This is a genomic window from Longimicrobium sp., from assembly GCF_036399255.1.
Lineage (GTDB): Bacteria > Gemmatimonadota > Gemmatimonadetes > Longimicrobiales > Longimicrobiaceae > Longimicrobium.
On the sequence record NZ_DASWNM010000023.1, the window covers coordinates 1 to 57,671 of the forward strand.

A 57,671-nucleotide genomic window follows, 5' to 3' on the forward strand; every position below is an offset into this window, starting at 1 on the left:
GCGGAGATGTGCGGCGCCGCAGCGTCAAGCTGGGGGTAGGGGGCCCTTGCGATAAATCATCCGGGAAGCCAGCACAATCCTTTGCGCCGTCTTGAGATCCCGCTGAAAGAGCAATGCTTCCGCCGTGGTGAATAAGCGAGGATGACACAGCTGGGTGGGTAGGTAGATGAAGAAACACGGAGGCGCGGAGAGAAGTCGTTCTCTCTGCGCCTCCGCGTCTCTGTGTGAGTTCCCCACCTGCTGCGCAGACCCTTGTTCCCGGAACCTGGGCCTGCAGTTGCGGCACGAGCCGCCGTTGCTGGCTATTCCCTATTACCTATTACCTATTCCCTGTCAGGCCTTATTCTTTTGCCGTACGCGAATCAGGCCGGCTTCAGCATCCCCGTCTGCAGGGCCAGGTGCACCAGCTCGGCGCGGTGGGTAAGGCCAAGCTTCTGCATCATCCGCGCGCGGTAGGTGTCCACCGTCTTGGGCGAAAGGAACAGCTTCTTGCCGATCTCCGCCGAGCTGTAGCCCTCGGCCGTCAGCGCCAGCACCTCGCGCTCGCGCTCGCTCAGCTTTTCAAGCGGCCCCTCGGCCTGCGGCTCGCGCGACTGCTTGTACTGCTTCAGCAGCACCCGCGTGGCGCTGGGATACAGGAACACCTCGCCGCCGGCCACCGTGCGGATGGCGGTGATCAGGTCCACGTCCGCGCTGGTCTTGCGCACGAACCCGCTGGCGCCCGCCTCCAGCACCGGCAGCAGGAACTCCTCCTCCGTCTGCGAGGTCAGCACCAGCACCCGCGCGCCCAGGTCCAGCGCCATGATGCGGCGCGTGGCCTCGAGCCCGTCCATCACCGGCATGGCCAGGTCCATCACCACCACGTCCGGGCGCAGCAGGCTGCTCTTCTCCACCGCCTCTTCGCCCGTGGAGGCGTGCCCCACCACCAGCACGTCGTCTTCCAGCGACAGCAGCGCTTCCAGGCCGCTGCGCAGCACGGGGTGGTCATCGGCCAGCAGAATGCGGATCTTGGCGGACATGAGCGTCGTCTCCGGTGTGCATGATGTTCGTACGCATCATGATAACACCGCGTGGGGACCGGTGCGTCGGGAGATCGAGATCACTCCTGACGGGAATTTCCCCACACGCGCGCCCCGGCGCCGGGTCCGCGTGTCCCCATCCCCCGCAATCCGCCAGTGCGACGCTCCCGGTACGATGTGTGCTCCCTCCCCCGCCCGGTTTTTCATCCTCACGCGGGCGCCCGGAACCGCCGGCTTGCCCGCGAACGTCAGCGTCCGGAGCGGAGAGCATGAGCAACGTCAGGCTGGCCATCATCTACTACAGCACCTACGGAACCAACCACGCGATGGCCGAGACGGCCGCCGAGGCCGCGCGCGAGGCCGGCGCCGAGGTGCGGTTGCTGAAGGTGCCCGAGACCGCGCCCGAGGGCGTAGTGAACGGGCAGGACGCGTGGCGCGCCCAGGCCGAGCGCACCGCCAGCGTTCCCGAGGTCACGCACGCCGACATGGAGTGGGCCAACGCGTACCTGTTCAGCGCGCCCACCCGCTACGGCGTCTCGGCCAGCCAGCTGCGCGCCTTCATCGACACGCTGGGGCCGCTGTGGGCGCAGGGCAAGCTGGCCAACAAGGCGGCGAGCGCCATGACCAGCGCGCAGAACCCGCACGGCGGCCAGGAGACCACGCTCATCGGCCTGTACACCACCATGATGCACTGGGGCGCCATCATCGTGGCGCCGGGCTACACCGACCCGGTGATCTACGCATCCGGCGGCAACCCGTACGGCACCACCGTCAGCGCCGCCGGAGCGCCCCTCAGCGAAGAATCCAAGGCCTCCATCCGCCACCAGGCCCGCCGCCTGGTCGAGTTCGCCGGCAAGATCGCGGGCTGAGGCGCATTCTCCACCTGCTCGTACACAACGACGGAGGGACACGCCGGCTACCGGCGTGTCCCTCAATTCTCTACTGGGGTTTCCACTCCCAGCGTCAGTCCGTTCCCGGAGCGCCGGTCACCAGCGGAACCGCTTCATCGAGCAGCCCCTGCCGCTGCGGCGTGAGCCCCGGTCGCAGTTGCTGGAGCCGGCTGACGATCGCGCTGATCCGGATGCCGTGGCCCACGGTGTCCTGTACCGTGACCCCATCTCCCAGATGTAGGGGCGGCAGGGTCCCTCCCCAGAAATGAAGTGCCACTACGTTCCATACGTCATTGAACACCGGGGCGCCGGACGAACCCGGGTCTGTCTGCCCCCGGTACGCCAGCAGTTCAGGACGGTCTACCCCACCGGCACCGTTGGGCGCCGGTTCGTCGGGGCGGTCGATGAGCCGATTCTCACGCAGCACGAACTGCTTGGCCTTGGCTCCCGGGTGGTGGATAAGGTTGCCGAAAAAACCCAACGCGTGCTTGTCGTCCCGGGCGCTGAGCGGGCAGTATCTGGGTGTAAAAGTCGCGGCATCGATCTTCTCCCCGAGGGCGATGATCGTGCAGTCCAATCCCATCTCGTCCTTGGAGAGGAAGAAGGTATCGGGATTGAGCGTAAAGCGGGCCCGTGTATTCGGCGAAGAACTCTTCTGCTCGAAATTGAACTCGACTTTGCGGAGGGCTACGGTTTCACGATTGGGCAATGCGTGACCGGCCGTCGCGAGCAGGCGGGGGGAGATCATGAAACACGATCCCATTGCGCGGCCATTGCGCGTCGTCAAACGTCCCACCGCCCTCGATATTTCCCGCGCCTTATCGGCAAAGGTCATTGGAACTGAGTGATCCACTTCTATAATGCTTCGCACGGCCTCCTCTTTCGTCGGTGTAAGGCGGAGCGTCTTCAGGGGCGCGCCCTCCGCAATAGCGGCGGCAACGTCAGGGGCGACGTTCACCCGGTCCGCAATGACACGTGCGAGGCGGGCGCGATCCCGCTCCACTTTCAGCACCTCCCCTTTCAGGATCAGCCGAATGGCGTCTCGGCGCTGCTCCTGGCGCGACTCAGCCATTCTCCGCTGCTCCTTGTCAAGCTGCTGGGGATACTTCATGGTGCGCTCCGCTGGTGAAATGTGTCCGGTCTGCGGGGGGCGCGTTCCTGCCCCGGTATGAACCCCTGGCTATTGTCCGCGAAGCTCGCTATCCCAAGGTGCCGCGCGTTTGCCCGCAGACTGAGCCTGGGGCCTCTATGCCCCCTTTCTCCACCCGATCGCGAACCGTTACGGACCAGCCTGTACTGGCCTTTGGTAGCCGGGGATTGTTGCCGCGCGCCGGGCTCAGAGCGTAATAGGCAATAAAGTGGCTGTCGGTCGCGCCCTCGTCATCCTCCGGGTTGAAGCGCTCGTCGTCGTGTGGCGGAAGGAACGCGGCCACGGCGTGGAACACTTCGAGGTGGATGGTCTGCCCGATCGGGTGCAGTTCGGGGAGGGGATTTTCCCCGTTAGGCCCGCTCACCACCAAGCGCGGAAGAGATCCCGCGGGTTCCCCGCTGTCCCGGCTCGCGACGCGACGGATCGTCCACTCCGTTGCCGGCGTAATCCGCTGCGGTCTGTCGCTGCTCTCGAAGTTGTACGGTGCGCCGAGCCTGTAGTCTGTCAGCACGCCGCAGTGCAGGGTCACTCGCGCGCTCAGACGCTCGTCAGGCATCGCCCGCACCAACGCGGGATCCACCGGGTCTGCCACCACTGACATGTCGGCCAGTTCGCTCGTCAGGCTCGGATCGAATCCTTCCAACGATGTGATCTGGTCGAGATCGAACACGGAGCCGGTCAGGTCCACCATCTGGTACTCCCGGGAGAGCTGCGTCGCCCCCGGTTGCTCATACGCGACGTCGTAGACCAGACGCGCGAAGTGCTCTGGCATCTCCCCGTGCCCCTCGTGTCCGTGGCCGGTCATTTTCGGCATCAGCACGTGCATGGCTGTCTGGTCCTCAGGGACCCACATCATGAGCCCGGTAAAACGGATTCTCAGATCGAATGACATTTGACCCCCCTTCGTTTTTTGGCACAATGTGCCCGTTTGGCTGATCTGGTCTATACCGGGAGATCCGGCAGACCCATGAAATCAGCGCAGTGCGCGAGCGGTAAGATTCTCTCGAGTTCGATCCCTCAGCCGCCTGCGTACCGAAACCCAGCCCAAGCCGCCGGTGAGCGGAATGTGGGGTCATCGGAGCGCAGCATATGCAACTGGGCTTGTCGCAACGCCCCCGCAGCGTCGGCGGATGTAAGGTAGGCGGCGTAGAAGTTCTCCATCAGTTCGCGTGTGAAGCCGTCGTCTACGCGCCAAAGGCTTCCGACCACGCCCCCCGCGCCCGCCGCCAAGAAAGCTCCCGCCAGCCCCGCAAACCCGCCGGAACGGCCGGCCTGCGCGCGGGACGTCTGGCACGCCGAAAGCACCACGAGCCGCAGGCCGTGCAATTCCATTCCCTCGATCTCCGCCGCCGTCAGTCGGGCGGATGCGCCTGGGGCACTGCCGGGTGCTGCGACGAGGAAGGAGCGCTCCGGTCGTGCGTCGTCGAACACGGCGTGTCCCGCGAAGTGCGCGATGCCTCCCCGCCGAAAGGCTGCACGAATTGTCGCCGCGTCCGCGGTTGCCCCGTCCAGCACCCGCGCGCCCAAGTGCTGCCGCGCAATTGACTGGACCTCCGCAGAGGCACCCGGCAGCGGCTGCAGTTCCGGAAATATCCGACGGTCGAACGTGGGGGCCGCCATCAAAGTCAACGGGATCTTGGCAAGAACCGCTGGCAGCCCTGCGGGATCGCGCAGGCTGCTAGCGAAGCGCAGTGGGTGATCCTCCACCAGATACCGCCCCCGCTCCCGGTCGTGAAGGGCGGCTATGGGCAGTCCCGCCAACTCGCCGTCCGCCACGATAGTCAGGGGGGTTCCCGCGGCGCCCAAACGGGGACGCAGCGGCCGGATCAACTCGTCAAACAGTGACTGGAGCGCGGGAAGCGCGACCTCCACCGGGGCACGCAGTTCCAAGGCGGAGCGCACCCGTTCCGCCGTGCGGACCAATTCTACGCGGCGCACCGTGCGACGGGTGAGCTGCAACCCCCCGTCCCACAGCGTCCAGGCCAGCAGCGTGTCGCCCACGAGCGCGAACTCCACCGCCACCTGACCCCGAGGGGCGCGGAGCGGCCGGGAGGACCAATCGGCCGCACGCCCCACGGCAGAGAAAGAAGACCGGCTGCGCTCCACATAGTCGAGCGCCTCTTCGGGCCGGCCCGCGCGCAGGCTAAGCATCACCGCTTGGTCAAAAACACCTCGCGATTGCTCCAGCAGCGACGCACGCAACTGGGCGCTGCTCACGTGCGCCCGTTGGCCGTCCAGAACGGTAGCCGCCCGGCGCAGGTCTGCCCCTGCCGAGTCTTGCAGCCCCAGCGCGAGCCGCGCCTGCGCACGAGAGAAGAGCGCGGGCAGCTGCCGTGGCGCATTGCCTTCGAAGTACTCCACCACCGAATCCAACTTTTCTGTAGCAAGCGCCGGACGGGTGGATAGCCAAGCTTCGGCCTGGGTAAGCTGCAGATCGGCGCGCAGCCATCCTTCCATGTACTGCTTGTCCACCCCGCTCATGATGGCCACCGCCCTTCCAAGGTCCGCATCGATGCCGCGCCGGCCCGCCGACAGGTGCAGCCGCGCCCGCGCCAAGCGGGTTTCTGCCTCCAGCGAAGGCGGGATTCGGCTGCTCATGGCAACCGCCTCGTCCTGCACGTGCATGGCGGCGCGTGGAAGGCCGTCGGCAAGCAGCATGTTCCTCAGGGCGTACAGCCCGTTCCACAACCCCAGAAGGCCAGGATACTCACGCAGCACGCCCAGCGCCTCATGGAGGTGCGCGTAGCCCGCGTCGGCTTGGCCGAGTAGGGATTGGGTATAGCCCATGTTCATCCGGGCGGTGGCGGCGTTTTCGCGTTCGCCTGCGCGCTGGAACAGGCGGTTGGCCCGGCCGTACGCGGCCAGTGCCTCTTCGTACCGGCCGCCTCGGTAACGGGCGCTAGCGAGTGCCATCCACTTGCGCCCCGCTGCAGCCGGATACCGTAGGCTGTCGGACTCCGCCGCCACCCGGACAAGATCCATCGTGGTGGTATTCGGCGAGAACATCGAGCAGAAGCCGAGGAACGCCTGTGCCCACTCGCGCAGCGATGCAGGGGCGTCGTCTCGAAACGCCCGGTGAAGGAGTGGGCAAGCAACTCTGTAGTTGGTTGCAACCATTGCCCTGCGGCCCTCAGCGAGATCCACATGAGCTTGCGCCCGCCCCCGTAGCCCGGCGCGACCGCCGGCGTACACGCGAATGGAGGCCACCGCGTCCGCCAGAGTCGCATCCCCACGGCGACGCACCAAGGCTGCGCCCAGCACCTCCGCCTGCTCCAGCCGCTTGCGAGCCGTGGCCGAGTCCCCGGTAATAACCGCGGCGCCCCACTCGCGCAGCAGGTCGTCCCATCCGAACTCCCGCGCGCCGGATGGTGCCGCCGCGGCGTACGCCTCCAGTTCCGCGCGATCGGCCGTGCGGGCGGGCACGGGGCGCGGCCGGGGGATCGTGGTCCGTGCCCGACGCCGCCGGGCCTCGTTGGCCCAGCCGGAGGTGGAATCCACCGCCAGGTATCGCGACCACGCTTCCCTGGCCTGCTCCGCGGCTCCCATTCTGTCCAGCGCCGCCGCCGCGTTGAACCGGGCGGGCGCGAGGGTAGGCTCCAGTTCCAGCGCCCGGTCCGCGGCCTCGAGCGCTTCGTACAGACTCCGCGGGGAGCCGGTCGCCCGGGCGCGCATCAGGTGCGCGGCGGCAAGGTCCGCAAGGATCTGGGCAGGGCGTTCCGACAGCCGCGACGCGGACTGCAGGTATGAGATGGACTGGTCCAGGTGATTTCCCCCGGACGTGGGATAAAGCATCATCGCCAGTGCGGCGACGTGCAGCGCTTCGGGGTCGACGCCGGACCGGGCGGCTTCGGTGACGCGGCGGATGAGCGCCAACTCACGACGTGAGGGCATGCGCGTTCCCACCCCGCACGTTGCATCGCCCGGCTCGTCGCCACACGCACGAAATTTGGAGACGATACTCAGACGCATTCCCGAGACACCCTGGTTTCGGGTTTCGCGGGTAAGCTCTGCAAGCAGCCCAGGAGGGCCGCCGCGCACAGCGAAGGCTATGCCCGACAGAACGCCAAAGACCACGAGGGCCACGGCCACACGCGCGGCGCGGGGATTAGGAAGGGACATGGGGCGGTGGGAGGTGCCGGCGGGGAGCAGCGAAACAGGAGATGATCTGCTCCCGCAAGCTGCAGCGGTGGTGAAGCGAAAACAAGCAATCCGTGTCATGTAGAGCCCAACGAGCCAATCTTGGAGAGCCGGACAGGGGGCATGGCGGCTGGATCCAGAGAGCGTCACCGAGATCCATGCCTCGATTTGACAGCCTTTCTATGGCGGGCGATTATCTGGACAGCGTACACACCTACATCCGCGACACCTATCCACTCGTCCTTTGCGGCACCGCAATCGTCCAGAGCGTCCATCGGTCGATTGGCGTCATCCCCGAACGACCATGTGCGTCCACGGCAGTCGATCACCCGATTCAAGGGAGAACACCATGAAGTACCTGTGCCTGATCTACGACGCCGAGAACGTGATGAACGCCATGCCGCAGGCCGAGCAGGACGCGTTCATGGGCGAGTACTACGCCTTCACCGACGGCATCCGCGCGAGCGGCCAGTACATCGCGGGCGAGGCGCTGCAACCCGTGGCGACGGCGACCACGGTGCGCATCCGCAACGGGCGCATGTCCACCACCGACGGGCCCTTCGCGGAAACCAAGGAGCAGCTGGGCGGCTTCTACCTTATCGAGGCGCGGGACCTGAACGAGGCCATCTAGGTGGCCGCGAAGATCCCGTCCGCCCACACCGGCAGCATCGAGGTGCGGCCGGTGGTCGACTTCGGCGAGATGCCGGAGTAGGGCGGCTGGGATGAAATACCTCTGCCTGATCTACGACCAGGAGCGGGACTGGGACGCCATGCCCGCGGACGAGGCCGACGCCTGGATGGCCGAGTGCATGGCGGCCGGCCAGGAGATCGAGGCCGGCGGCCACCTGGTCGCGAGCGAGGCGCTGCACCCGGTGGCGGCGGCGACCACGGTTCGCATCCGCAACGGAACGCTGTCGGTGACGGACGGGCCGTTCGCGGAAACCAAGGAACACCTGGGCGGCTTTTACGTGGTCGAGGCGCGTGACCTGGACGAAGCCGTCCGGCTGGCCGCGAAGATCCCGTCGGCCCGCACCGGAAGCATCGAGGTGCGGCCGGTGGTGGACTTCGCGGAGCAGCCGGCTTGATGGGCGGCGGGGATGCGGCCGGCGCGGCGCGGAAGGCGGTGGAGGCCGTCTACCGCGCCGAGTCGCGCCGCGTTCTCGCCACCCTCATCCGACTGCTGGGCGACTTCGACGCGGCGGAGGAGGCGCTGCACGACGCGTTCGCCGCGGCCGTGGAGCGCTGGCCGCGCGACGGCGTTCCCGCCAATCCCCGCGCCTGGCTGGTTTCCACCGGGCGCTTCAAGGCGATCGACACCCTGCGCCGCCGCGCCCGCTTCGACGCGCGGCTGGCGCAGCTCGCTCATCATCTCGATCACACAGATCCTGGCGCCACGGAGCAGGACGACGAGGGCGTGGAAGACGACCGGCTGCGGCTGGTCTTTACCTGCTGCCACCCCGCCCTCTCCGCGGACGCCCGGATCGCGCTTACGCTGCGCGAGGTCTGCGGGCTGACGACGGAGGAGATCGCGCGTGCCTTTCTGACGGCGCCGTCCACCGTGGCGCAGCGGATCGTGCGCGCGAAGAGCAAGATCCGCGACGCGCGCATTCCGTACGAGGTGCCGTCGCGCGGGGACCTGCCAGAGCGGCTGGATGCCGTGCTGCACGTGGTCTACCTGGTGTTCAACGAGGGATACTCCGCGTCCGCCGGGCCGTCGCTCACCCGCGCCGACCTCTCGGCCGAGGCGATCCGCCTCGCTCGGCTGATCGCGGAGCTGCTGCCGGAGCCCGAGGCGGAGGGGCTGCTTGCTCTGATGCTGCTGCACGACGCCCGGCGCGGCGCGCGCACATCCGCGGACGGTGAGCTGGTGCTGCTGGCGGACCAGGACCGCGCGCTGTGGAACCGCGAGCAGATCGCGGAGGGATGCGCGTTGGTGGAGCGGGCGCTGCGGTCGCGCCGCTTTGGCCCGTACGCGCTGCAGGCGGCCATCGCCGCGGTGCACGCCGAGGCGCCCACCGCCGCGGCGACAGACTGGGCGCAGATCGTGGGGCTGTACGACGTGCTCCTGCGCGCCGAGCCCTCACCCGTGGTGGAGCTGAACCGCGCCGCCGCGGTCGCCATGCGCGATGGTCCCGCCGCCGGGCTGGACCTGATCGACCACCTGTTCGCGCGCGGCGAGCTGGAAGACTACCACCTGGCGCACTCCGCCCGCGCCGACCTCTGCCGCCGGCTGGGGATGATTTCGGATGCCCGTGCCAGTTACGCGCGCGCCCTCGCCCTTGCGCGACAGGAATCCGAGCGCCGCTTCCTGCAGCGCCGGATCGAAGAGTTGGGGGATTGATTTTGTACGAAATCCGGGGGATACACCGGTCATTCTGAGGAAGCGCCCGCTCCGGACGTCCGGGAAAACCGCGAGGCCCGCTGGCGCGACCGAAGAATCTCCTTCCCCTCGCGCGGAGCCTCTTCCCGGGCATCGCCCAGGATAGTTTCGCCGAATCCGGTACCATCCCCCATCCCATATCCGCGGAAACACCTGTCATTCTGAGTCTGAGGGAGCGCCCATCCCAGGCTTTCGGGAGAACCGCGGAGCCGTTTGGCGCGACCGAAGAATCTCCCTCCCCTCGCGCGGAACCCCCTCCCGGGCATCGCCCGGGAACCCCGGCGTGGCGGAAGGATCCTGCCGCCCAGATAAAGATTCTTCGGTCGGCGCCACGCTCTCGAGCGAAAGGAGAGGCCTGTGTGGCGCCTCCCTCAGAATGACAGGTTTTGTCCGGATTCGGCAAAAGATTGGTTCCACGCAGAAGCTCGAATCCATCCAACGAAAAATCCCCGGGCCGCCGCTTTCGCGACGGCCCGGGGATCTGCGATGGGCCGGGTGGGACTCGAACCCACGACCATTCGGTTAAAAGCCGAGTGCTCTACCAGCTGAGCTACCAGCCCGCACGACGCCGCCAATATAGCGGCGCGCGGGCCGCCGCTCAACCGTGCGGCGCAATCGGCGTTCGGCGCATCGAATCGGCGGCCGGCTACCAGTCGGTGAACAGGAACCGGTTGGGGGTGCCGTAGTAGATGCTGCGGCGGTGCAGGGTGATGGTGCCGGTAACGGCGTTCACGAAGATGGCTTTCCACACCGCCCCGGGCGACGCGGCGGTATGGGTCTGCAGGTACTGCGCGGCCACGCCCGCCACGTGCGGCGTGGCCATCGACGTTCCCGACTTGCTCGTCAGCCCGTTGGTGATCGCGTAGTCGGACGAGGTGATGCTGGACCCCGGCGCCAGGATGTCGACGCACGAGCCGTAGTTGGAGAACGACGACTCGGTGTCGGTGTTCGTGGTGCTTCCCACCGTGATGACGTTGGGCGCGCCGGCGGGCGACTCGGTGCAGGCGTCGATGGGGGTGCCGGCGTAGTCGCCGTTGCCCGCGGCGGCCACCACGGTAAAGCCCGCCGCCACCAGGCTGGTCGCGGCCGTACGCACCGAGGCCAGGTTGCCGTAGCCCAGGCTCATGTTCACCACCGCCGGCTTCAGGCCGTTGTTGCGAATCCAGTCCATCCCCGCGATGGCCATGGACGCGGTGCCGCCGCCGACGCAGTTGGCCACGCGGCCGGCCAGGAGGGTCACGCCCTTGGCCACGCCCGAGTACGTGCCGCCCAGGGTGCCCGCCACGTGGCTGCCGTGGCCGTGGCAGTCGGCCGCGCTGCCGTGCGAATCACCCACGAAGTCGCCGTTGCCGCCGTTGGGGATGTATCCGGCGCGGCCCACCACGTCCAGGTGGTTCAGGTTGATGCCGGTGTCCAGCACGTACGCCGTGACGCCCGCACCAGTGTTCGTGTAGGTAAAGGTGCCGTCCAGGGGCAGGTTGGCGTCGTCGACGCGGTCCAGCCCCCACGAGTACACCAGGGTCTGCGTGGTGAACAGGCGCACCGGCGCGTCGGGCTCCACGTACGCCACGTCGGGCCGGTTGCGCAGCATCGCCAGCTGGGCGGGGGTCAGCTGGGCCGCAAAGCCCTGCAGCACGCTTCCAAAGACGCGCGACGCCCGCGCCCCCACGGCCGCCGCGGCCCGCTCCGCGCGTCCGCGGGCCACCGCGGGCGAGGCGCCGGCGTCTTCCTTCATCACCACGATGTAGCCGGCGGCACCGGCGGCGCCGATGGACGCGCGGGCGGAACCGTCGGGAGCGGTCGTCTGCACCACGTCGCCGCATGCGGCCAGCGCGAGCAGGGGAACCAGCAGAAGCAGGCGTGCCATGGGGTGGGGCCTCCTGTGAGGGTGGAGGTTTTCGCCAGGCCCGGAAGGATGGCCCGAGATCCCGGCCGGACGGCCAGGAGCGCAAGGATAATGGCCCCGCCGTTGCCGAACAAGAGTTGCGTGTGTCACCTTCACCGGCGGACCGAAATTCTGCTACGGGATGGATCTTGGGGAGCGCATCATCCCCCGGAAAAAGATCATTGGCACGCAGTGGAAGCAGGGGAGGCGGAGTGGTTTCGCCCTTCCCTGCTTCCGCTGCGTGCCAGATGTCTTTACGCCTGCGTCAAAGCCACCGCCGATGGTCGATTCAGCGCGAGGACTGCACGAGAAGCCTGTACGCGCCCGTCTGGCCCGGGATGGCCGCGGCGATGCGGATCACGTACTCGCCGCTCTCGGGCACGGTGAAGTTGAGCTCGGAGTCGGTGCCGGGGCCGCTGTCGTCGTCCTCTCCCAGCGCCTCCATCTCCGCGTCGGGCCCCCTGCCGATGAAGACGTACGTGTCGATCTCTTCGGACGAGGCAAGGATGGTCAGCCGCTCCCCTTCGCGCGCTTCGTAGACGAAATCCTCGTAGCGGTCGCCCTCGCCGGTACGCCGGTCTTCGATGTCCAGCATCCCCTCCACCGTCTGGCCTTCCTCGATCCGCAGAATGGTCCAGCCCATCCCGCTGAAATCTTCCGGCGTACCCATCATCGTATCCGCCATCATCACGTCGCCCTCGTAATCGTCGGCATGCACGCTCACATCGACATCTACGTCCACGTCGATGTCTTCGTCGATGTCTTCGTCGTGATCGTGATCCTCCTCATCGTAGTCCTCGTCGTCGCCGTCATCCCCATCGTCGTCCCACTCGTCCGAGACGGCGCCTTCCACCACGCGCAGGGTGTAGGCGCCGGCTTCGTCGCCGGAAAACGAGCGGACCACCACGTGGTGCACGCCGTCGTCGCCGAACTCGGCCACCATCTCGGAGTTGGTGCCCTGTCCCCCGTCGTCGTCGTCGGACGTCATGTCCAGCTCGCCACCGCCCCACGTGCCGAACTCCAGGTACGTGTCGAAGTCGTCGGACTCGGCGTAGACGGTGATCTGGGACCCGGGCGCGCCTTCGATCCGGTAGTGGTCTTCCAGCCCGGCCTCACCCTCATAGTCACCGTCGCCGAGCTCGCCCCGCACCGACTGGCCCATGCGCAGGCGCGACGCCTGGACCTCGCCGGCGATCGACGTCACCTGCAGCTCGTACTCCCCTTCTTCGTCCTCCTCGAACGCGGCGGCGCGCAGTTCGTACTCGCCGTCCCCGCCCAGCCGCAGCACGAGCCGCGAGTCGGTGCCCTCGCCCGCGTCGTCGTTCTCCTCCTCGTCCATCCACCCGCCGCCGCGCTCCCGGCCCCAGTGCAGGTAGGTGTCGAAGTCCGCGGAGCGCATGCGCACCACCACCCGGTCCCCGGGCCGGCCGCGGATGACGTACGCGTCGTACAGCGCGCCGTCCTCCGTCTGCGCGTCGCCCTCCTCCAGCGTTCCGGTGACGGTCTGGCCGGGGGCGATGGGCGTCTGTGCGGCGAGCGGCGCGGCGGCCAGCAGGGCGGCCAGCGCGGCGAGCGTCTTGATCGGCATGGGATGAAAAAGATCGAAAGGATGGATCGGGAAGGATCGGAACGGCGTCCCGGCACAATCTACCGCCTGACGTTTCTTGCGGAAGGCTCTTGTTCGATTCCTCCGCGAGCCCCTCGCACGGAGCCACCGGAGCCAGCACGAGAAAACTCCGCTGACTCCGTTGACTCCGTGTGAGTTCCCCCCCCTGCCGCGCAGACCCTTGCTCACGGAACTTGGCCAGTAGCGGCCTCCGGCCGCCGTTGCCCGCTATTCCCTATTCCCTGTTCCCTATTCCCTGTCACGAGGCCGGCAGCACGCGAAAGATGACGTGCGACGGCATCCGCGCCGAACGGTAGACCCGCTGCGTCGCCTTTACGAAGTCTGCCTCCGTGGCGCGAAAGATGTCGACGAACGTCTGCGGATTGCGGTCCACCAGCGGGAACCACGAGCTCTGCACCTGGATCATGACGCGGTGCCCGCGGCGAAAGGTGTGGTGCACGTCCGGCATCGAAAACTCCACGCGCGCCGGCTGATCGGGCACGAACGGCTCCGGGTGCTCGCGGCTGTTGCGGTAGCGCCCGCGGAACGGCTCGCCGCGGATGAGCTGCTGGTATCCGCCCATCCGCACGTTGGCGGGATTGGGATCGGGATCCGACGCGCTGTCGGGATGCACGTCGATCACCTTGACGATCCAGTCGCTGTCCGTCCCCGACGTCGACACGTGCAGCGCCACGTCGATCGGCCCCGCGAGGGTAAGATCCTCCGAGAGCGGCGGCGTCTGGTAGACCAGCACGTCCGGGCGCGTGGCGGCAAAGCGCTGGTCGGCGGTCATGTACTCGTACGTCATCCCCGGCGCAATCCAGCCGATGTGCGGCACCGGGCGCGCGGGGTCGCTCACGTACTCGTCGCGCGCGTCCGCACCCGCGGCGGCCGGCGCGTCCCACGCCAGCGTGCCCCCCTCGCGCAGGTACAGCGCGCGCGGCTGCACCCCGCGCGGCGGCCAGGCGTCGTACCGGCGCCAGGCGTTGGTCCCCGTCTCGTACGCGAACGCCTCCGGCAGCCGCGGATCCGCCGTGCCCTCCAGGTGGTGGCGAAAGAAGGGAAGAAAGACGCTGTCGCGAAAGAACGGCCCGCTTTCGCCGAAGCGGATGTCGCCCAGCACGTCGCCCGGCCCCGATCCCCACTGCCCGTGCGACCACGGCCCGACCACCAGGTGGTTGGCGATGCCGGGGTTCTGCCGCTCCGTGGCGTGGTAGACGGCGAAGGGCCCGTACACGTCCTCCGCGTCGAACCATCCGCCCACCGTCAGCACCGCGGGCGGCATGCGGCGCAGGTGCGGCGCCACCTCGCGGCGCTTCCAGTAGCCGTCGTAGTCCGGGTGCGCGGCCAGCGAGTCCCAGAATGCCACGCTGTCGCCAAAGAAGCGCGCCTTGACGTTGCGCAGCGGCCCCAGTTCCAGGAAGAAGCGGTACCCGTCCGGCGTGCCGATGTCGAATCCCCCCCGCCCCACCGCGGTGGGCGCGGGCCGCGGGAACCCGAACCCGTTGTGGAAGTGAAAGGTGTGCGCCAGGAACAGCGCCCCGTTGTGCCGCCAGTCGTCCCCCATCCACCAGTCCCCCACCGGCGCCTGCGGCGAGGTCACCCTGAGCGCCGGGTGCGCGTTGATGGCGCCGACGGCGCTGTAGAAGCCGGGATACGACACGCCGTACATCCCCACCCTGCCGTTGTTGCCGGGCAGGTTGCGCGTCAGCCACTCGATGGTGTCCCAGGTGTCGGTGCTCTCGTCGGTGTCGCGCGGGCCGGCGTACGCGGTGCGCTGCGGGCGCGCGTCGTCGAAGGTGCCTTCCGACATGTACCGGCCGCGCACGTCCTGCATGACCATGATGTAGCCCAGCCGCTGGAACTGCGCCCAGGTGCCGCCCGCCTCGTTGAAGCGCGTGCTGCCGTAGCGCCCCACGCTGTACGGCGTGCGCCGCAGGATGATGGGGCGCGGGGTGGAGCGGTCTTTGGGAAGGTAGATGGCCGTGTACAGCCGCACCCCGTCGCGCATGGGGATCAGCGTGTCGATCTTCGTGTAGCGCTCCGCCACCCACAGCGAGTCCACGTCCTGCGCCGCCGCCGGGCCCACGCCGGCGAGGATCGGGAGGATGAGGAGGGCCAGCAAGGCGATCAGGCGTCGCATCGGAAACGCTCCCGGGGAGGAGGATGGGCGGGATTGAATGCTGAAATTTCAGCACACGGTGCAACATCGTTCGTGCGCTGAGAGCTGTCAAGCATCCCGTTGGTTGCGTATCGCCCGCGGGTGTCGATGGGCGATGGGCCGTGGCGGGTGTCGTCGGCCCCGCCGGCCGAAGGATGTGCAATGCGGAATAGGGCGGAGACGTGCCGTCCGCCCGCGGGAGCGAATGAATTCGCCGCGGGAAAATCGCAAAGTCCGCCTGCGCGGACTCGGCGCCCCGGCCATGTGCGGCATCCCCCACACCCGTGCGTCCGCAGCGAGGCCGTCAGTGCGGCTGGTTGCGCGCAAGGCGGTTCACGCGGTCGTAGGAGGCCGCGTAGTGCGCCGCCGTCACCACCGCGAAAACGACCGCGAGCGTGCGGCGCCCCTCGCCCGCCAGCGCCGCGACCGCGGCGGCGAACAGCACCGTCTCGATCAGCAGCCGCACCCGTCCGGTAACCTCCACCTTTGGCTCGCCACCGTCGTTCGGAACGCGGAACACGCCCCAGAGCAGCATCGCCGCGAGAGCAAGGGCAAGCGCGAACAGCCACCGCGCCACGCCCCTACCCTGCATCCACCCCCACCACCCCAGCGCGTACCACATGCACAGCTCCAGCACGAACCGGAGGGCCAGGTTCAACGGATTCCGTGACATGATACCAGATTCTCAGCCCGATTGTGCATTCCCCACAGGCCGCCCACAGGCCGTCTCATCCTCAGACCAGATCCTGAAAAAGAATAATCGTACAGAGGAACAGAGTCAGACAGAGGAACCAAGCCGATAACTCAGCTCGCGCTTCCTCTGTCTGACTCTGTTCCTCTGTACGCATAAAGGTGTTGTTTTCCCGGATTCGGCGTCACATCGAGGACACGGAGAAGACAAGAGGACAGGTTTCTCCTCCGTGCTCTCCGTGCCTTCCATGAGACGGCAGGAGAAGTTTGGGTGCACAATGAACTGCGGGATTCGGTATGAGCGGATGGTACGGGTGGACGCGCATTCCCGGAACGCGGAGGACGCGGAGCCGAACCGCTCCGCGTCCTCCCCTTCCCCGCCGGGCGAAGCCCGTCAGGGGACGATGTGGTACTCCAGCAGCGCCGTGGCCCAGGGAAGCGCGCGGCCGGTGGCCGGGTCGGTGGTGGCTTCGCGCAGGGCACGCAGGACCGACTCGGCGGGAATGCCGCCGCCGCCGGCGGGGCTGATCACCAGCGGGCGCGGGGTGACGAAGGCGCGCACCGCCCCGCGGCCGAACGGCTCGGCCGCCTGCAGCGGCTCGCGGATCTCCGGGTCGGGGATGGTGGCCGGGCGGTCCGGCGCCAGCTGCGGAGACTCGCCGTCCAGCGGGTACAGCACGCTGATCGTGCCGTCCGTTCCCAGGTCCACCAGCGTAAAGTACCCCTGCCGGGCCACGCGAGCCTGGAACTGGATCCATTCCCCCACGCGGAACCGCGCCTCCCCGCCCGGCACGGAAAGCTCCACGCCGAACGTCTCGCGCGGCGGGGCGAGCGCCTCCAGCTGCAGGGCGCCGCGCTCCTGCTCCAGCACGTAGCGCAGGGCCGCCGCGCCCTCCGCCGGCGAGGGGGCCTCCACGCGGTGGCGCACCGAGCCGTCGCGCCCCAGCACCACCCACTGCGCCCCGCTCCCCGCCACCGCCAGGTGCGCCTGCGTTCCCGGCGCCGCCTCCCGCACCCCCGGCACGCCGCCGAACGACGCGGCCACGGCCCGGCGCGCGTCCGGGGGCAGCGCCTGCAGCGACACCTGCAGCGCGGACGAGACCTCCGCCCCCGCCAGCGGGGCCACGGCCGGCTTCACCTGTGAGAGCGCGCCGTAGCGCACGCTGCCGTCCGGACCGTGGATGCGGGCGATGGGCTCGCCCTCCCGCGGGTACGCCACGATCTCCACGTCCCGCTCCAGTTCGGCCGCGCTGAGCCGTCCGTAGAAGCGGGTGGCGCCGGTGGAGTCGCGCCGCACCGTGACCGGCGATCCGTTGATGGACACCTGCCGGATCCCGGAAGCGTGGTACGCCCGCCCCTCCACCCGCACCGCGCGGCCCCGGACGATCCCGCGGGTCCCCTCGCCCATCCAGGCGCGCGGCTCCGTCACCATCACGTACCCCTCGGAGGCGTCGGGAATGTCCTGCGCCGCCGCCGGCCCCGCCAGCGCCGCGGCCAGCAGCAGCGCCCCCCGCATCGTCCTGGTCATGTTCGCTCCCATGCGTCAGCGGGGGGCGCGCCGGCGCGCGTCGCGCAGCGCCACGGCGTACTCGCGGTTGTCGGGCGCCAGCCGCGCCGCCTGCTCCAGCGCCGCCAGCGCGTCGCCGTGCTGGCCGGCCTCGGTGTAGAACAGGGCCAGGTCGTACTGGAACTGCGCGTTCTCGGGCTCCAGGCGCGTGGCCTGGATCAGCTCGGCCACCGCGTCGGCCGGGCGCCCGGACGCGCGCAGCGCCTGTCCCAGGCCGTTGCGGTACGACGCCTCCTCGGGCGCCAGCCGCACCGCCGCCCGCAGTTCGGCCAGCGCGTTGTCGGCCTGGTTGGAGCGGGTGAGCAGCATGCCGTGCTGGTAGCGGTACCGGGCGTTGGCCGAGTCCAGCCGCACCGCCGTGCGCAGCTCCAGGATGGCCTCGTACTGCATCCCCGTGGCCTCCAGCAGCGCGGCCAGCTCGCTGCGGTACGCCGCGTTGGCCGAGTCCAGCCGCACGGCCCGCCCCATGGCTGCGCGCGCGGCGGCCCCGTCCCCCATTCCGTTCAGCAGGCCGGCCAGGTCCATGTGGTACGCGGCGTTCAGCGAGTCGGCGCGGATGGCGCCCTGCATTTCCTGGATCGCCTCGGCGGCCTGCCCGTCGCCCGCCAGCGCGACCGCCAGCTCGCGGTGGTACACCGGCGTCTCGCCGTCCAGCTGCACCGCCGTACGCAGCGAGGCCACCGCGTCGCGCGTGCGCCCCGACAGGCGCAGGGCCTCGCCCAGCGAGGCGTGGTACGCGGGGTTGCCCGCGTCCAGGCGCACGGCGCGGCGGTACGCGCCCAGCGCCTCGTCCATCCGGTTCAGCATCAGCAGCGCGGCCCCGTACTCGTGCTGGTACCGCCCGTTCTGCGCGTCCAGCCGCAGCGCGTCGGCAAAGTGCGGGAGCGCGGCCTCGGCTTCGCCGCCGTCGCGCAGCGCCATGGCCAGGTCGGCGTGGAACTCGGCGCTCTCGCCGTCCAGCCGCACCGCCTCGCGAAACGTCTGCAGCGCCTCGTCGCGCATCTCGGCGCGCAGCAGCACGCGCGCCAGGCGGCTGCGGTACTGGGCGCTGGACGGGAACAGCGTCACCGCCTCGCGGGCCCGGGCCAGCGAGTCGGCCAGCGCGGGCGAGAGCTTCGGCGCGCCGGGAGCCGCCGCGGCGGCTCCCGGCGCCGCGGCGCCGGGAGCCTGCGCCACGGCCTGGTGGGCGGCGATCTCGCGCGGGTCCAGCACGATGCTCATGGGCAGGTACTGGTCGTACGTGCGGTCGCCGATGGAGGGGATCTGCGAGTTCTGCGTCTCGCGCCGCACCCGCTCGACCGTGTAGTGCATCATCTCGCTCAGGGTGACGATCTGGTCGCCGTCGTCGTCCGCCGCGCCCCGCAGCGCCTCGAGCAGGTAGTGCGTGAAGACGCCGTGGCCGCCGCCCCACCGGGCGTCTTCGAGCGACAGCTGCGCCGCGCCGCTGGCGGTGAAGACGGCCAGGCCTCCGGTGGTGGAGCTGAGCTGCTGCAGGAAGATGTCGTTGATGGTGTTGTCCCCGCCGCGCGAGGCGAACTGCGTGGTGATGCCGCCGCTGTGGCAGGCGTCGGTGATCAGCACCACGTGCCTGGCGTACAGCTCGCCCACGGCGCGGTCCAGGTCGCGCATGGGAAAGCCGGTCGCCGGCACCTGGTCGGCGCGGGTGTCGTAGGTGAGCAGGTACAGGTCGCTGAGCCGCGCCGGGTCCGGCGCGCCGTGCCCGGCGAAGTAGATGAAGACCTGGTCCTCGTCCGTGGCCTGGCGCAGGTAGGAGTACAGCGCGGCGCGGACCTCGGCGTACGTGGCCTGCTCGTTCAGCAGCAGCTTTACGTTCTCCTGGGCAAAGCCGCCGCCGCCGGCCGCGGGCGAGCGCAGGAAGTCGTAGATGGCGCGGGCGTCGTCGTCGGCGTACTGCAGCGCCTTGATGGCGGTGTCCTGGTACGCGCTGATCCCCACCACCACCGCCCACCGCCGGCCCCGGAACCCCGCCTGGGCGCTCCACGGCTCGTCCCGGCTGGCAAAGCTCTGCGCGGCCGGGGTCGCGTTCAGCTGGTACCGGCCGATGACGGGGTTTCCCGTGCGGCCGCGCACCATCACCACCACCTCGCGGCTCACCGAGTCGGCGGGGACGTATCCCACGAAGCGGTACGACCCGCCGTTCTCCTGGCGGATGGCGGCGCTGCGCCCGTCCACCAGCACCGATTCCACCCCCTCCGGGTGCGAGGCGTACCCGGTCACCCGCACCGAGCGGCGCCCGGGGACGGTGATCCCCCGCGTCCCCACCCCCGACCACTCGCGCGGCTCGGAGATCTGGATGTACCGGCTGGCCGGGTCCTCGATGAACGCGGGGGCGGCGGCCACGGCCCCCACCACGCCGGTGGAGTCCGTCCGCGCCGTCCCGGTCGTCGCCGTCCCCGTCCCGGTCGTCCCGGTCCCCGCACCCCCCGTCCCCGCGGCCGGCGCCGGCGCGGCGGAGGCCAGGGGCCCGGCGGCCTGCGCGGCGGCGGCCTGCGCGGCGGTGGGCGGGGCGCTTACCGCCACGCCCGAGGGCGGCGGGGGCACGTACCGGTCGTCGCCGGCGCCCAGCAGGCGGGGGCGCAGGTTGGTGAGCGAGAACTGCCGCAGGTCGGGGTACGCGGGGTTGGGCGCGGCGGGCGTAAGCCGGTACGCGCCCTCGGAGGTTTCGCCGTTGGAGGCGCGCACCACCACCGCGATGTCGCCGCCCTCGTCCTTCATCTCGGGAAGCGCGGTGAACACCGTGGCGCCGGTCTCGTCGGTGCGGAGCGCCGCGGGCTCGCCCTGCACCAGCACCTCGGCCACCCCGGCGGGGTGGCGCACCACCCCGCGGAAGCAGTACCACCCCCGGCTGGCGCGGCCGGTGCGGGCCGCGGCCTGGCGGCAGACGGAGCCTTCGTACTCCAGCACGGTGATCTGCGCGCGCCCGGTCTGCGCACGCGCCGGCTGCGCCGCGGGAAGCGCGGCAAGCCCGGCGAACAGCAGCAGGAGCGGGGTGCGGGAGCGCCGGAAAGGCCGGCGCGGGACGCCGGGAGGCGAGGTGGGGGTCATTGGAGGTCGAATCCCATCCGGAGGATATGAAAGAACCGGCGAACGCCGGAAACCACACAAAGCCGAAGCCGACAATCAAGGGAACTGATACGCGTTCAGGATACACTTGCCTCCCGGCGCCGTCAAGCAAGCGCGCGCCCCGTGCGCCATGCGTTTGCCGGTCCCCGCGCAAGGAGAGCCTTCCGCGACCGCGGCACCGGACCTATACTGTTCCCGTCAGGTGTTTTCCCTCCGTTCCGTCCGCCACGCCACTTCCGCCCCGGGGTTTTCGCAGTGAGAACCGAGCTGTACGACGCCGTCCGCGAGGCCACCCGCGACGAGTTCGACCTGGCCGCCGAGCTGGGCGGCACCGACGCGTGGGCCGTGTTCCTGGGCCAGGCGCTGGACGGGGGCGGGCTCGCCGTCCTGCTGCTGCAGGAAGCGGAGGACGGCGGCGGGCAGTTCGACCTGGAGGTGATGGACGCGGTGGAGGCCGGCCTTCCGGTGGGCGTCACCACCTGCGCCGCCTGTGGGGCCGGCGAGGAGGGGTGGCCGCGCTTCTGCGCCCTGTGCGGCGCGGACCTTACGGGGGTGCAGGCCGACGCGGCGGTGCCGGGCGGGTCCGCCGGCGAGCTGCTGGCCGAGGTGCGCGCCGCCGCGGACGGCGTGTACCAGGTGCTGGGCGCGCTCCCCCACGCGGAGGGGGGCGGCGCCCTCTACTTCGCCCGCGAAACGGCGAGCGGCCGCATCGTGGGGCTGGCGCTGCAGCAGGACGCGGGCGGAGAGCTGGACCTGGTGGTCGCCTGGGAGCCCGGGGAAGACGCGGCCCACGCCGCGTCGCCGGCCGCGGGGGAGGCGTTCACCCCGGCGCCGCCGGCCGTGCCCGGGCCGGCGGTGGCACTGGAGCGGGAGGAGCCCGTCTCCCCGCCGTGGGATCCGCCGGCGGCGCGGGCGCGCAGCCGAGGACGCGAGCGCGTGCGCCGGGCCGCCGGGATGGCCGGGGTGGCCGCCGTGGGCGTGGCGCTGGTGGCCGCGCTGGTGCTGGTGCTGCGCGATCCGCCCCTGCCGCCCTCCACCGACTCCGCCCGGACGGCGCTGGGCACCGCCACCCCGCCGGCGGACGTCCCGGCCGATCCCGGTCCGGATGGCGATCCCGGCGCGGCGGCGGAAGGCGGAAAGAAGCCGGTGGATCCGCGGCCCTCCCCGGCCGCCGCCCGCACCGGGGTGGCGAAGCCGGCGTCCGCCGCGCCGGAAGCCACCCCGCCCCGCCCATCCACGTCCACGGCGCAGCCCCCCGCGGCCACGGCGGCGGCCGGCGACGATCCGGAGGCCGGGCCCGCGGCACCCACGGCGGACGGCGTGGAGGCGGCGGTGCGCCGGTACGCGCAGGCGGTGGGCTCGTGCCAGACCAGCCGGATCACGCGGGCGTATCCCGGGATCACGGGGGCCGAGGTGGAGCGGTGGGAGCGCTTCTTCCGGCAGAACTGCGGCGCCGGGCTGCGCACGGAGTTCGTGGCGGACGGCGGCGCCTCGGTGGACGGCACCCGCGCCGAGCTGCTGTTCACGCTGGCGATGGCGTACACGGACCCCGCGGGGCGCGCGGTGCAGCAGCCGCTCCCCATGCGCGCCCTCCTGGAGTGGCGGGAGGGCGCCTGGTCGCTGCGCGAGGTGCGGTCGCTGGCCGGACGCTGAGCCGATGTGAATGCCGCCGGCGTGAATGCTTCCGCTTCGCAACGGAGCGGCGTATACTGCGCGAAAGGCCCTCCCGCCCGGGCGGGCCCTCCTCAATGCCTCCCCTTCATCTCCCTCCCGGCAGGGTGCTGTCATGAGATCCGAGCTGTACGAGGCCCTCCGCGCGGCCACCGAAGGCGAGTTCCAGCTCCTGGGCGAGCTGGACTGCGATGCCGGATGGATCGCCTACCTGGCGGCCTCGCGCGCGGACGGCGCGCTGGCCCTCCTGCTGCTGCACCGCACGCCCGAGGGCCACGAGTTCGACCTGCAGGTGGCGCACGCGCTGGACGGATCGCTGGCGGTGGGCAAGACCACCTGCCCCGCCTGCGGCGCCGTGGCGGACGGCTGGCCGCGCTTCTGCGCCGGCTGCCGGCGCGACCTGTCGGGGGTGGCCCCGGACGCGGCCGGGACGGGAAGCGCGCCTGGCGAGCTGCTGCAGGCGGTGCGCGACGCGTCGGAAGGGGTGTACGAGGTGCTGGGCGCCATGCACCACGCGGAGGGCGGCGGCGCGCTGTACTTCGCGCGGGAAGACGGCGGGCGCATCGTGGGCCTGGTGCTGGAGCGCGAGGCGGACGGCGGCCTTTCCCTGGCGCAGTCGTGGGCCTACGACCACGACGCGCTCGCCGCCACGCCTCCGGCCGCGGCCCCCGTCGAAACCCCGTTCGCGGCCGCGCGCGTGGAGGAGCCGACCCTCCCGGCGCCCCCGTACGCCCCCGCGACCCCCGCACCCCCCGGTGAGCCCGTGCCGGCCGCACCCGCGCTGCTGCTGTACGACGAGCCGGCGCCCGCGCCTCGGACCGGCGGCCCCTCGCGGCGCGTGCTGTACGGCGCGGCGGGGGCACTGCTGATCGCGGCGGGCGTGGTGCTGGCCCTGGTGGTGGTCCAGCGGTCCGCGCCCTCCGCCGACGCGGCCGTCGCCCGGCCCGCGGACCCCGGGCCCGTCGCGGCGGCGCCGGCTCCCGCCCCGGTGCAGCCGGTGACCGCGTTCACCGACTCCGTCGTCGTCCCGGCGGCCACCCCGGCCGAGCCCCGGCCCACGCCGCCGCCCGCCCGGCGCACGCGCCCCCGTCCCGCTCCTCGGCCGGACCCCGCCGCGCCGGCGGAGCCCGCGCGCCCCTCGGCCGAGGAAGACCGGCGGGCGGTGCTGGGCGCCGTGGCCCGCTACGCCAACGCGGTGGAGTCGCGGCAGATGGACCGCATCCGCGCCGCCTACCCCGGCATCTCGGGGGAGGAGATGGAGCGGTGGACGGCGTGGTTCAGCCGGTTCACCCCCAACGTGGGCCTGGGGGTCACGCACTCCGTCACGGACGGGCCGGAGATCCAGGGCGACGTGGCCACGCTGGTCGTCACGTTGACGATGCGCTACCAGGGGCAGCGGCACCAGGTCACCTCGCGCGCCAGGCTGCGCCGCGGCGGCGACGGCTGGGTGGTGCAGGAGCTGCGCGCGCTTCAGTAGGCCGGCCGTCATGCCTCCCCGCCCCCGGCTGGTTCCCGCGCCGCAGACCCGCGGCGCGGACGTCGACCTGCAGTCCACGCCCTTCTGGATCGGCGCGGCGGCCGATTCCGGGCTGCGCATCCTGCTTCCCGGCATGGCCCCCCGCCACGTCTCCATCCTGGAGCGCGAGGACGGGTTCTGGATCTCGCCCGCCCGCGCCGACGCCCCGCCGCGCGTGAACGGCGACGCCGCCGCCGCCCCGCGCCGCCTGCGCCACGGCGACCTGCTGGAGTTCGCGCCGGGGGTGGTCTACCGCTTCGACACGGGGCAGGCGCCCCCGCCCGCCCCCGCCCCCCGCGTACGCCCCCCTGCCCTGGTGGCGCCCGCCGCGCCCCCGCCGCCGCGGATGCGCCAGGGCGGGCTGGTGGACCGGCGCACGCGGCGGCGGCGCTGGCTGTGGCGGGGCGCGGTGGCGGGGGCGCTGGCGCTGGTGGTGGCGGCGGTGGCGGTCGCCGTCTCCGCGCTGCGCCGCGAGGCCAGGGTGGACGCGCCGCTCTCCGAGGCCGACGCGGTGTACCTGGATTCGCTGATGCTGTCGTCGTCGGAGCGGGTGGAGCGCGGCACGGCGCTGCTGGCGCTGGGGGCGGCGGACCCGGCGCTGCGCGAGTTCGCCGGGGCGGTAAACCAGCTGGAGACCAGCCGGCTGGGCGCCAATCCGTGGGTGCGCCCGCGCATCGCCAACCTGGAGGCGGCCATCGCGGCCGTGTACCGCGAAAAGCGGATCGCCGTGCCGCCGCGCTACCAGGCCGCGCCCGCCACCACCCGGGCCTCCACCGCCGGCCTGCCCCGTGGCGCGCTTACGCCCGAGCAGTTCGCGGCGGCGGTCGAAGAGGCGCAGCAGGAGTTCGAGGCGCGCTACGGCCGGCGCATCGTGGTCACCGGGCGCGACCATGGCGAGCACATGATGCTGTACGGCCCCGGCGGCGCGCTGGACATGCGCGTGCGCGACCTTACGCGCGAGCAGCTGGTGTTCGGGATGAACGCCCTGCGCCGCCGCGGCGTGCGGGTAAAGGACTTTTCCGACGACCGCGTGCTGCAGGCGCAGATCGAGAGCGCCCGCCGCCGCAACCGCCCCGACCTGATGGGCACCGGCCTGCACCTGCACATCGACCGCTTCGCCAACCGCTGGGACCGCTGGACGACGTACAAGTAGATCCCGGGGAGATTGGGAAAGGAATGCGCCTGACAGGGAATAGGGAATAGGGGACAGGTTACAGGGGACAGCCGGCAACGGCGGGCCGGATGCCGCTACTGCCGACCCAGGTTCCGTGAGCAAGGGTCTGCGCAGCAGGTGGGGAACCGACACGGGTCAATGGAGTGCGCGGGGTTAGATTCCGTTGCTCCGGGATTCGGCGTCAGCCGAGGCCATGGTAAAGGAAGACTCCTCACTCACGCAGAGTCATCAGAGTTTTCTCGTGCCGGTTCCCCCGGATCACACCGTCCAAAGCAGAGCTTGTCGTGAGCGGAGGCATGGCGCGCCGGTCGACGAGGCACGGGCCGGCGTGATGTGTCGGGAACGGGAGAGAGATGGACCGCGGCAGGGGGCCATCCGCGTTTTTTGGAGAGGGATGTGGATCGTTGGATGATCTCCACGGCGCGGTGAAGCAGGCCGTCCGCACCACCTGATGCGCGATCTGGCGAACCACCGGCCCACGCCAAGATCGGGGGAGCGGCACATTTCCGGACGCTGGCCTTCCTCCGGATCCGCAAACAACCGGCATCACTCCATCCGACCACCTGAAAAGGCGGGGGGTGTAGAGGGACAGACAAAAGCCAGAGGAACAGAGGAAGATTGGTGTCCTCTGCTCCTCTGGTTTTTCTCTGTCCCTCTGTACCCCCCCGATGTTGCGTTTTTCAGGATTCGGGATCAGCCGGAGAGGAACAGCCAGAGCGCGAGCGGGACGAGCGGGACGATCAGGAGGATGGATGTTGGAGCGCGGGATGCGTTCGCCCGCGGCTCCGGGTCGCCGACCGCGCCGAACGCCGCCTCCAGTTCCTCGCGCAGCTCGGCGACGGAGGCGTGGCGGGCGGCGGGGTCGCGGCGCATGGCCTTGAGCAGCACGGCCTCGATCTGCGGCGCCAGGTCGGGACGGTAGGCGGTGGGCGGGACGGGGTCCGCGAACGGAAGACGGGCGCGGTATTCCTCCTCGTCTTCGTCGTCCGTCATGGGGAACGGAATGCGGCCGGTGAGCATCTCGTACAGCACCACGCCCAGGCTGTAGATGTCGGCTGCCTCGTACGTGGCCGTGGCCGGATCCAGGATCTGCTCCGGCGCCGAGTACGGCAGCGTGCCGATGCGCACGTCCTCGTGCCCCGGCAGCGTGCTGCGCGCCCCGCGCTGCACCGCCACGTCGAAGTCGATCAGCCGCAGTTCCCCGTCCGCCGTTACGATGATGTTGCTGGGCTTGATGTCGCGGTGGATGATGCCGCGCGCGTGGAGGGCCTCGACGTCATCCATCAACCGGATCATGCCCGTAAGCGCCTCGGGAACGCTCGCCCGCCCGGCCCGATCCGACTCCCGCAGCGTGACACCCGCAATCCATCGGTCCCCCGTGGATCCGCCCGGGCCGACGCTCCCCGACCGTACCGCACCGGTGGCGCGTGCAATCACGTGGGCGTCCACGTCAGGAGTGGGTCGATTTCAGGCACTCGATGCCGTCCTTCGTTCCCTTGCGGCATTGTTCGCACTTCAGGATCGACGCGGCATACGCCGCTCCAGTTCCGTAGCCGGCCAGCCCCGCCGAGACATCGCCCTTCTTCCATTTGACCCGGAGCTTGAGGTACCAGGTCCCGCACTGGATGTTCTTGACGGGGTCCGTCATGTCCGCGTGGCTGAAATTTGCCCCGAGCGCCTTGTAGTTCGTGTTGACGTCGGTCACAGCAGCTTTCGTGATCTGCATCAATCCAGTAGCCGAGCTTCCGGCGTTCTTCACCGTCGGAACGAACGTGGATTCCTTATACGCCAGGCAGATGATCAACTCGTCCGATAGACCGGAGTTGTTGTTCGCCTTGACGATCTCTGTGATCTCGTCCAGAGAGAGCGAATTACTTTTCGGGCGCCACGATTCCTTGGGGGGAGCCAGCGGCGCGGTGGCCGGCGGGGGCGGTGCGGGTGGGCCCGCCGGGGGTTCGCGCCGCACGTGCAGATCGCCCGTAAGCGCCTTGCTGGCGAGGGTGCCAAGGAGGCGGGGCATCGACAGCTGCGTGCCGCCCAAGGAGAGCGACTGCACCAGAAGCCCGAACGCCTGGCGGTTGGCGGGGATTCCCGCAACGCGTTCAAAAAACGTCCGCGCCGCCGTGGCGTTGCTAAAGCGCACCCCTGTTCCCGGTGTGCGCGGGGCCTTGCCGAGCACCACCGTGTAGCGGGCCGCGCCGTCCGTGAAGGCCAGCGGTTCTCCGGTCATCGCGACTCCCCTTTCTGCCCGCCGGAACCGGACGCGGCGCTTACGTGTGCAGGAACTTGAGGCGCGAGGCGCCGGCGAGGACGATCTCGTCGCCGTCGTCCAGGGGCTGGTGCTCGCCGCGCTGCAGGGGCTGGTCGTTCAGCCGGGTGCCGTTCAGGCTGCTGTCCAGCAGAAAGTAGTCGCGCCCCTTCCGCAGGATGGTGCAGTGGTAGCGGGAGACCAGCGCGGCCGAGTCGCTGATGACCAGGTCGTTCTTTTCGTCCGGCCGCTCGCCGTCGGCCGCGCCGATGCGGAACACCTCCTTTTCCACCGGCGCCAGCCTTCCCCGCCCCACCCCATCGATCACCTTCACGATCGCCTTCGGACCCGTCGCGCCGGGCTTTTCCGCGCCGGGCTTGCCGCCCAGCCTGCGCAGCAGCACCAGGATCCCCGCGCCGAACACCCCCAGCGCCCCTGCGGCAATCAGCATGCGCCGGGTAAAGCGGCGGGCGTCCTGCGCCTGGCGGATGGCGGCCGCCATGGAGCTGGCGCGCGGATCGTCGGGCGACTGCGAGAGCACGCCGGTCACGATCTGCTCGGCGCTGTTCAGGTCCCGCGCGTACAGGGCCCGCTCCGCCAGGTTCAGCTTTTCGCGGCGGTCGGCCGCCTGCTGCGCCTGCGTCTTTGCCTCCGCGTCCTGCTGCTGCTTCTGGGTGGCCTCCTGCGCGCGCGCCGTCTGCAGGTCGCCCAGCGCGCGGTTGTACTCCAGCTCGGCTTCCTTGTCGTCGGGGTCGATGATCAGCACCATCTTCCACAGGTCCATCCGCGACGTGGCGCTCTCCGTCGTCAGCGGCTGGGCGGAGGCGGCCCGCGCCTGGCCGGCCAGGCGACGCTTGTCCTCAAGCTGCGCCGGCGTCAGCGGCGGCGGGCCGGGCGGCGGCGCGGGCGCCACGGCGGCGGGCGCCTGTCCCGGGACCGCCTGCCCCGCGGCCGGCGCGGCGGGGTCCTGCGCGGCCAGGCGAATCGCGGAGAGCGGGACCAGCGCGGCGGCGCACAGCAGGATGCGGAAGTGCCGGGCACCCATCGTCACACCCCCGCCGGCGCGGCGGCTTCCGCGTCCGTCCGCGCGTCCGCATCGTCCCCCGCCACTCCGTCCCCCGGTCCCGGATCGGAAGACGCCGCCGTCTCCGCCGCGATCCGCTCCGCTTCGGCCGCCGCCGCCGCGGCCCGCTCCGCTTCGGCGGCCTCGGCGGCGGCGAGGGCGGCTTCCTCCGCCATCCGCCGCGCCTCTTCCTCCACCTCCTGCCGCGTCCCCGCCAGCAGCGCCACGCCGTCCCTGTCGCGGACCACGCGCACCAGCGAGCCCGCGGCCACGTCGCCGCCGATCACCAGCCGCGACAGGTCGCTCACCACCATCCGCTCCACCGTGCGGTCCACGGGGCGCGCGCCGTACGCGGGGTCGTACGCCAGCTCCGCCAGCAGCGCGATGGCCTCGGGATCGGCCTCGAGCGTGGCGCCGTACTCGTCGCGCAGCCGCGTCCCCGCCCCGCTCAGGTGCGTGCGGACGATGCGCTGCAGCACCGCGGGCTCCAGCGCGTCGAAGGCGATCACGTCGCCCAGGCGGTTGAACAGCTCGGGCCGCAGCGAGGCCTGCACCACCTTCAGGATGATCTCCTTGCGCTCCGCCGGATCGTCGCTCCCCGCCATCGCCTCGCGCACGCCCAGGTTGGAGGTGAGGATGATGAGCGTTCCCGTGAAGTCGCAGAAGCGGCCGCGGGCGTCCGTCAGCCGCCCCTCGTCCAGCACGCCCAGCAGGATGTCGATCACCTCGGGGTGCGCCTTTTCCACCTCGTCGAAGAGCACGATGGAGTGCGGGCTGCGGCGCACCTGCTCCGTCAGGAACCCGCCCTGCTCCGAGCCCACCAGCCCCGGCCGCGAGCCGATGAGGCCGGAGACGGAGTGGGCCTCCTTGTACTCGGCCATGTCGATGCGCACCAGCGCCGTCTCGTCGTCGAACAGCGCCTCGGCCAGCGCCTTGGCCAGTTCCGTCTTTCCCACCCCCGTAGGTCCGACGAAGAGGAACGAGGCCGGCTTGCGCCGCGCGCGCAGGTCCGCGCGCATCCGCCGTGCGGCATCGGCCAGCGCGTCCACGGCGGCGTCCTGCCCGTGCACGCGGGCGCGCAGCCGCTCCTCCAGCAGCAGCAGCCGCTCGCGCTCGCTTTCCATCATCCGCGACAGGGGAACGCCGGCGCGGCGCGCGACCACTTCCGCCACGTCGTTGGGCCCCACCTCGCGCCCCAGCGACACCCCGGAGGCGGCCAGCGCCTCCGCCCGCCCCTCGAGGTCCGCCCGCTGCTCGCGCAGGTACTTCAGCGTGCCGTAGCGAAGCTCCGCCGCGGCCGCCGTGTCGCCGCGCCCCTCGGCCGCGGCCAGCTCCGCCTCCTTTTCGGCGATGGCCGCGTGGGTGGCGCCCAGCCCGTCGGCCACCTCCTGCTGCTCGCGCCAGCGGGCATCCAGCGCGTCGCGCTCCCCCCGCAGCCGCTCCACGCTGGCCTGCAGCGCGGGGCGGTCCGCGTCGTCCCCCGCCCCGGCCAGGCGCGACTCCGCCCGGGCCAGCTCGCGCTCGGCCGTGTCCAGCGCCTCGGGGCGCGACTCCAGCTGCATGCGTAGTCGGGCGGCGGCCTCGTCCAGCACGTCGAACGCCTTGTCGGGGAAAAAGCGGTCGCGCAGGTGGCGGCGGGCCAGGCGCACCACCGTGTCCAGCGCCCCGTCGCTCACCGTGACGCCGTGGTGGCGCTCGTAGTGGCCGCGCGCGCCGTGCAGCATCTGCAGCACCGTCTCGTCGTCCGGCTCGTCCACCGTCACCTTTTCGAAGCGGCGGGCCAGCGCGCCGTCCTTTTCGATCGTCTCGCGATACTCGTCGTGCGTGGTGGCGCCGATGCAGCGCAGCTCGCCCCGGGCCAGCGCCGGCTTGAGGATGTTGGCCGCGTCCATCCCCCCGGCGTTCCCCCCCGCCCCCACCAGCGTGTGCAGCTCGTCCAGGAACAGGACCACGTCCTTCTGCGCCTTTACCTCGTCCACGACCGCCTTGATGCGCTCCTCGAACTCGCCGCGGTACTTGGCGCCCGCCACCAGCGACGTCAGGTCCAGCGCCAGCAGCCGGCAGCCGCGCAGCGAGGCGGGGACGTCGCCGGCGGCCATCCGCAGCGCCAGCCCCTCGACCACCGCCGTCTTTCCCGTCCCGGGATCGCCCACCAGCACCGGGTTGTTCTTGGACTTGCGCAGCAGCGTCTGCACCACGTGCCGGGTCTCGGCGTCGCGCCCCAGCACCGGCGGCAGCCGCCCCTCACGCGCGTCGGCGGTCAGGTCGCGGGCAAAGCGGGCGAGCACGCTCCCCGCCGCCGGAGCGGCCTGCTCCGCGGCGGGCTGCATGACCTCGGGCGAGTCCAGCGCCGCCGCCAGCCGGTCGGGCGACCAGCCGGCGTCGCGCAGGGCGCGCGGCAGCTCGCCCTGCGCGGGCTCGGCCGCCGCCAGCGCCACCTCCAGCGCACCCACCGTGTGGGCCCCGCGCCGGTCGGCGCGGGCAAAGGCGCGGTCCAGCAGGTCGCGCAGCGCGCGCCCGGCGATCGGCTGGCGCCCGGGCTCCAGCCGCGCCGCGCCGTCGTCGCCGGCGGTCTCCACCGCCTCGCGGGCGGCGCCGGCGTCCAGCCCCAGCGCGGGGGCCAGCTGGGCCAGCGCGCCGCCGGGCTCCAGCAGGGCGGCCAGCAGGTGCCGGGGCTGGATGTAGCCGGCGCCGCGGCGGGCGGCGTGGGCGCGCGCCTGCTCCAGCGCGGCCGAAAGGTCCAGGGCAAGGCGAGTGAGGTCCATGACGGGGTCCCGCGATTCAGGGCTTGCGCAGCCGGATGCGCGGCGTGCGCGACTCGGCCGGGGGCGAAAGGGGGGCGGGCGCCGACGGCGCCGCGGGGACCGGCTCCGGAACGCTCACCGTGCCGGAGACGGGCGGCGGCGGCGCGGGGGTCGCCTCGGAGGCCAGCCCCAGGCGGCGCTGGTAGAGCACGGCGGCGCGCACGCGGTAGCCGGGCTGCACCGTCACCTGCAGCCCGCTGACGGTGGCCACCTCCGGCGGCGTGTCGAAGTTGACGGCGAAGTTGCGCTGCCCCGGGATCTCGCACTGCACGCTTCGCGAGATGGGGCGCGAGGGGCCGGCGGCGGCGTTCACCCGCAGGTCCACGCGCAGCTCCTCGCCCACCTGCCACTCGCTGATGCCGTGCGGGTCGCCCAGCAGCACCACCCGGTACTCGTGGCGCCCCGTGAGGCTCATGTGGCTGAAGACGAAGGTGAGCAGGTCGCCGTCGCGCTGCGGGTGCCCGGGGGTGGCCACGGCGATGTAGAAGTGCTCGCCGCCGCGGTCCAGCAGGAACTTGAGCGTGTCGAGCGCGCGGTTCACCCGGAAGTCCAGGTACTTGCCCTCCAGCGCGTCGCACAGCCGCCGCAGCCGGGTAAGCGTCTCGCCCGCGCGCTCCAGCGCCGGACGCAGCTCCTCGCGGGTGCGCCGCTCGCGCCCGCGGGCCAGCGCCTGCCGCTCCTCCTCCAGCAGCACCGCGTAGCTGGCGTCCGCGCCGGAAAGGGTCTGGAAGAAGTGGCGGGTGGCGGCGGACAGGTCCAGCGCCACGGCGATGCGCCGCCCCGCGCGCTCCACCTCGCGAAAGAGCTGGTCGGGGGGGATGGCGGGGTCCAGCGTTTCGTACGCGCACCCGTCCAGCGCCAGCACCGCCCGCTCCACGAACGCCAGCACCTCGCGGTCGTCGTGCGCGTCCACGCCCCGCTGCGCCACCTGCTCGGCGTACCAGGCGATGGAGCGGTGCAGCTCGGCGTAGCGGCCGGCCAGCTGCACCACCTCGTTGTGCAGCCCCGCCCACCCCGCGTACAGCTCGCTGTGGGCGAGGACGGTGGCGCAGGGGGGGATGAAGCGGGCGTCCGGCTCGAACGCCAGCGTTTCCGAGGCGCGGCGCAGCCGGCCCACCGCCAGCGCGTGCGCCGCCGCGTCGCCGTCGGCCCCCAGCGCCACCCGGTAGCTGGCCCGCCGCAGCGCCGCCTGCGCGGGGTTGGCCGCGTCGGCGCCCACGCTGGCGGGGTCCTCCTCCTTTTCCGCCCCGCGCACCAGGTAGACCAGGACGTCCGTCAGCCCCGCCAGGTCCGCCTTGCGAAACTCGCCGCGCGCCGCGTCGCCCCCGCCCACCTCCACGAACTCGCCCGAGGGGGTGATCCCCCGCGCCTCCAGCACCGCCACGCGCACCGTCTCGCCGTCGTCGGCCACCTGCAGCCGCGGGTCGTGCCCCGCCAAGCCGCGCTCCGTCTCGCCCAGGCGCACGCCGCCCCCCACCAGCCCCGTCCCGGGAACGCAGTAGCGCAGCACCCACCCCACCAGCGCGTCGGCGTAGGCGTCCTGGATGCGAAAGTGGTCGGGCGTCAACAGCATCCCCGTGGTCCAGTTGACGGACCGGGGGGCGGGGGGGCGAGGGGTCACGCGGCACTCCTTTCGGGGATGTCGATCTCGGGAACGGCACCGCGCGGGACGGCGGCCGGGGCGGCGACCAGGCGCGCGTTCACGCCCAGGACGGGCGGGTTTTCGGGGTCGCCCGGGCGGGCGCCGGCGTCGGGGTCGCCCACCGCCCACGCCTCGCGCACGCCGCGGTGCAGCGCGGCGGGGACGGCCAGGCGGTAGAGCGCGTCGCGCTGGGCACGGCGGACAGGGGTGTCATGCTCGCGCCACTGCGCCAGCGTCAGGGGCGGATCGTCCGTCCGCTGTCGCCCCAGCGTCACCTCCAGCACGCAGGGCGCGGCCACGCCCTCGCCCGCCACGGTGTCGATCCCCAGCCGCGAGGCGGCCTGGCCCAGCCGCGTGCGCCCCTCCGGCGGCAGGGGGACGATGCCGCGGACCGCGCGCACCCGCGCCACGGGAAGGCCAAAGACGGTCCCCAGCGCCAGCCGCACCGCCGCTTCCGTCCCCGCCACCTGGTGCAGCGCGGGAAGCAGGCGCGCCAGCGGGTACCAGCACTCGCGGGGAAACAGGGGCGTCGCCGGGGTGTCGCCCACGGGGCGCAGGTCCAGGTCCAGGCCGAAGATCTCCTGGATCCAGCGCAGGGTGACGGCGTCGTCGTCCGGGTGCAGCGCCAGAAAGCCGCCGGCGCCGCGCACGTGCAGCGCCAGCTTCAGCAGGGGGTTGTCGAACAGGGCCATCAGCGCGTCCACGCCAAAGCCCTCGTCGCCCCCGTCGCGCAGGGGATAGGGGAGCACGTCCACCCCGCCCGCCCCCGCCACGGCCAGCGTCACCCGCGTCCGGGCGGTGAGCTCCGTCCCCGGCTCCGGCGACTGCCGCAGCACCGTGCCCCGCGCCCAGCCGGGCCCGGCGGAGCGCACCCCCACCCGGTCGGCCTCCACCCCCAGCCGGCGCAGCGTGGCCACGGCGCTGTCCAGGTCGTGCCGGAACCCGCGGCGGGGGGTGCACAGGTCCGGCATGGTCCGCGTCACCGCGCGCCTCCCGCCAGCGGCTGCACGCAGACCCGCACCACGTGCCCCAGCGCGGAGCGGCCCTGCAGGTGCGCCTCCAGGGCCGCGCGCAGCCGGGGCAGCTCGCCCTCGGGGTCGGCGAACTCCGCCGGGCGCACCCACGCCGTCACCGCCTCGGTGCGGACGACGCCCTCCGGCCCCGCCTCGGCCCGCCCCTCCACCTCGACCCGGGCGATGCGGACGTCGAAGGCGCGCGCCGCCGCCTCCACGTCCGCCGCGGTCACCACCCGCTCGCGGGTGCGCAGCAGCTCGGCGAAGCGCACCCGTGCCGGGGCGTACGCCGGCGGGGCCGCGCCGCCGCGCGAGACGGTAAGGTTGGCCACCTGCAGCGTCACGTTGGCCAGCTCCGCGTCCACCCGGCAGACGGCGCCGATCTCCATCCCGTTGGCCCGCTCGCCGTCGCAGTATAGCAGCCGCACCATGGCGTAGTCGTCGCCCAGCCCGGTGGCGTGGCGGGCGGGGCGCAGCTCCAGGTGCCCCTCGCGATACCGCCAGCGCCCGGCGCCCGGCGCGCCCTCCACCGCCGACTCCTCCGCGTAGCGGGCGCCGCGCTGCCCGGTCACGCTCAGCACGCCCATCACGTGGCGGGTGCGGCTTCCCTCCGGGCACAGCCGCACGGCGGTGCCCATGCGGTCGAAGGTCACCTGCTCGCTCGCCACCTCCACGTTGCTGGCGGTCACGCAGTGCGGCTCCACCCGGTGCAGCGCGTTCGGCACCCCGCGCGTTCCCGCCGGAAGCGGCACCTGCACCCAGGCCAGCGGCCGGTCCAGCGCGTGCGGGGCGCTCTCGGGAAGAAGCAGGGGCGCGGCGGCGCGCAGGGGCAGGGGCACGGCGCAGCGGTGGCGGCGGTCCGCCGGAACGGGGGGAAACACCCAGACGCGGGCGCCGTACGGGCCGTCGGCCAGCGGCACCACCGCCGCGGCGCCGTCCCCCGCGCCCCGTGGCGCCGCCTCGTGAAACCAGGCCAGCCGGCGCACGCCGCCGCGCCCCGGCGTGGGCCGCAGCATCCCGTCCTCGCGCACCGTCCCCTCGGGCCCCAGCAGCTGCCAGGGGGAGCGGGCCAGCGCCTCGGCGGCGGCCCCCTCGGCGTCCAGGAACACGCCCAGCCCGCCCAGGTGCCCCTCGTCCGCGTCGAACGCCAGCCACAGGGTGGGCGCGGCGCCCGGCAGCGCCAGCGGCACGCTTCCCGGCGGCACCACTGCGCCGCCGGGGACGCGGGCGCCGGGAATGGCGTGCAGCCGGCCGGCCTCGTAGACCGCGGCAAAGGCCAGCGTGGTGGGGGAGACGTCGATCGGCTCGTCCGGGGCGAAGCCCACCTGGCTTCCCGTGCGCGTGAACCCCCACAGCTGCGTCTCGGCCGAGACCGTCTCGCGCTGGTCCATCCCCGCGAAGCGCACCACCGCCTGCGCCGGCGACGCCAGCCGCGGCTCCATGGCCAGCCCGGCCACCAGGTCGTCCAGCACCGTCACCGGAAAGACGCGCTCGGCCTCTTCGTAGACGCGGGCCACCTGCACGGCGAGCGCGTGGAAGACCGTGGCGAGCACGGGGTCCACGGGCGGCTGCGTCTCGTAATGCGCCTCCATCGCCAGGGCGAAGTCGCGGCGCAGCTCCGCCGCGATCTCGCCCGCGGTGCGGGTGCTGCTGGCCAGCGCGCGGTGCACGGTCTCGCTCACGGCTCAGCCCTTCCGGCGGGGGGTGGGCGCGTCGGCCGTGCTGGTTCCCGGCCCCGGCTGCGGCACCGGCTGCGCCTTCCAGGCGGACCCCCTGGTCTTGGGAATGACGGCACGGGGGGCGCGGGCGCCGCCGCCGGGCGGGTTGATGTGCACCATGCTCCCCACCACCTTGGTGATGGCGCCGCCCACGGCGTCCAGGTTGGCCCCGGCGGTGAAGACGGCGTTGGTCCCCGCCGCGATCCCCACGCTGCCCCCGGCCGACTCCACCAGCGCGCCGGCGACTTTCACCGTGGCGTCGCCCCCCACCTCGCGCGCGGCGTCGCCCTTCACCTTCTCCACCAGCTTTTCGCACGACAGGCGGATCTCGCCCTTCGCCTCGATGGACAGGTCGCCCTCCGAGTGCAGGGTGAGCGTGGGGGTGCCGTCGTGGTCGTTGGTCAGCTGCACCAGGCACTGCCCCTTCGCCGAGAAGATCTCGATCGTCTCGCGGCCGCCGGTGTCGATCATCTGGATGGTGTTGCCGCTGCGGGTGATGATGCGCTTGACGTCCGGGTGCTCGTCGGCGTGCGGCCCCACGTCCTTGCCGTTCCACAGCGAGCCCAGCACGTAGGGGCGCTCGGGGTCGCCGTGCTCGAACGCCACCAGCACCTCGTCCCCCACCTCGGGGGCGAACAGCTGGCCGCGCCCGTTCCCCGCGTGCGGCGCCGCCACCCGCACCCAGTGCGTCTGCTTTCCCGCGTCCTGCCAGCGGTAGCGCAGGCGCACGCGCCCCATCCGCTTGGGGTCCCGGTTGTCCGTCACCTCCGCCGTCACCAGCCCCTCCACCGTGCGGCGCGGGGGGCGGCGGGCGGCGGTGTAGCCGGACCAGGGGGTGGCGGTGAACTCGTTGCCGTACTGCTGCCCGTCGAAGCGGTGCGTCACCCGCACCAGGCCAAAGGCGCCCACCATGGGGAGCTTCCAGCTTTCGCCGCCGGATATGCGCACGGTGTCGCCCGCCGTAAGCCCCAGGTGGCTGCTGGCGCCCTCCACCAGCACCGCGCCGCCCAGCGCCCGCTGGCTCTCGCGCTCCAGCGCGTCGCGAAAGGCCGCCAGCCGCGGCGCCCGCGAAGCGGTCTCGTCCACGTGGGGGTCGCCGCCGCCCGCCAGCTCGCGCGACAGGCGGCGCGCGGCGCCCACCAGCGCGCCCGCTCCGCCCGTGGTGGGCGGGTCCTTGCGCACGCCGTGAAAGCGGTGGTCCTTCTTGTCGGCCACCTGGTACGCGGCGCCCTTGAACCCCGCGTTCACGGGGCGGCAGTGCGAGGTCAGGGCGAACAGGTTGGTTCCCCAGGCCAGCTCCCACCCGGCGTCGTTGAACCCCGTCCGCACCTCCACCCCCTCGGCCGTGGCGCGGACCAGGCAGCCGTGGTCGTCGGCCACGCGCACCAGGAAGTCGAAGTCGGACTCGCCGTGCTGCACGTAGTCCAGCGGCCCCCCCGCGGCGGAGCCCACCAGCGTCGCGCCCACGGCCGAGACCACGTCGGCCAGCGTGTGCTCGGGATAGTAGGCGGTGGCGCGGTGCGCCTGCATCCGCGCGGAAAGCGAGACCGCCTCCAGCGAAAAGCGGGCGGACTCGTGCGCCAGGTGGCTCTGCGACCCGGCCGCCACCTCGCCCTGAAAGGCGGTAAAGACGGCGCCGTCGTCCCCCGCCAGCGTCACCGTCAGCGGCTCGCCCAGCAGCCGGTCCAGCGACACGGGGACCAGCCCGGTGTCGCGAAAAAAGTCCAGGAAGCAGACGTGGTGGCTTCCCACCTCCTGCTGCACCTCCAGGTGCTCCACCTCGCTGGACTTCAGGACCAGTCCCCCCACCTGCACGGTGACGGTCACGCGCATGGCTCAGCCGCCCCTTTCATACCGGATCCGGAGAAAGACCAGTGTCTGGAACCGTGCCGCTCATCTGGATCGTGTGGTGGGTGGATGGTTCTCAAGATCGCGCATCAGGGGGTGCGAACCGCACGATTCCATGCGCCGCGAAGATCGCCGGCCGATCCGCATCCCTCCCCCCGGATCGTGGAGTGGCGGATGGCTCTCGGGATCGCGCATCAGGGGGTGCGAACCGCATGATTCCGTGCGCCGCGGAGATCGCCGGCCGATCCGCATCCCTCCCCCCGGATCGTGGAGTGGCGGATGGTTCTCGGGATCGCGCATCAGGAGGTGCGATGGGCTGGATCCGGTGCGCCGCGGAAGCGCATCCACCGATCCACGTCCCTCTTCAAAAAAACGCGGATGGCCCCCTGCCGCATTCCATCTGCTTCCCGTTCCCGACACCTCACCTCAACGCGTCGCCGGCCGGCCATCCGCCCCCCGTCCGCCCGGACTTCCCGCCGCGAAAGCAGAGGAACCGGCACGAGAAAACTCTGCTGACTCTGCTGACTCTGCTGACTCTGTGTGAGCCCAATCTTTTTGCGGACCCGGCACGCCCCCGGCGGAACCGGCACGAGAAAACTCCGTTCCCTCCGTTGACTCCGTGTGAGTTCCCCACCGGCTGCGCTCACGGAACCCGGGCCAGCGGTAGCGGCATCCGACCCCACCGTTGCCGGCTATTCCCTATTCCCTATTCCCCGAATCAAGCACTCAGCGTGCGGTGCACCGCGCGCCCACCCGCCAGCTCCAGCGTGAGCTCGAAGCGCCGTACGCCCGGCGCTTCGCCGCGCACCAGCCGCACCGGGCCCACGCTCACCCAGGTCACCCCCAGGCCCGCCAGGCCGCGGTTGAGCGCGTCCTGGATGTCGTGCTGGTCCTCCCGTTCGGTGTTGGCGCTCTCGAACACCTCCTGCAGCCCGAACCAGGGCGCGTGCGCCCAGGTGGAGCGCGGCGAGGACGCCATGGCGCGGATCACCGAGAGCAGCGCCGTCACCGGGTCGTCGCGCTCCAGCAGCCCGTTCCGGTCGACGCGCAGGGGAAGGGCCAGGGTTTTCACGCGGGCTCGCTGAGAAGGGAGAGCGGCCCCCGGACGCCGCCCGGGGGCCGGGGCGTCACTTGGTGAGCTTGTGCTTGGGCACGTTGGGATCGTCCAGCGCCGCCACCAGCTCCATGTACAGGATGTTGTTGTAGCCGGAGCTGAACTGGCCGTTCTCGGACGTCACCGGCGCGCTGCCGAAGTTGCCGCGGCCGAACGAGGCCCCGTTGGACTGCGGGTTGAAGGTCTCGAACGCCGCGATCCACCCCATGAACTCCACGTTGCTCAGCACCCGGTCGCCGTCCTCGTGGTAGTAGGTGATCGACACCTTCTCCGGCTCGTCCTTGGCGTCCGTGGCCTTCTTCCACAGCTGGATCATGTCGTCCTGCGACAGGCGCGAGGTGTCGTGCACGTCCATCCACACGTACGCCCGGGCCCGCATGGACTCGCCGATCCGGCGGCCCACCTGGTTGGTGTCGCGCGTCACCGAGTAGCGCGCCTCCTGGGGAAAGAACTTGATGCTCCCCACCTCCACCTGCACTCGCTTGTACGTCGCGGCCATTGTGTCCCCCTGGTTGAAAGTCGGCGGTACAAAAGAAGAAACGTCCACACCCGTCCAGCAACGTCCGCCGGGCGCTCAGCCCAGCCCCAGCCACCTCAGCAGCCTGCGCAGCGGCGAGGGCGCCGCCGCGGCCGCGCGGTCCGGCTCCGCGGCCTCCGCCTCCTCCTCGGCGGCAAGGGAAGGAGCCTCGGGCGCTCCGTCCGCCGCCTCCGCCCCGGCGGGCGGCGCGGGACGGCCCACGGAGCGCAGGCGCAGGGTCGAGAACCGGGTTTCGCCCCCCCGCGCCAGCCGGCCGGAGCCCGTCAGGTCGCGCTGCACGGCCACGCCCAGGTCCTGGTGCGTCCCGGTGCCCGGCCCGGCGGCCCCGTCCGGCGCGCTCACTCCTTCCCGTCCGTTTTTGGGCGGAAGTCCGGGGTGTCGATCTTGAGCAGAAAGGTCTCGGCCGGGCCCACCGGCAGCACTTCGAGCGAGATGTCCAGGACGCCCTGGGCGAACTTGCTCTCGTCCATGTCGATGTCCAGGTCGTAGCTGTAGATCGTCCCCTTCTTCTTTTCCCCCTCCAGGAAGTCCTCGATGGGGTTGCGCACCTGCTCCTTCACCAGGTCGCGGGTCAGGCGCTGCTCCGCCACCCGCCGCAGGTACACCGCCATCCGCCGCTCCAGGTAGCGCAGCACCCGGTAGCTGCTGAAGAACTTGAGCACCCCGTTGGGATCTTCAGCCTGCGAGCGGCTCCCCACGAAGCACAGGTCGTTGTCCTCGTTGCGGATGATCGTCACGATCTGCCGCTCCATGGACAGGTGCTCCATCTGGCTGATGCGCGGCTCGATGCGGGCGCGCTCCACCCCGCGCAGCTTGCCGAAGATCATCCCCACCGGCCCCTGGGCGATGCCGCCCCCCGTGGTGCGGTCGGTGCGGGCCAGCGCGCCGGCGAACAGCATGGACGCCGGGCCGTACAGGTCCGCGTCGGCGTCGCCGTTCTCCGGCTGCTCGAACCAGTGGCGGTCGCGCAGCTTCACGAAGCCGGCGAGCACCACGTCCGACGCGGCCTTGTCCTCGGGGCGCTTGAGGAACTCGTACGCGCCGCCGTCGGTGCGGAACTGGTCGCTCAGCTGGCGGAAGCTCTTTTCGTCCTTCAGGTCGCCCACCAGCAGCATCCCCCACTGGCTGGCGATGTCCTCGAGCCGCTTGCGCACGTTGTCGGGCACGTAGCCGGGAACCACCAGGTTGCAGATGAACTGCCGGAAGTTGAACGAGTCGTTGCGGCTCTGGACGAACTCGTCCAGCGCCGCGATGGTGGTGCTTTCCGCGTCGTTCCGGATCGCCGCCGTGTCGGCGTTGAACACGTAGAACTCCACCGGCGGCCGCTGCACGCTGTCGCGCGGGTCGGCGTTCTCGAAGAACAGGTGGATCTGCCGGTAGCTGCGCTCGATGGGGCGGATCTTCCGGTAGATCTCCTCCAGCACCTGGTCGCGCACCCCCTCGGCCTGCTCGATGGCGGCGTCCAGCTTGGCCAGCGCCTGGTCGTACCCGTCCTCCGCGCTCAGCAGCGCCGAAAAGCGGGCCACCCGCTCCAGGAACTGCTGCGCCGTCTCGGGGGTGAAGATCTCCGCCAGCTCGGTGCGCGGGGGGGCGGGATGGAAGACGTTGAAGATCTCCTCGATCGCCTTCCCCGCCGTGCGCTGGCCGATGATGTCCTGCGCGCTCCGGATGGCCAGGGCCGGCACGGCCAGCTGCTCCTCGGTGGTGCTCATCCCTCACCTCCTTCGGCGATGCGGCGCAGCTGGTTCTCGAACTCGTGCACGGCGGCGATGATCTCGGCGCGCTGCTCGGTGTTGTCCCACGCCCGCTTCACCGGGAGCACCGTAAAGCGCTCGCGCATGCGGTGCAGCAGGTCGATGCGGCTCTGCAGGTCGGCCAGGTCGTTGCGCTTCCCCGGCTCGCGGGTGCGGATGCGCTTGGGGTCGAAGTCCGCCAGCCCCTTGAACTCCAGCTCGGCCACGAACTCCGTTCCCTCCTCGCCCACCTGCGTCCTGAAGTCCAGCTTCGGCTGAAAGGCGGAGAACGCCTCGGCGACACTGCTCACGCGCGTGGGCGTCTCCGTCTCCGGCGCCTCCTGGCCCACCCGGTCCACCGTCATCGGCAGGATCGCCGTGGTGGTGTCGGTGGGCACTTCACGGGGGGCGGGGCGAACGCCCGCGCGTTTTACCTTTACGACTGGCATGGCCGGGGCTTCTCCTTCTCTGAGTGGACCCGCGCTGCGCGGGGGTGGGGGATGAAAAGAGCTCAGGTAAACCGGCGGGCCGCTACGTCCGCTGCACGGGACGGCTGACCTTGGCCGTGACGTCGGTGGGGCGCCGCGGCGGCGCCTCGGCAAGGCCGGGGCGCAGCCCGTCGGCCGCCACCGCCGCCACGCCGGCCAGGGGAATGGCCGCGCCCCCCGTGCGCAGCTGGATCCGCCGCCGCACGCCCGTCCCCGCCGCCGGGACGGGGTCCGCCGCGGGGGGGGCGAAGGCCCGCGCGGGCGGCGCCGGGGCGCGAAGGAGCGGGGGAACGGCGGTCCACAGGATCAGCAGCACGCCGGCGAAAAAGGCGAGCACCGCCGCGCGCCGCAGCAGCCAGGGGTCCGCCGCCCCCGCGCCCTCCACCCGCGCGGTGGAGCGCCCCTGGAAGGCGGGAAGGGCAAAGACCGGCGGCACCCACACGCCCCCGGCCGCGGCCTCGCCCGCGCGCGCCTCGACGCGCGCCGGCCCGGGCGCCAGCCGCGCCTGCGCCGAGCCGCCCACCGGGAGCAGGAACTCGCGGCCGGTGAAGATCCACCCCTGGATCCCCTGCAGCGCGCGCCGCAGCGCCACCGCGTCCTCGGCCACGATGAACGACGCGCCCCGCGGCCGGCCCAGCGCCCGCAGCTCCGCCGCGTCCAGCCCCGCGCCGATCCCCACCATCCAGGCGTAGGCGCCGCTGGCGCGCACCGCCTCCACCGCCTGCCGCCGCCCCTCCTCCCCCGCCAGCAGGCCGGGGTCGTCGCCGCGGCGGCCCACGTCGTTGCGTCCGTCGGTCACCACCAGCAGCGCGTTCCACGCGGTGTCGCCCGGCGGGGGCTCGGCGCCCAGGCGGGCCAGCCCCTCGCGCACGGCGGAGTACAGCGCGGTGTTGCCGTCGGGCGCGGGGAGCGCGTCCACCTGCGCCGCCGCCTGCGGCCCGGGGACGAAGCGCGCCGCGCGGATGCGCTCCGCCACCCGGGCGCTGGCGAAGGGGACCACGGCGGCGCGCACGGAGCCGGCGGGAAGGTCGGCCAGAAAGCCGCGCAGGGCGCTGCGGGCCGTCTGCAGCCCGCCGTCGCTCATGCTGCCGCTCACGTCCACCAGCACCAGCAGCCGCAGCGGCGGGGCCGCCACGCGGGGGACCGCGGCCGGCCGGGCCCGCAGCTCCGCGCCGCCGTGGCGCAGCCGCCAGGCCCCGCCCGCGCTCTCCGCCGGCGCCAGCGCCCCCGCCCGCTCCGGCGCCAGCGTCGTCCGCACCCGCAGGCAGGCGGAGCGCGCGTCCGGTCCGCAGCGCACCAGCGTGGCCGTGCCGCCGGACTGCGCGGCGGCGGGGGCACCAGACGCCAGCAGGGCGGCCAGCACGAGGGCGGCGCGGCGGCTCATGCGGCGGCCAGGCGGCGAAAGCGGAAGCGTGCGGAGCCCAGGTCGATGCGGTCGCCGTCGCGCAGCTCGGCGGGCTCGGCCAGCGTTCGCCCGCCCACCACCACCGCCTCGCCCTGCATCACCGGGCCGATCCAGCAGCGGCCGTCGGCCAGGGCCACCACGGCGTCCGTGCGCCCGGGTCCCGCGCCGCGGACGTGGACGCGCGCGCCGTCGGCCAGCGCCCACTCGCGGTGCCCCAGCAGCCCCGGCTCGCGCCCGGCGACCGACTCGGTCTCGATCACCCCCGCCGCGCGCCGCACGGCCGGCCAGCTCACGCCGCCGCCCGCCGCCGCGCCCACCAGGGCAAAGGCCAGCGCCTGCCAGAAGTCGCCCGGGCCGGAGAACGAGAAGGCCACGCCGCCCGCGACTCCCCCCAGCGCGCCCCACGCCGCGGCCTCGGCCACGGGGCGCGGGGTCCGCCGCGCGCCGCCCAGGGCGACGGCCGCCGCCAGCACCGCGCCCAGCACGGTCCAGGCGAGCACGCGCCCCGCCCGAAATCCGCTCGCCCCCTCCGCGGCCAGTCCCGAGGCCGCCAGCCCCAGCGCCGCCCCGCCCGCGCCGCCCGCGATGCCCAGCAGCACGCCCAGCACGGCCGCCGGGAGCACGCGCTCCTGCCGCCGCAGCGCCGCGCCGCCCAGGACGGTGGCGCCGACGATGGCGCCGAGCACCGCGCCCACGAACGTGTCCAGCCGGGCGTAGGTGGAAAGCAGCGGCCCCAGGTCGCGCACCCAGGCGGACGCGCCCCAGCCCAGCAGCCCGCCGGCCATCCCGGTGAGGATGCCGGCGCAGGCGCCGCGGGTGAACCTGCGAATGCGGACGGGGACGGCGGCGGGGGGCGGAGCTGGGGCCGGGCGGACGCGCGGGCGCATGCGGATCTCCAGCGCCCGCTGGGGGGTGACGCCCAGCGCGGCCGGCGTGGCCCCCGTGTCCAGCTCGCGTCCGTTCCACACCACGGCGAGCTCGTCCTCGGGCCCGCCGGCGATCACCACCCCGTGCTGCCGCAGCTCTTCCAGCACCTGACGCACCTGCGGGCCCAGCTCGCGCTCGGGATCGAGCGTGAACTGGGCCCGCCGGGGACCCTCTGCCGTCAGGAACTCGACCGCGAAAGCTGGCATTCTACAACGACCGGCGATGAACGGAGGAGAAATCACGAGCCAGGATGTCGCGTGGGTCAGTTCCTGGCGAACGATGAAGGGCTGCGGATCCGGAACCGGACCCGTTGGGATCTAAAGGGAGACTGGGTAAGGGACCGCGATGATCTTTTCCGCGCTGACCCGACCACTCTGGTGCCTGGGAGAGGCGAGAGCGAGCTTCAGGCAAGGTGCGCGAGGCCGCTCCGGCGGGGTTCTTCACAAGACCCTTTTCGGACGCGTCGTGCGTTGCTACCATATAGTGAAGCAGAGGTCCGCCTGAGTCAAGGATTCTGTTTTCGGGGAAGGCCAGCGCTCCCTTCCACCCGTGTGAACGGCCGCATCCGTCGTGACGCCGACCCGTCGTCCCCTCCCCCCGGCGCGGCCGTGGCCGCCGGGAGCGGGCGCGGAGCTCCCGCTTCGACAGCGCAGTTCCCCCCGCACCCCGCAGCCGATGCTCCCTGTCTCTCCCGGAGGCCGCGCGTGAAGCCGGCCGCGCGCATCGGCGACATGCACACCTGCCCCATGGTGAACGGCACGGTGCCGCACGTGGGCGGGCCGGTGCTGCCCCCGTGCGCCGTGACGGTGACCATCGGCGGCATCCCCGCCGCGCGGGTGGGCGACATGGCCACCTGCGTGGGCCCGCCCGACGTGATCGCCATGGGGTCGATGGGCGTGTTCATCGAGGGCAAGCCCGCCGCGCGCATGGGCGACACCACCGCGCACGGGGGCGTGATCGTCGCCGGCTGCCCCACCGTGCTGGTGGGCGACATCTGCGGCGGCGCGGCCAGCATGCAGGGCCTCACCATGAGCGCCGCCCGCGCCGCCGGCGCGCCGTTCACCAAGGCCAAGTGCGACCTGGCGAAGTGAGCGCCCCCGCGACCTCCAACCCGCTGCTGCAGACGCGGCCCGCGTCGCTGGAGGAGCTGCGCGAGCTCGCGGCGGCCGGGCGGCTGTACGCGGTGATCGACGCCTGCGACACGCCCGTGGTGCCGGAAAAGGCGCGGGAGCTGGGGGAGACGCGCGCCGTGTCCCTCTATCGTGGAACCGCGGACGAGCAGTACTGGGCCTTTGCGCCCTACCTGTTCGCGGTGGATGGCGACCTGCTGGACTGGATCGCCGCGGATCTCTGGACGGAACCCTGGGGCATCTTTGCCGTCGCGGACGGCGACATCGAGGCGGTGCGCCGCCACTTCCGCCGCTTCCTCCTCGTCCAGGCCCCCGACGGCGAGCAGTGGTACTTCCGCTTCTACGATCCTCGGGTTCTATCCACCTTCCTGCCGAGTTGCTCCCAAATCCAGCTTAACGATCTGTTCAGCGATGTGGCCGGTTACATCTGCACGGATTCAACGGGCGAATTGCTCTTTCTGTCCCTGGCAGAAGGCAGCAGTTCTCGCAAGCCACCGATGCGTATCAGGATCTGGCCACAACGAGGACGCTAGTTCATCTACTTCCCTTACGGCTCCCTCCACCACCGCACACGCGGCGTTTTCATGCTTCAGATTGATGCACGACAAGCTGGCAAGTTGAGGAAGCATGCTGCCGGTGAATGGCTGCGCCGCAGCTTCTCGGGTTCACCGCAGAGTGCCAGCGTGGATCCGGGGACGGGGGACGTGCTGGTTTCGGATCCGGCGGGGCATGCCACGCGCTTCGCCTTTGACCCACATGGATTCATCGGAGCGATTCGAAGCCCGCTTGGACGTACCTGGCAATTCGACAATGACGCAGAGGGAAAACTACTCAGGCTTAAACTTCCGTCCGGTTCCCAGGTTCAGAATGACTACGATGCTACTGGGCAGCTTTCACGTGTCTCCCGTGACTCCGTTCCGCAGTACGATCTCTCCTATGATGCCAGCGGTCAACTCAGGCAAGTCAGCTTCCCCGACAGCACTTCCGTTCAATTCGACTATTCGGCCACTGGGCAGCTAATCGCCTCGAAAAACCGCCTGGGCCACCTGGAACGCTACGATCGAGACGAAGATGGCGTCCTCGTCTCGCTCCAGGACGCGAACGGAAACCGGACGACATTCGAGTATGGCGAATTGGACAGGCCTGAACGAGCGGTCTTCGCGGATGGAACCAGCGAAGCCTATGAGTACGACGAGAATGGATACGTGTGCCGAATAGCGGCGGCGGAGGGAGTTTCCCTGCAGATCACAAACGATGCGAATGGACATCCTGTATCCGTAAGCGATGGCAATGGCGAATACTCCGAATTTGAATACGACTCCGAGGGCCGGATCAAGCGCGCGACTAGCCCCGAACTGACGATTTGTTACGAGTACGACGGCGCGGGACGTGTCCTCAGGGAAGTGCAGGGAGAGCATGCGATCGAATACAGCTACGATCCTGCCGGGACCCTGATCGGCATCCGTTATCCCGACGGTGATTGGGTCCAGTTCGGGTACGATCCAGACATGCGTCTTGCCCACCTGCGCGACTGGAGTGGCCAGTCACATCCTATCACGTACGCGAAGGAGGATGGTCGGGGGTACCAAATCCGACTTGCGAATGGACTCATAACGTCCGTTCGGCAAGCGTCCACGGGATTCCCGACGTCTATTTCAGTTCTCCGCGCCGGGCGTATCCGGCGGGAAGTGATGTCGTTCACGTACGTCTATGATAGTGAAGATCGGATAAGGCGGTTCTCTGATTCGGATCTTGGAACCCGCGACTACGAGTATGATGCGGCGGGCCGGCTTCTGGAGGTAAAAGCCGGTGGCAACCCGGAACTCAATGAGAAATTCACATATGACGCCGCCGGAAACAGGACATACCACAACGGCAGGCGCAGCGCATACGACAATGTGAACCGCCTCATACGGAATGGCGTCACGCCTGTCACATACGACGGGCGGGGCAATCTTCTCACCCGCGATGGATGGCACTTTACGTACGACTCTCGAAACCGGCTGGTGGCTGCGAACCGGGACGGAAGCGAGAGAATGTCGTTTGGGTACGATGCGTTCGGCCGGCGAATCTGGAAGCGGAGCGGGTCCGCTATCACGCGCTACATCTGGTCTGGAGAACAGCTGATCAGAGAAACGACGGTCACGGAAAGCTCTACCCGATCCCAGGATTTCCTCTACTTCCCAGGCACGTACACACCGTTCGCTACACGCATCGACGGCGATGTCTATTTTTATCATACTGATCATCTTGGTACCCCCCGCCGACTAAGTGACGCCGCCGGGCAAATCGTCTGGACCGCAGACTTCGAGGCGTACGGAAGGGCACGCATTATCTCAGAAATAATCGTAAATCCGCTTCGTTCTCCGGGCCAGTATTATGATGAGGAAACAGGGTTACATTACAACCGGTTTCGGTATTACGCTCCAGAACTCGGCCGCTATATTTCCCACGACCCACTTTCTTTTCTTGCTGGCCTGAATACTTACGCCTACTGCAGCAATGACCCAATCAATTTCGCAGATCCACTAGGGCTCATCAATTGGAAAACTGTAGCGTCAGTCGCGGCGGCGGTTGCAGTAGGTATAGCAGTCGTGGCATTGGCACCTGTGGCCGCTCCACTTGCAATAATCGCTGCAGGGGTTGCCGCCGGCGCAGTAGGAGCGGGACTGAATGAGGCACTGAATCAGGAGACCCTGTGTATCCCATGCATACTTCGCGCAGCCGGCAAAGGCGCGTTGGTCGGTGGGATCGCGGCACTCCCCTTCGCTATCCTACCTGCGGCTGCAGGCGTCGCGGCGTATGCTGCGACTGGTGCAACAAGCGGAGGATTGGGGTACGTTACCGATCACCTGCTAGGCTATCCAAACAGCCGGTGGAGTTGGAGTTCGTTCGGGGCGGCAGTTGGGATCGGTGCGGCTACCGCCGGCCTAGGACGGTACATCAGTGTGCGATATGGCACGCACACGACAAGCCCTGCAGCCAGGCAACTTGCACGAAATCGGCAGGCCGGCATTCAGGGTGAGTTGAAGTCTGGGCTGATCAAAAATACTCAGCGAATTCCGTCTGCCAATCCACCGCCTACGTACCGGATTCCAGACGGCCTAAGCCAAACAACGATCAGCGAAGTAAAGAACGTTGCGAAACTGAGCTACTCCAAGCAACTTAGAGATTATGCAGAATTCGCGAGGAAAACCGGACGCACCTTTGAGCTGTACGTGCGCCCTGGAGCAAATGGAACCAAGCTGTCCGGACCACTCCAAGACGCCGTTCGCAAGGGCGTGGTAACTCTAAAATTCATCGGCAAATGACAAAGAGGCCGTGGATCAGCGCTGAAGAACTGATGGCTGATTTGCAGAGGGACTCTGCTTATCTGGAACAACAGAAGTCGCTCGCAAGAGAACGGAGTGCTCGTCAGGAGAGAATCCGAGCTCTTCATGCGCCGATCCTGGAGGACTACCGCCGGATCGGAGTAGTAGCAAATTCCATTGAGGACTTAGTTGCCCGATATGCACCATTGCCAGAGAACATTGTTGACCGACTGCTTGCGTGGATCTCGGCATCTCAAGAGCCTGACGTTCTCGAGCCGCTGGTGAGAGCTTTGGCAGCGACCACACTCCCGTACGACGGACGCCCCGTTGTGGATGTATTCTCCAAAACTGATTCCGAGTTCGTCCAATGGGCGGCTGCAAACACCTTAGCAACCACTTCGCCGACCGGCGTAGCAGCGTGGGTGGCGGACGCAGTCCGGGATCCAAGGTATGGCAGAGCGCGCGATATGCTTGTCATGGCATTGGCTCGACTGGCCAGCCCTGCCGAAGCGAATAGGGTACTCGTCTCCATCTTTGACGAGATTCCAACTCAAGTGACAGACGCGCTGGCGATCTCTGGAGGGCCAAGCGAATTGGCGTTTCTCCAAAGTAAGCAAGGTGACTATAGGGGAGCGACGCGGAAACAAATTGACAAAGCGATCCGAAGACTGCAGAAGAGACTCGCCCGCCCATAAATACATTTGAGCTTAGCTACTCACCCTCTGGTTTAGCTCCGCATGAGCAGCTCAGCATATTCAGCTGCTCGGTCACCCCACATACCCCGTGAACAGCCGCTCCAGCTCAGCCGCCGGCTCCTCCGTAAGTCCGCTGTGGACGCGGCCGGTTTGCAGGACGTCGGAGCGGGGGGCGGTGAGCCAGTGGAAGCGCTCGGAGGTGGGGAGCAGGGCCACGGGGCCGGCGTCTGACGCACCCTCGGCCACGGCGCGGAGGCCGTCCAGATAGCGGCAGAGGAGTTCCACGTCCACACCGGGTGCGCGGGCCGCCAGCTCCGCGGGGTCGGTCAGCACGCGGATGCCGATGAACTGCGCGGTGCGGGCGTGCAGGATCACGCCCACGGGGATGGCCGTGCCCAGGTGCGGGTGCGGCACCACGCACAGAACCGCGAAGCTGTACGCGATCCAGCGCGGGGAATCGGGCGCGTCGCTCATCGGCGGCTGTGGACGCGGCGGGGAGGCTCGCTGGCGGCCTTCGACTTCGCCGCGATCGCCTCGGCGACGAACGCGCGCGGCGACTGGATGCGCGTCCGCAGGTAGCCCAGGTAGCGCTCGCGCGCGGCGTCGGGCGTGGCGAAGTCCGCGGCGACTGCGGGGTCGGCCAGCAGCGCGTCGGGAAGGCGGCCGACGACGTCCGCCAGCACGCTTTCCGTCAGCAGCGCCGACATCTCGGCATCCGCCGCCTCGAGGTCGCCGCTCATCCGCAGCAGCACGTGGTCCTTGATGAGCGGAAAGGGCGTGCGGGTGCGCGCCTCGTCCACGGTGGGCCAGTTGTGCTGCGCGTACAGCGCCGCGCCGTGGTCGATGAGCCACGGCTTTCGGTTCCACACCATCAGGTTGGGATTGCGCGCGGTGCGGTCCGGATTGGTGGTGAACGCGTCCAGCCACACCACGCGCGCCGCCAGCTCCGGCGTCACAAGGTCCCCCGCCGACGCCACCTGGAAGTTGAACGCGCCGTCCAGGTAGCGCATCCCCACGTTGATCCCCACGCTGGCCTTCAGCAGGTCCTGGATCTCGGGATCGGGCTCCGTCTGGCCAAAGTCCGGCAGCAGCTCGATCAGCGCCAGCTCGGGCACGGGAAGGCCGGCGGCGTCCGCCATCATCCCCACCAGCAGTTCGGCGATCAGTGCCTTGGCGCCCTGCCCTGCCCCGCGGAACTTGGCCACGAACAATCCGCGGCCGTGCGTCTCTACGACGGCCGGCAGCGTGCCGCCCTCGCGCAGCGGCTGCACGTAGCGCGTGGCGATCCAGACCGGCAGCTGGGTCACGTAGTTGGCTCCAACTCTTTAGGGTTCGATGGTGAAGCCATGAGCAGAGATAATCTCTTCAAACTCCTCTAACACAACTTTGAAAACGTCTGCGAAATTAGAACACGCAGAGATAAACGCTTTTCCAAGTTCCTCAGTGGTGAACTCCGGCTCATCGCCTGTACCTATTAGGCCCAAGAATCGCTTGTTGCCCGAAGTTTTCCAACGTTTGCGACGATGATACACAATTCCGAGGCCACGGATTGTAGGCGGCTGGTTGTGCACCCAAGCGCCGCGATAGCGGATAGCGAGTCGCCAATCAGGATTTTCGGCGAGTGAAGAGAACGCGCGGTGGAGACGTGATTGCGGCGACGTCGATCTTATGTAGGCTGTTAGACGGGCCCACCCACTAGCACCCTTTTTCTTAAACGGTTCGAGTTGACTAGTAGAGATCTCCAGCATCTTCACCACCGCATCCGCCAGATGCTCCGCTGCGGAATACAACCGAAGTGCTGCATCATCGAGATAGTACACCTCGCGCGACGTCGCGAGCAGTTCGTCTGCGGGCTCTACTCGGTAGCGAAAGTAAATCCCACATGCGAGATACTCATGTAGCGCAAACCGGGTGGCAAAAAGCGTGTGAACACAATCGTGCAGAGAAACAGCCGCAATCGGAATTTCGCTCTCATGTGGGAAGCCGATAGAGAGGAAATCAGGAATGTGCGACATTGCCTGCTTCGCCCAGCCGTCGAAGCGAGGTAGTTTGTTGGCTATCTCGGTAAGAGTTTGCAGATCTAATTCACCACGTGACATAGTCCCCTTCGATCGGTGGGTATGCTGCGCCCGTACTGGTGGAAGTCAGAAACTCTGGATTTTGATCGTGCTTTAGTCCTGCGGCCCCAGCGTCCGGCGCAGGTGCGCGTCGAAGACGAAGGGGCCAAAGGGAAGCACGGCGGCCACCAGCGCGGCGAGCACCCGCCGCGGCGGCCAGCGCATCGACACGCTCACCCCCACCACGGCGGCGACGTAGAGGACGAACAGCAGGCCGTGGATCATCCCCACCACGCGCACCGCCTGCGGAAGGCCGGCAAGGTACTTCAGCGGCATGGCGATGCCGAGCAGGACCAGGAACGAGGCGCCTTCCATCATCCCCACGATGCGAAGGCGGTCCAGCGGGTTGTTGAGCACTGCGTAACGTCCGGAACGGGAAAACAGGTCGATTTCGCAGCCCCAAACTATCCCCATCCCCCGCCCGCGCCAACCCGTCCCAGAAGAAACGACAGAGAGGGTGCCGCGCAGAGGATGCGGGACCTGCGATCTCCGGTTGCCGAATTCCGTGACGCCAGCGACTGACTTCCCGAGGGAGCGCACCACGTGTAATTGGAAGCCACACAGCCGGTTGCGCGCAACCGAAGAATCTACTCCCGGACGCTGCGAGGCCAGACCCGGAGTTGGGGTCCGGCCCATTCGTACTGCCGGCGAGATCCTTCGGTCGGCGCCAGGCTTCTTGAGTAGCAGCAGGTCAGGCGCGGCGCCCCCCTCAGGCTCAGGAGGTGTTTCCAAACCTCCCAGCGTGATTGACTTCCTGAGGGAGGCGCCGCGCTGTAACTCACTTGTACACTGCACCTTGGCGCCGACCGAAGGACCTCGCCAGCGGAACGACGGGGGCTGGTTCCGTGCTCTGATCTGGCCCCTGCGCCGCCGAGACGAGATCCTTCGGTCGCGCGCAGGTGGTTGTGTAGCTTCTGGTTACTCGTGGTGCGCTCCCTCAGGAAGTCACCGCTTCGTTGTGAGTCTTGAGGATTTGGCAACAGCCCTCTCAGGAAGTCGAGCGCGTGGGCTGGTTCTCAAGCACACTCTCAGGAGCGGGCGGGCACCACGCGCGCCTGCGCCAGCCGCATCAGCCCGATCTGCGCGTAGACGAACAGCGCCAGCAGCATCACGATGCGCACCAGGTTCAGCCGCATCCAGGTGAGCGACATCGACGTGATCTGGGCGTCCGAGAGCGCCGCGTGATTGCCCAGGCGGATGAGCGTGGGGACAAAGTAGACGCCTGTGGCGACCAGGATGATGAACACGCTGGCGAGCACCACCAGCACCTCGCGCCGTCCCGGCCCCCGGTGCCGCACAAAGGCGCCGATGGCGATCAGCGTGAGCAGCGCCAGCACCGCCGTCGTCAGCGGCCACGGGTTCATCATCGGCACCGCCGGGTCCGGCGCGCGGATGTACGCCACGGGATCTTGGGCCCACACGGGATGGCTGGAGAGGGAGTGGAACACACCCCCGCCCGTCCACACGGCAAGCGCCACGACAAAGGCGATGTAGATGGAGATCCTGGTTCTGCCGGGCATGATCGGCTCCGGGAAAAGGGGAATCCGGATGAATGCTCAGTGCCCCGCCGCGGCCGGGAGCGGCGCGGCACGGCGGACGGACGCGGCGGCGCGCAGGGGCCAGACGCCCGCGAGCGCCATCCACAGCGCAAAGACGACGATCCCCGCGAACAGGATGCTGAAGGGCTCGTAGCCGGTCAGAATGCGCAGCGGCGCCGCCGCGCCGTGCGCCGACGCGCCGATGATGCCGATCCACGCGATCCACCACGAGCCCAGCACCCGCTCGCGCGCCGCCGCCACGATGAAGCCCACCACCGCCGCGCCGAACAGCGGGTACAGCACCACCGCCATCGCCAGGTGCGTGGTGAGCACCGGCGTGGCGCGTCCCGCCGCCAGGTTGCCGTGGTCCACCATGGCCGCCGTGTGCAGCACCGCCTCCACCGTCTGCAGCGCCGTGGCGATGACGGCCCAGCGCAGCCAGCGGGCGGTGCGCTCCGGCAGCGCCTCCCCGCGGCGAAGCAGCACCAGCGCAACGCCGAACAGGATGAACGAGGCGGTCATCAGGACGTGCGAGGCCAGCCAGTCGGCGTGGCCCAGCATCTGGAGCATGGTGCTGCCGCGGGGATGCTTCGGCCCCGCCAGGATCAGGACGCCGGCCAGCAGAACGGGAATGCGCCAGCGCAGGGAGGACGTGGTGGACATGCGGATTTTCACTCGGCAAGGGTTGGATGCAACGCGCCGGTGAGGCGCTTCGCCGAATGTATGCGGCCCCGGGCGGGGCGCCTTGTACAAAACGGACCTGTTTCAGTCCGCCGCGTACAGGTGGCCGGGAACGGGGCCGTTGGCGCGGTCGCGGTACTCCTGGGGCGTCATTCCGGCAAAGGAGCGAAACTCGCGGCAGAAGTGGGCCTGGTCGTAGTAGCCGGCCGCGTGCGCGATCTCGGTCAGCGTGCGTCCCGGCGCCGGCACCTGGTGCATGGCGCGGATGAAGCGCGCCAGCCGCACGTACTGCGCGGGCCCGATCCCCACGTGCTCGTCCATCAGCCGCCGCAGGTGCCGCGGCGACACCGCCAGCGCCTTTGCCGTGGCGCCCACCCCGTCTTCCGTGCGCGACTGGCGCAGCAGCGCGCAGGCGTGCCGCACCGCGTCCGTGCCGCGCAGCGGGCGCAGGCGCGCCGTAAGCCACCGCATCAGCAGCGCGCACTGGTCCGCGAAGCTGGCCATGCCGTGCAGCTGCTCGCAGAGCATGCGCAGCCCGGGGGTGGTGGGCAGCTCGCGCGCCTCCAGGCTCACCACCTCCGCGGGCGAAAGCGGCAGCAGCCCCGCGCATGCATCCGCGCGCATGGTCACGCCCAGCAGGTCCACCCTGCCCTCCCAGAGCACGTCGTACGGACGCATCTTCAGCCCGCCCACCCACGCCGCCCCTTCCTCCGCTCCGTACGCGTCCGAGGCCAGCCCCGTGCCCCGCACCGCCTCGCCCAGGTTGAAGAGCAGGTCGACGTTGCCCTTGGGAAGGATGATCTCCCGCGGAAAGGGGTTCTGCTGGCGCACCCGAAAGATGTACTGAACGCAGGGCTCCAGCGGATGCCCCGCGGGCGGACGGTAGATGTCGAGGCCGGAGGATTCCATCACTCGTGTTCCGTGGATGACGGAAGGGCGAGGCGGCGGAGCGGCCGCCCGGGGGTGGGGATGATCGGGCCGGATCAGGCCGCCTGGATGCGCGCGGCGGATCGGGACCTCAGGCCGTGGTCGAGCGCCGCGGCCAGCGCGATTCCGGCGGCGTAGCAGGCCAGGTCGCTCCACAGGAACCCGAAGCCCAGCACCAGCCCGCCCATGCGCGTCTGCCGCACCGCGGTGATCCACGGCGCATGATAAAGCTGCGACAGCTCGATGGCGAGAGAAAAGATCGCCGCCCCCGCCGCCACGCGCTGGACCGGTGCCCGGTTCCAGGCCGCCGCGATCAGCAGGTACACCATCGCCGCCCACAGCACGTCCCCCGCGTACGCGCCGATCGCGTCCGGAAGCACCCCGCGAAACGCCCGCGTCGCCAGCCCCGCCACGATCGTCGCGATGGCGAGAAGCAGGTAGCGCACGCGAGATCGATGCATTGGGGCGGGCATGGAGGATCGGGACGATGCTGGACGGGATTGTCGCTGCAGATTGCCCGCGGAGGGCCCTACCCCGCCCGCCGCAATTTGACTTCCTGAGGGAGGCGCCGCGCTGATCCTGCCGTGCCTCTGCGCCCGTGCGCCGACCGAAGGACCTCGCCGGCAGGACCGAGGGACTGGACCTCTGCCGCGGATCATGCCCCTCGCGGGCCGAAAGCAGGTCCTTCGGTTGCGCGCAGGCCACGGTGCGTGGCTTCTGGCTCCACGTGGTGCGCTCCCTCAGGAAGTCATGCTCTCGCGTGAGGTTCTACCTCCGCAAATTGCTGAATCACACGGAGGAATCTACCGTCGGCCTGCACGAGGCCGGACGCGGTAGCCCGCGCCATCGCTGCGGCGGCGAAGCCGCCGGACAGGGCCAGTCCAGGGCTTAGCGACACGCCACGAGGAAGCGGAAAGTAGATTCCTCGGTCGCGCGCCGGGTGTCGAGATTCGGACAGGTTCGCGCGGCGCTCCCTCGGAATGACAGTTCGCGGTGTGCGGCCGGTGACGTTTCGATGCGCTGCTGCCCACCCTCCGCCGCAATTGACTTCCTGAGGGAGGCGCCGCGCTGATCCTGCCGTGCCTCTGCGCCCGTGCGCCGACCGAAGGACCTCGCCGGCAGGACCAAGGGGCTGGACCTCTGCCGCGAATCATGCCCCTCGCGGGCCGACAGCAGGTCCTTCGGTCGCGCGCAGGCGGTTGTATGTCTTCTGTTTACACGCGGTGCGCTCCCTCAGGAAGTCAATCATCTGTGTGATATCCTGAGTCCCGTCGCCACTTCACACGTACTGCTCTCCCTGCGGATCAAAAATCTTCCGCGACTCGCTGGGCTCCTGAAGCAGTTATTCCTGCGCCAGGAACGCGGCAAGCGCCGCGGGGTCCGTGGCGCGCACTTCCTCCATGGAGGCTTGGCGGATGATGCGGCCGCGCCTGACGGCGAGCCACGCGTCATCGTGCAGGCGCACGGCCCAGCGGGGCTGGCCTTCGGCCGTCATGAAGGAGTGCACCCACCGGCTTCCGTCCAGGGTCATCACCAGCTCGGGAAGCCGCCCCTCCACGCTGATGTCCAGAACGGTGTGCCCCACCAGCGCTGCGACCCGGTGCTCAATGCGGCGCTTTCCGCTCCAGCTGCCGAACTGGACGGCGCCCGTGCTCTCCACCCGCCAGCTCCACTCCAGCATCACCGTCACCTCACCGAAGGTGGACGTGTACTCGCCGCGCGTCCGGGACGTCCGGGTGACGGTGGTGAGGGCGCCCAGCTCCAGGAAGATGGCTGAGCCCGCCCCGCGCCAGGTGTGGGAGACGGGCATGCCCACCAGCGGACGCGTGAGCGCGTGGAACCGCTGGCGGCTGACGGGGGTGCGGCCGAGCGTGCGCGGCATCGTCCGGCGGCTCAGCGCCTGGTCACGATGCGCATGCCGTTGGGCGCGACGCCGGGCTTCGGCGGCTCCGGCGCTTTCGGAGCCGACGGCGCGGGCTTGCGGTCACGGGGAGCATCCTTCTGCTGCGCGGGCTTCCCCGCCCCGCCCTGCTGCGCGGCCGCGGGCTTTCCGCCGCCGGACGGACGCGCGGCGCCGGGCTGCGTCTTCATCGACAGGGCGATGCGCTTGCGGGGGATGTCGACCGCCATCACCCGCACCGTCACGCGGTCGCCCACCTTTACCGCGTCGTTGGGATCGCGCACGAAGCGGTCGGAAAGCTCAGACACGTGCACCAGGCCGTCCTGGTGCACCCCCACGTCCACGAACGCGCCGAACGCCACCACGTTGGTCACCGTCCCCTGCAGCGACATCCCCTCCTTCAGGTCCTCGATGGACTGCACGTCGTCGCGGAAGGCGGGCGCCTCGAACTGCTCGCGCGGGTCGCGGCCGGGCTTCTGCAGCTCCGCCACGATGTCCTGCAGCGTCGGCAGGCCGACCCCATCGCCCACGTACTTCGTCAGGTCGATGCGCGACACCGCGGCCTCGTTCCCCACCAGCGTCGTCATGTCCACCGACAGGTCCTTGGCCATCCGCTCCACGAGCTTGTAGCGTTCGGGATGGACGGCGGACGCGTCCAGCGGGTGCGCGCCGCCGCGGACGCGCAGGAAGCCGGCGGCCTGCTCGTACGTCTTTGGCCCCAGCCCCGGCACCTTCTTCAGCAGCTCCGCGCGGGACCTGAACGGCCCCTCGCCGTCGCGCTGCTGCACGATGCGCTGCGCCACCGTGGGCCCGATCCCCGCCACGTAGCTCAGCAGCGCGGGCGAGGCCGTGTTCAGCTCCACGCCCACGCGGTTCACGCAGCTCTCCACCGTCTCGTCCAGCCGCCGCTTGAGCCGCGTCTGCGACACGTCGTGCTGGTACTGCCCCACGCCGATGGACTTGGGGTCGATCTTCACCAGCTCCGCCAGCGGGTCCTGCAGCCGCCGGGCGATGGACACCGCCGAGCGCATCGTCAGGTCCAGCTCCGGGAACTCCTCGCGGGCGATGTCGGACGCGGAGTAGACGGAGGCGCCCGCCTCGTTCACCATCACCACCGCGGGCCGGCGATCGCCCGGCAGGTCGCGGACGGCGTCCTTAGCCAGCTTGTCGGATTCGCGGCTGGCCGTGCCGTTGCCCACGGCCACCAGCTCCACGTCGTGCTTCGCCATCAGCTGCGCCAGCTCGCGGCGGGCCCGCTCTTCCTGGTGCAGGTAGACCAGCCCCGTGGCCACCAGCGCCCCCGTGCGGCTGACGATCGCCAGCTTGCACCCCGTGCGGTATCCCGGATCCACCCCCAGCACCGTCCGTCCGCCGGCGGGAGGCTGCAGCAGCAGCGCCTCCAGGTTGCGGCCGAAGATGGCGATGGCCTCCTCGTCCGCCCGCGTCTTCAGCTCCATCCGCACCTCCACCTCCACGGACGGCGAGATCAGGCGGCGATACGCGTCTTCCACCGCCGCCCCCATCGTTTCCGGCGCGCGGTGGCCGTCCAGGAAGCGGCGGCGCAGCGCGGCCACCAGGTCTTCGTCGGGCGCCACGATGCGCGCCGTGAGGAACCCTTCCGTCTCGCCCCGGCGCACGGCCAGGATGCGGTGGCTGGGCATGTCCTTCAGCGGGCCGCTGAAGTCGTAGTAGTCCTGGAACTTGCTGACCTCCTTCTCCTTGCCGCGCGCCGCCTTGCTTTCCAGCACGCCCCGCAGCCGCACCTGGTCGCGCACGTACGCCCGCACCGACGCGTCCTCGCTCACCCGCTCCGCCGCCACGTCGCGCGCGCCCGCCAGCGCATCGTCCACGCTCGCGACGCCCTTTTCCGCGTCCACGAACGAGGCTGCGCGCGCCCGCAG

43 protein-coding genes, 1 tRNA gene and 2 pseudogenes (1 of these 46 running past the window's edge) are annotated in these 57,671 nt (G+C 70.5%); 10 read left to right on the forward strand and 36 right to left on the reverse strand.

The window, feature by feature from the left end:
* Positions 1–362: 362 nt before the first annotated feature.
* The gene (locus VGC13_RS03345; protein WP_331123786.1) at positions 363–1,019 is read right to left on the reverse strand and encodes a response regulator transcription factor; all 657 of its coding nucleotides are present in this window, start codon (positions 1,017–1,019) and stop codon (positions 363–365) included.
* 269 nt (positions 1,020–1,288) lie between these two features.
* Between VGC13_RS03345 and wrbA the strand changes: the two genes are divergently transcribed.
* On the forward strand, positions 1,289–1,888 hold the full coding sequence (gene wrbA / locus VGC13_RS03350; RefSeq protein ID WP_331123787.1) for an NAD(P)H:quinone oxidoreductase: 600 nt from the start codon (positions 1,289–1,291) through the stop codon (positions 1,886–1,888).
* A 94-nt stretch (positions 1,889–1,982) separates the two neighbouring features.
* Here the strand turns inward: wrbA and VGC13_RS03355 are convergent, their stop codons facing one another.
* From VGC13_RS03355 to VGC13_RS03365, 3 genes are all read right to left on the reverse strand, one after another.
* Positions 1,983–3,020, reverse strand: coding sequence for a trypsin-like serine peptidase (locus tag VGC13_RS03355; protein ID WP_331123788.1), 1,038 nt, complete (start codon positions 3,018–3,020; stop codon positions 1,983–1,985).
* An 88-nt stretch (positions 3,021–3,108) separates the two neighbouring features.
* Entirely contained in the window at positions 3,109–3,885 is a 777-nt protein-coding gene (locus VGC13_RS03360; RefSeq protein ID WP_331123789.1) for a hypothetical protein, read from the reverse strand.
* Positions 3,886–4,076: 191 nt separating this feature from the next.
* Entirely contained in the window at positions 4,077–6,932 is a 2,856-nt protein-coding gene (locus VGC13_RS03365; protein WP_331123790.1) for a CHAT domain-containing protein, read from the reverse strand.
* Between the two features lie 613 nt (positions 6,933–7,545).
* Here VGC13_RS03365 and VGC13_RS03370 point away from each other — a divergent pair.
* The 3 genes and pseudogenes from VGC13_RS03370 to VGC13_RS03380 all read left to right on the forward strand — a co-directional run bounded on the left by VGC13_RS03370 (position 7,546) and on the right by VGC13_RS03380 (position 9,537).
* Positions 7,546–7,908: pseudogene (locus VGC13_RS03370) on the forward strand (YciI family protein).
* A gap of 10 nt (positions 7,909–7,918) precedes the next feature.
* A complete protein-coding gene (locus tag VGC13_RS03375) occupies positions 7,919–8,281 on the forward strand; it encodes a YciI family protein (protein WP_331123792.1) in 363 nt (120 codons plus the stop codon).
* The gene (locus VGC13_RS03380) at positions 8,281–9,537 is read left to right on the forward strand and encodes an RNA polymerase sigma factor (RefSeq protein ID WP_331123793.1); all 1,257 of its coding nucleotides are present in this window, start codon (positions 8,281–8,283) and stop codon (positions 9,535–9,537) included. Before VGC13_RS03375 ends, VGC13_RS03380 begins: the two co-directional genes overlap by 1 nt.
* Before the next feature lie 526 nt (positions 9,538–10,063).
* Here the strand turns inward: VGC13_RS03380 and VGC13_RS03385 are convergent.
* The 7 genes from VGC13_RS03385 to VGC13_RS03415 form a co-directional block, all read right to left on the reverse strand.
* Positions 10,064–10,136 (reverse strand) — tRNA-Lys (locus tag VGC13_RS03385).
* Positions 10,137–10,222: 86 nt separating this feature from the next.
* Entirely contained in the window at positions 10,223–11,443 is a 1,221-nt protein-coding gene (locus VGC13_RS03390) for a S8 family peptidase (protein ID WP_331123794.1), read from the reverse strand.
* A 307-nt stretch (positions 11,444–11,750) separates the two neighbouring features.
* A complete protein-coding gene (locus VGC13_RS03395; RefSeq protein WP_331123795.1) occupies positions 11,751–13,049 on the reverse strand; it encodes a hypothetical protein in 1,299 nt (432 codons plus the stop codon).
* A 277-nt stretch (positions 13,050–13,326) separates the two neighbouring features.
* Positions 13,327–15,210, reverse strand: coding sequence for a CocE/NonD family hydrolase (locus tag VGC13_RS03400; RefSeq protein WP_331123796.1), 1,884 nt, complete (start codon positions 15,208–15,210; stop codon positions 13,327–13,329).
* A 322-nt stretch (positions 15,211–15,532) separates the two neighbouring features.
* Positions 15,533–15,886 carry a YrdB family protein gene (locus VGC13_RS03405; RefSeq protein ID WP_331123797.1) on the reverse strand — a complete coding sequence of 118 codons (354 nt, stop codon included), beginning with the start codon at positions 15,884–15,886 and terminating at the stop codon, positions 15,533–15,535.
* 426 nt (positions 15,887–16,312) lie between these two features.
* Positions 16,313–17,446 carry a DUF4384 domain-containing protein gene (locus tag VGC13_RS03410; RefSeq protein ID WP_331123798.1) on the reverse strand — a complete coding sequence of 378 codons (1,134 nt, stop codon included), beginning with the start codon at positions 17,444–17,446 and terminating at the stop codon, positions 16,313–16,315.
* Positions 17,447–17,461: 15 nt separating this feature from the next.
* A complete protein-coding gene (locus VGC13_RS03415; protein WP_331123799.1) occupies positions 17,462–20,551 on the reverse strand; it encodes a tetratricopeptide repeat protein in 3,090 nt (1,029 codons plus the stop codon).
* 273 nt (positions 20,552–20,824) lie between these two features.
* On the opposite strand from VGC13_RS03415, the gene VGC13_RS03420 reads away from it, so the two are divergent.
* The 3 genes from VGC13_RS03420 to VGC13_RS03430 all read left to right on the forward strand — a co-directional run bounded on the left by VGC13_RS03420 (position 20,825) and on the right by VGC13_RS03430 (position 24,909).
* Positions 20,825–22,222: a hypothetical protein gene (locus tag VGC13_RS03420; protein WP_331123800.1), complete on the forward strand. Its 1,398-nt coding sequence runs from the start codon at positions 20,825–20,827 to the stop codon at positions 22,220–22,222.
* Positions 22,223–22,355: 133 nt separating this feature from the next.
* A complete protein-coding gene (locus tag VGC13_RS03425; protein ID WP_331123801.1) occupies positions 22,356–23,717 on the forward strand; it encodes a hypothetical protein in 1,362 nt (453 codons plus the stop codon).
* Between the two features lie 10 nt (positions 23,718–23,727).
* Positions 23,728–24,909: an FHA domain-containing protein gene (locus VGC13_RS03430; protein WP_331123802.1), complete on the forward strand. Its 1,182-nt coding sequence runs from the start codon at positions 23,728–23,730 to the stop codon at positions 24,907–24,909.
* A gap of 714 nt (positions 24,910–25,623) precedes the next feature.
* Here the strand turns inward: VGC13_RS03430 and VGC13_RS03435 are convergent.
* The 15 genes from VGC13_RS03435 to VGC13_RS03505 form a co-directional block, all read right to left on the reverse strand.
* Positions 25,624–26,379 carry a serine/threonine-protein kinase gene (locus tag VGC13_RS03435; protein WP_331123803.1) on the reverse strand — a complete coding sequence of 252 codons (756 nt, stop codon included), beginning with the start codon at positions 26,377–26,379 and terminating at the stop codon, positions 25,624–25,626.
* 1 nt (position 26,380) lies between these two features.
* Positions 26,381–27,160: a transglycosylase SLT domain-containing protein gene (locus VGC13_RS03440; RefSeq protein ID WP_331123804.1), complete on the reverse strand. Its 780-nt coding sequence runs from the start codon at positions 27,158–27,160 to the stop codon at positions 26,381–26,383.
* A gap of 40 nt (positions 27,161–27,200) precedes the next feature.
* Entirely contained in the window at positions 27,201–28,223 is a 1,023-nt protein-coding gene (locus VGC13_RS03445; protein ID WP_331123805.1) for an FHA domain-containing protein, read from the reverse strand.
* 2 nt (positions 28,224–28,225) lie between these two features.
* The gene (locus VGC13_RS03450) at positions 28,226–31,006 is read right to left on the reverse strand and encodes an ATP-dependent Clp protease ATP-binding subunit (protein ID WP_331123806.1); all 2,781 of its coding nucleotides are present in this window, start codon (positions 31,004–31,006) and stop codon (positions 28,226–28,228) included.
* A gap of 16 nt (positions 31,007–31,022) precedes the next feature.
* Positions 31,023–32,666, reverse strand: a complete 1,644-nt coding sequence (gene tssK / locus VGC13_RS03455) for a type VI secretion system baseplate subunit TssK (RefSeq protein WP_331123807.1) — start codon at positions 32,664–32,666, stop codon at positions 31,023–31,025.
* On the reverse strand, positions 32,663–33,670 hold the full coding sequence (locus VGC13_RS03460; RefSeq protein ID WP_331123808.1) for a PASTA domain-containing protein: 1,008 nt from the start codon (positions 33,668–33,670) through the stop codon (positions 32,663–32,665). Before VGC13_RS03460 ends, tssK begins: the two co-directional genes overlap by 4 nt.
* Positions 33,667–35,382: a hypothetical protein gene (locus VGC13_RS03465; RefSeq protein WP_331123809.1), complete on the reverse strand. Its 1,716-nt coding sequence runs from the start codon at positions 35,380–35,382 to the stop codon at positions 33,667–33,669. Before VGC13_RS03465 ends, VGC13_RS03460 begins: the two co-directional genes overlap by 4 nt.
* 3 nt (positions 35,383–35,385) lie before the next feature.
* Positions 35,386–37,251: a type VI secretion system Vgr family protein gene (locus tag VGC13_RS03470; protein WP_331123810.1), complete on the reverse strand. Its 1,866-nt coding sequence runs from the start codon at positions 37,249–37,251 to the stop codon at positions 35,386–35,388.
* Between the two features lie 733 nt (positions 37,252–37,984).
* Complete coding sequence (locus tag VGC13_RS03475) at positions 37,985–38,338, reverse strand: hypothetical protein (protein ID WP_331123811.1); 354 nt, start codon at positions 38,336–38,338, stop codon at positions 37,985–37,987.
* A gap of 55 nt (positions 38,339–38,393) precedes the next feature.
* Positions 38,394–38,879, reverse strand: coding sequence for a hypothetical protein (locus VGC13_RS03480; protein WP_331123812.1), 486 nt, complete (start codon positions 38,877–38,879; stop codon positions 38,394–38,396).
* A gap of 75 nt (positions 38,880–38,954) precedes the next feature.
* Complete coding sequence (locus VGC13_RS03485; RefSeq protein ID WP_331123813.1) at positions 38,955–39,260, reverse strand: hypothetical protein; 306 nt, start codon at positions 39,258–39,260, stop codon at positions 38,955–38,957.
* Positions 39,257–40,630 (reverse strand): hypothetical protein, encoded by a 1,374-nt coding sequence (locus VGC13_RS03490; RefSeq protein ID WP_331123814.1) that lies wholly within the window; start codon positions 40,628–40,630, stop codon positions 39,257–39,259. The genes VGC13_RS03485 and VGC13_RS03490 overlap by 4 nt, the downstream gene beginning before the upstream one ends.
* Positions 40,627–41,100 (reverse strand): hypothetical protein, encoded by a 474-nt coding sequence (locus VGC13_RS03495; protein ID WP_331123815.1) that lies wholly within the window; start codon positions 41,098–41,100, stop codon positions 40,627–40,629. Before VGC13_RS03495 ends, VGC13_RS03490 begins: the two co-directional genes overlap by 4 nt.
* 82 nt (positions 41,101–41,182) lie before the next feature.
* The gene (locus tag VGC13_RS03500) at positions 41,183–42,523 is read right to left on the reverse strand and encodes a vWA domain-containing protein (RefSeq protein ID WP_331123816.1); all 1,341 of its coding nucleotides are present in this window, start codon (positions 42,521–42,523) and stop codon (positions 41,183–41,185) included.
* Positions 42,520–43,677, reverse strand: coding sequence for an FHA domain-containing protein (locus VGC13_RS03505; protein WP_331123817.1), 1,158 nt, complete (start codon positions 43,675–43,677; stop codon positions 42,520–42,522). Before VGC13_RS03505 ends, VGC13_RS03500 begins: the two co-directional genes overlap by 4 nt.
* Positions 43,678–44,202: 525 nt before the next feature.
* Between VGC13_RS03505 and VGC13_RS03510 the strand changes: the two are divergent.
* The 3 genes and pseudogenes from VGC13_RS03510 to VGC13_RS03520 form a co-directional block, all read left to right on the forward strand.
* Positions 44,203–44,460: pseudogene (locus VGC13_RS03510) on the forward strand (PAAR domain-containing protein); the annotation flags it as partial.
* A 98-nt stretch (positions 44,461–44,558) separates the two neighbouring features.
* Positions 44,559–45,134 carry a DUF4123 domain-containing protein gene (locus tag VGC13_RS03515; RefSeq protein ID WP_331123819.1) on the forward strand — a complete coding sequence of 192 codons (576 nt, stop codon included), beginning with the start codon at positions 44,559–44,561 and terminating at the stop codon, positions 45,132–45,134.
* A gap of 51 nt (positions 45,135–45,185) precedes the next feature.
* The gene (locus tag VGC13_RS03520; protein WP_331123820.1) at positions 45,186–47,912 is read left to right on the forward strand and encodes an RHS repeat-associated core domain-containing protein; all 2,727 of its coding nucleotides are present in this window, start codon (positions 45,186–45,188) and stop codon (positions 47,910–47,912) included.
* 767 nt (positions 47,913–48,679) lie between these two features.
* Here VGC13_RS03520 and VGC13_RS03525 read toward each other — a convergent pair.
* The 10 genes from VGC13_RS03525 to VGC13_RS03570 all read right to left on the reverse strand — a co-directional run.
* Positions 48,680–49,081, reverse strand: coding sequence for a DUF3037 domain-containing protein (locus tag VGC13_RS03525; RefSeq protein WP_331123821.1), 402 nt, complete (start codon positions 49,079–49,081; stop codon positions 48,680–48,682).
* Positions 49,078–49,914, reverse strand: coding sequence for a HipA family kinase (locus VGC13_RS03530; protein WP_331123822.1), 837 nt, complete (start codon positions 49,912–49,914; stop codon positions 49,078–49,080). Before VGC13_RS03530 ends, VGC13_RS03525 begins: the two co-directional genes overlap by 4 nt.
* Positions 49,915–49,932: 18 nt before the next feature.
* Entirely contained in the window at positions 49,933–50,706 is a 774-nt protein-coding gene (locus tag VGC13_RS03535; RefSeq protein WP_331123823.1) for a hypothetical protein, read from the reverse strand.
* Between the two features lie 72 nt (positions 50,707–50,778).
* Positions 50,779–51,081: a DUF3817 domain-containing protein gene (locus tag VGC13_RS03540; RefSeq protein ID WP_331123824.1), complete on the reverse strand. Its 303-nt coding sequence runs from the start codon at positions 51,079–51,081 to the stop codon at positions 50,779–50,781.
* Between the two features lie 671 nt (positions 51,082–51,752).
* Positions 51,753–52,244: an anthrone oxygenase family protein gene (locus tag VGC13_RS03545; RefSeq protein WP_331123825.1), complete on the reverse strand. Its 492-nt coding sequence runs from the start codon at positions 52,242–52,244 to the stop codon at positions 51,753–51,755.
* Between the two features lie 36 nt (positions 52,245–52,280).
* Positions 52,281–52,925, reverse strand: a complete 645-nt coding sequence (locus tag VGC13_RS03550; protein ID WP_331123826.1) for a hypothetical protein — start codon at positions 52,923–52,925, stop codon at positions 52,281–52,283.
* 102 nt (positions 52,926–53,027) lie between these two features.
* Entirely contained in the window at positions 53,028–53,852 is an 825-nt protein-coding gene (locus VGC13_RS03555) for a helix-turn-helix domain-containing protein (RefSeq protein WP_331123827.1), read from the reverse strand.
* A gap of 74 nt (positions 53,853–53,926) precedes the next feature.
* On the reverse strand, positions 53,927–54,331 hold the full coding sequence (locus VGC13_RS03560; protein WP_331123828.1) for a DUF2809 domain-containing protein: 405 nt from the start codon (positions 54,329–54,331) through the stop codon (positions 53,927–53,929).
* An 881-nt stretch (positions 54,332–55,212) separates the two neighbouring features.
* Positions 55,213–55,752 (reverse strand): hypothetical protein, encoded by a 540-nt coding sequence (locus VGC13_RS03565; RefSeq protein ID WP_331123829.1) that lies wholly within the window; start codon positions 55,750–55,752, stop codon positions 55,213–55,215.
* A gap of 11 nt (positions 55,753–55,763) precedes the next feature.
* Positions 55,764–57,671 carry the 3' portion of a Tex family protein gene (locus tag VGC13_RS03570; protein ID WP_331123830.1) on the reverse strand. 414 nt of this gene lie beyond the right edge of the window, so 1,908 of the gene's 2,322 nt are visible here — the last part of the coding sequence; the start codon falls outside the window, past its right edge; it ends in the stop codon at positions 55,764–55,766.

Bases quoted from the DNA above. Each gene is read 5' to 3' on its own strand.
- VGC13_RS03520 (WP_331123820.1), top strand. From the start codon at position 45,186: ATGCTTCAGATTGATGCACGACAAGCTGGCAAGTTGAGGAAGCATGCT.
- VGC13_RS03415 (WP_331123799.1), bottom strand. From the start codon at position 20,551: ATGACCCCCACCTCGCCTCCCGGCGTCCCGCGCCGGCCTTTCCGGCGC.
- VGC13_RS03495 (WP_331123815.1), bottom strand. From the start codon at position 41,100: ATGCCAGTCGTAAAGGTAAAACGCGCGGGCGTTCGCCCCGCCCCCCGT.
- VGC13_RS03505 (WP_331123817.1), bottom strand. From the start codon at position 43,677: ATGCCAGCTTTCGCGGTCGAGTTCCTGACGGCAGAGGGTCCCCGGCGG.
- VGC13_RS03400 (WP_331123796.1), bottom strand. From the start codon at position 15,210: ATGCGACGCCTGATCGCCTTGCTGGCCCTCCTCATCCTCCCGATCCTC.
- VGC13_RS03425 (WP_331123801.1), top strand. From the start codon at position 22,356: ATGAGATCCGAGCTGTACGAGGCCCTCCGCGCGGCCACCGAAGGCGAG.
- VGC13_RS03545 (WP_331123825.1), bottom strand. From the start codon at position 52,244: ATGCCCGGCAGAACCAGGATCTCCATCTACATCGCCTTTGTCGTGGCG.
- VGC13_RS03380 (WP_331123793.1), top strand. From the start codon at position 8,281: ATGGGCGGCGGGGATGCGGCCGGCGCGGCGCGGAAGGCGGTGGAGGCC.
- VGC13_RS03375 (WP_331123792.1), top strand. From the start codon at position 7,919: ATGAAATACCTCTGCCTGATCTACGACCAGGAGCGGGACTGGGACGCC.
- VGC13_RS03470 (WP_331123810.1), bottom strand. From the start codon at position 37,251: ATGCGCGTGACCGTCACCGTGCAGGTGGGGGGACTGGTCCTGAAGTCC.
- VGC13_RS03555 (WP_331123827.1), bottom strand. From the start codon at position 53,852: ATGGAATCCTCCGGCCTCGACATCTACCGTCCGCCCGCGGGGCATCCG.
- VGC13_RS03355 (WP_331123788.1), bottom strand. From the start codon at position 3,020: ATGAAGTATCCCCAGCAGCTTGACAAGGAGCAGCGGAGAATGGCTGAG.
- VGC13_RS03360 (WP_331123789.1), bottom strand. From the start codon at position 3,885: ATGCACGTGCTGATGCCGAAAATGACCGGCCACGGACACGAGGGGCAC.
- VGC13_RS03525 (WP_331123821.1), bottom strand. From the start codon at position 49,081: ATGAGCGACGCGCCCGATTCCCCGCGCTGGATCGCGTACAGCTTCGCG.
- wrbA (WP_331123787.1), top strand. From the start codon at position 1,289: ATGAGCAACGTCAGGCTGGCCATCATCTACTACAGCACCTACGGAACC.
- VGC13_RS03560 (WP_331123828.1), bottom strand. From the start codon at position 54,331: ATGCATCGATCTCGCGTGCGCTACCTGCTTCTCGCCATCGCGACGATC.
- VGC13_RS03410 (WP_331123798.1), bottom strand. From the start codon at position 17,446: ATGACCAGGACGATGCGGGGGGCGCTGCTGCTGGCCGCGGCGCTGGCG.
- VGC13_RS03390 (WP_331123794.1), bottom strand. From the start codon at position 11,443: ATGGCACGCCTGCTTCTGCTGGTTCCCCTGCTCGCGCTGGCCGCATGC.
- VGC13_RS03345 (WP_331123786.1), bottom strand. From the start codon at position 1,019: ATGTCCGCCAAGATCCGCATTCTGCTGGCCGATGACCACCCCGTGCTG.
- VGC13_RS03500 (WP_331123816.1), bottom strand. From the start codon at position 42,523: ATGAGCCGCCGCGCCGCCCTCGTGCTGGCCGCCCTGCTGGCGTCTGGT.
- VGC13_RS03395 (WP_331123795.1), bottom strand. From the start codon at position 13,049: ATGCCGATCAAGACGCTCGCCGCGCTGGCCGCCCTGCTGGCCGCCGCG.
- VGC13_RS03550 (WP_331123826.1), bottom strand. From the start codon at position 52,925: ATGTCCACCACGTCCTCCCTGCGCTGGCGCATTCCCGTTCTGCTGGCC.
- VGC13_RS03490 (WP_331123814.1), bottom strand. From the start codon at position 40,630: ATGAGCACCACCGAGGAGCAGCTGGCCGTGCCGGCCCTGGCCATCCGG.
- VGC13_RS03430 (WP_331123802.1), top strand. From the start codon at position 23,728: ATGCCTCCCCGCCCCCGGCTGGTTCCCGCGCCGCAGACCCGCGGCGCG.
- VGC13_RS03445 (WP_331123805.1), bottom strand. From the start codon at position 28,223: ATGGGTGCCCGGCACTTCCGCATCCTGCTGTGCGCCGCCGCGCTGGTC.
- VGC13_RS03440 (WP_331123804.1), bottom strand. From the start codon at position 27,160: ATGACCGGAGAACCGCTGGCCTTCACGGACGGCGCGGCCCGCTACACG.
- VGC13_RS03450 (WP_331123806.1), bottom strand. From the start codon at position 31,006: ATGGACCTCACTCGCCTTGCCCTGGACCTTTCGGCCGCGCTGGAGCAG.
- VGC13_RS03535 (WP_331123823.1), bottom strand. From the start codon at position 50,706: ATGTCACGTGGTGAATTAGATCTGCAAACTCTTACCGAGATAGCCAAC.
- VGC13_RS03565 (WP_331123829.1), bottom strand. From the start codon at position 55,752: ATGCCGCGCACGCTCGGCCGCACCCCCGTCAGCCGCCAGCGGTTCCAC.
- VGC13_RS03480 (WP_331123812.1), bottom strand. From the start codon at position 38,879: ATGGCCGCGACGTACAAGCGAGTGCAGGTGGAGGTGGGGAGCATCAAG.